Raw genomic sequence first — 48,820 nt, 5'->3', positions numbered from 1 at the left:
CGGGGGGGGGGGGGGGGGTATTTCACTCGTTAGACCATGACGCCATGCGGCAGGCGGCCGACTACCTGATCGGCGAGCATGATTTCACCTCGTTTCGCGCGTCCGCCTGCCAGGCCAAGACCCCGGTCAAGACCTTGCAACGCATCGACATCGTGCGACGGGGGGCGGACACACCGCACCCCGAACTGGGCTGGAGCCCCTGTTACTGGCGTTTTGAATTCGAAGCCAACGCCTTCTTGCACCACATGATCCGCAACATCATGGGCTGCCTGATCACCATCGGCCAGGGCACGCAGCCTCCCGAATGGATGGCCGAGGTGCTGGCAGCCCAGTCCCGCAAGGTGGCTGCGCCGACATTCTCGCCAGACGGGTTGTACTTTCAAGGGCCCGTCTACGACGCCGCCTGGGGGCTACCCCAGCGCACGGCTGCGTATGATTGGCTTCCATGAACCAGGCCACTACACCGACCACAACGGCCCCCGCCGTCAGTCAACGCCTCCACGCCCCTTTCCAGGCGTCTGCCAACGTACGCACCCGCATCAAGATCTGCGGGCTGACCCGCGAGGAAGACGTGGATGCAGCTGTGGCTGCGGGCGCCGATGCGGTGGGTTTTGTGCTCTACGCCCCCAGCCCACGGTCGGTCACCCCCCGGCGGGCCGCGCAGTTGGCACGGCGCCTGCCGCCGTTTGTCACGCCCGTGCTGCTGTTCGTGAATGAATCCACTCCTAATGTAATAGCAGCCAGTGCAATGATTGCTGGCGCTACAGTGCAATTCCATGGTGATGAGACGCCACAGGACTGCATGGCGGCCACCCACCAGGGGGCACGCCCCTACCTGCGAGCCGCCCGAATTCCCCTCGGTGATGGAGCGGCGCAGTTTGACCTCGTAAAATACGCCCTCGATTACTCTCACGCCCAAGCCATCCTGCTCGACGCCCATGTCGAAGGGTTTGGCGGCAGCGGCAAGGCATTCAATTGGTCACTCCTTCCACCAAGCGTCAGCTCTCACCTCGTTTTGTCTGGTGGACTCACGCCTGCAAACGTGACCGATGGCATTTTGCAAGTCCGCCCGCGGGGTCTCTCGCTGGCGGTTGATGTCAGTTCCGGCGTCGAAGCCGATGGTCCTGATGGCAAACCCGTCAAGGGCATCAAGGACGCCGTGAAGATCCAACGCTTCGTTGCCGCCGTGCGTGCGGCCGATGCACAACTTGCAAAGAACCCCCATGAATTCCTATCAGCAACCTGATGCTTCCGGCCATTTCGGCCAGTATGGCGGCAGCTTCGTCAGCGAAACGCTGACCCACGCCATCCAGGAGCTGCGCGAGGCTTACGCGCGCTACCAGAACGACCCTGAATTTCTGGCCGAATTCCATTACGAACTCAAGCACTTCGTCGGTCGCCCCTCCCCCATCTACCATGCAGCGCGCACCAGCCGCGAGATGGGTGGCGCACAGATCTACCTCAAGCGCGAAGACCTGAACCACACAGGCGCGCACAAGATCAACAACGTGATCGGCCAAGCCATGCTGGCCAAGCGCATGGGCAAGCCCCGCGTGATTGCCGAGACGGGTGCAGGCCAGCACGGCGTGGCCACTGCCACCATCTGCGCGCGCTACGGGCTCGAATGCGTTGTTTACATGGGTGCCGAAGACGTGAAGCGCCAAAGCCCCAACGTGTACCGCATGAAACTGCTGGGCGCTACGGTGGTGCCCGTGGAGTCTGGCAGCAAGACCTTGAAGGACGCCCTGAACGACGCCATGCGCGACTGGGTGGCGAACGTGGACAACACCTTCTACATCATCGGCACGGTGGCGGGCCCGCACCCCTACCCCATGATGGTGCGCGACTTCCAGAGCGTGATCGGCAAGGAATGCATTGAGCAAATGCCCAGCATGCTGGCCGAGCAAAAGGTGCTGGGCGACCAACCCGATGCGGTTATCGCGTGCGTGGGTGGTGGCAGCAATGCCATGGGCATCTTTCACCCTTACATCCCTTTCGAGAAAACGCGCCTCATCGGCGTGGAGGCTGCGGGCGAAGGCCTGGAGTCGGGCAAACACTCGGCATCGTTGCAAAAGGGCAGCGCGGGTGTACTGCACGGCAACCGCACCTTCATCCTGCAGGATGACAACGGCCAGATCACCGAAACCCATAGCATCAGCGCAGGCCTGGACTACCCCGGCGTGGGCCCGGAGCACGCCTGGTTGCAGGAAATCGGCCGCGCCGAATACGTAGGCATCACCGACCAGGAAGCGCTGGACGCCTTCCACTACCTGTGCCGCACCGAGGGCATCATCCCCGCACTCGAATCCAGTCACGCCGTGGCCTACGCCATGAAGCTGGCCAAAACCATGCGCCCAGACCAGTCGATCCTGGTCAACCTCTCGGGCCGGGGCGACAAGGACATTGGTACTGTGGCCGATCTCAGTGGCGCCGACTTTTACTGCCGACCCAGCTGCCAGGGGCAGTCCGTCAAGGGCGGCGAGCAACCCATCAAGGTGGTGAAATAAATGAGCCGTATCGCATCCACCTTTTCTGCCCTGCAAGCACAGGGCCGCAAGGCGCTGATTCCTTATGTGACCGCCGGTTTCCCGTTCGCCGACATCACCCCCGCGCTCATGCACGGCATGGTCGAGGCCGGTGCCGACGTGATCGAGCTGGGCGTGCCCTTTTCCGACCCCATGGCCGATGGCCCGGTGATCCAGAAGGCGGGTGAAAAAGCCCTCAGCCTGGGCATTGGCATGGTGCAGGTGCTCGACCATGTGCGTGAGTTCCGCAAGCGCAACAGCACCACGCCAGTGGTGTTGATGGGCTATGCCAACCCTGTGGAACGCTACGACCAGAAGCACGGCCAAGGTGCGTTTGTGCGCGACTCTGCCGCTGCGGGCGTGGACGGCGTGCTCATCGTGGACTACCCGCCCGAAGAATGCGAAGCTTTTGCTGCCAGCCTGCGCGCGCACGGCATGGACCTGATCTTCCTGCTGGCTCCCACCAGCACGGACGAACGCATGGCCCAGGTGGCGCGCGTAGCCAGCGGCTATGTGTACTACGTGTCGCTCAAGGGCGTGACCGGCTCCGGCGCGCTGGATACGGCGGCCGTGGAGCAGATGCTGCCCCGCATCCGCCAGCATGTGACCATCCCGGTGGGTGTGGGCTTTGGCATCCGCGACGCAGCCACCGCCCAGGCCATTGGCAAGGTGGCCGATGCCGTGGTCATCGGCAGCCGCATCATCCAGTTGATTGAAGACCAGGAGCACGCCAAGGTGGTGCCCCTGACCATCGACTTCCTGCGTGGCATCCGCAAGGCCCTGGACGCCTAGTCGCATAATGCAGCCCGGCGCATCCTGTGGGGTGCGCCGACAGATTCACACCCGGCCTGCCCCGCAAACGCCTACAGGCTATGCAGCAGGACGCGCCACTGAAGAGGAGAACACCATGTCCTGGCTCGAAAAACTTCTGCCCGCCAAAATCCAGCAAACCGACCCCACCGAGCGCCGTCAGGTGCCCGAAGGCCTGTGGATCAAGTGCCCGAGCTGCGAAACGGTGCTCTACAAGGCCGACCTGGAGCACAACCAGAATGTGTGCCCCCACTGCAGCCACCACCACCGCATCGGTGCGCGCGCCCGACTGGACGCATTTCTGGATGCTGAAGGCCGCTACGAAATCGGCCAGGAAGTGCTGCCCGTAGACGCGCTCAAGTTCAAGGACAGCCGCAAGTACCCCGAGCGCCTGAAGGAAGCCCTGGAGAACACCGGCGAGACCGACGCCCTCATCGTGATGGGCGGCGCGGTCAAGAGCATCAACGTCGTCGCCGCCTGCTTCGAGTTCGACTTCATGGGCGGCTCCATGGGCTCCGTGGTGGGCGAGCGATTTGTGCGTGGCGTGGAAACCGCCATCGAGCAAAAGGTACCCTTCATCTGCTTTACCGCCACCGGCGGCGCCCGCATGCAGGAAGGCCTGCTGTCGCTCATGCAGATGGCCAAGACCAACGCAGCGCTGACCCGCTTGGCCAAGAAGGGCCTGCCCTACATCAGTGTGCTGACCGACCCCACCATGGGTGGCGTGAGCGCAGGTTTTGCCTTTGTGGGCGACATCGTGATTGCCGAGCCCAAGGCGCTGATCGGCTTTGCTGGCCCGCGCGTGATCGAATCCACCGTGCGTGTGACCCTGCCCGAGGGCTTCCAGCGTGCAGAGTTCCTGCAAACCAAGGGCGCGGTGGACTTCATCTGCGACCGCCGCGAACTGCGCAACACCGTGGCCAGCAGTTTGGCCATGCTGCAACGACTGCCTGCTGACGCGGTGATGTAAATACCCGGTCCCCGAAAAGGGGACTGAGTGAGGCCTCACCACGCCATTGATATATTTTCAATAGCAAACAGAGCATATTTGGCTAGCGCATCGGGCCTTTGGGATGCTTAACGCATCACACTGGCCTGCAAATGACCCAGAACAATCATCACGACCTGCAGCGCCACCAGCGCCACCAATGGCGACAGGTCGAAGCCGCCCATCAGCGGAATGACGCGCCGAAAAGGACGCAACACGGGTTCACACAGGCGCGCGATCACATCCGCCAGCGGTGAACGGCCACCCTGCACCCAGGACAGGACGGCATAGACAATCAGCAGGCCGATCAGCCCCGAGACCGCCACGCGCAGCAGCCCGAACAAGGCCAGCCAGGGCAACCACGGCCATGCCGAGCCAGCACCCAGCAGCAAGGTCAACAACGCGTACTGCACCAGCTGCACCAGCATCGCAGCCACCAGACTGGACACATCCCAGCGCCCCGCAGGGGGGATCACCCGTCGCAGCGGCATGATCAGCCAGTCGGACAACGCAAACACCAACCCACCGACCGGGTTGGAGAACGGCACCCGCTGCCACTGCATGTACAGCCGCAAAAGGCAGGCTCCGGTCAGCAAGCCGCCAACAACATCGAGCAGGAAAGAGGCGATCTGATAGAGCATGGATGAGACAAAAACAATGGTGTGCAGCAAAAGCCGACGGTGTCATGGGATGATAGCGGGCGAAGGCATCCACGCGCCCATGACCCCACCCCTCACCTTGTCGTCCCTGCCGCTTTTCCCCCTGGGCTCTGTCTTGTTCCCGGACGGAGTGCTAGCTCTGAGGGTGTTTGAGGTGCGCTACCTGGACATGGTGCGCAAGTGCCACCGGACAGGCGCCCCCTTCGGCGTGGTTGCACTCACCCAAGGCCAGGAAGTGCGCCAAGCTGGAGCGCTAGAAGAACGCTTCAACGACATCGGTACCCTGGCCATCATCGAGCAATTGGAGACACCCCAGCCCGGACTGGTCACCCTGTTATGCCGTGGTAGCCAGCGTTTTCGCATCACTCAACGCCATCACCTGCAGCACGGCCTTTGGATTGCTGACGTCGATCACGTCGAACAGGATCTGACAGTACCGGTTCCAGACGATCTCAAAAAGGCGTCAACTGCATTGGCGCAGGTCTTGCACACGCTGCAGGTACGCGACCCAGACATGCCCCACTTGGTCACCCCCACTGCAGCACAACTGGACGATTGCGGCTGGGTGGCGAACCGATGGTGCGAACTGCTGCCAGTGCCACTGGAGCTGAAACAGCGGTTGATGGAGCTGGACAACCCCCTGGTCCGCCTGGAACTGGTGGGGGATGTGCTGGAGAGGACGGGGATCGCGCAGTCTCGATGAACATGCGCCACTTGCTAACGCGTAAGCAACGCCATCATCCATGCCATTAAGTACCCCCATGCGAAGCGCCATCCTCTCTTGGCCACGGTCCGCCAAGCGGTTTTTTGTGGTGAGCTTGGACCTTTGCGCGAGCCTCATTGCCATGTGGCTGGCTTTTAGTCTGCGACTAGATTCACCACATTGGCCCACCGGGCTCCAATGGTTGGTTTATGGCTTGGGGCCGACATTGGCGCTACCCGTCTTCATTCGCGCTGGCTTGTATAGAGCTATCTTTCGCTATACCGGAATTGCGGCGCTCATCACCACAGGACGAGCCGTAGCGCTCTACGGAGCCTTACTGTTCAGTATTTTGATGGTAGCTCAATGGGAAGGGGTGCCGCGTAGTGTTGGCGTACTACAACCGATAATTTTGCTCTTGATGGTGGGCTCCAGCCGCGCACTGGGCTGGTTCTGGCTGGCCGGCAAGCCGCGCAATACGTCTCATCGGTTGCTGATTTATGGGGCCGGCAGCGCAGGCGCGCAAACTGCTGCCGCCATGCAGAACATGCGGCAATATCAGCTGATGGGATTCTTGGACGATGACCCCAATAAGGCCGGCAGCACCATCAACGGCGTGCGCGTGAGCAGTCCCAACAATTTGCCTGAGCTGATCCAACAGCTTAAGGTCACTGACGTGCTACTGGCGCTTCCCAGCACCACACGTCAGCGAAGACATGAAATCATTCAAAGCCTTGGCAGTGCGGCTGTGCGCGTGCGCACACTACCAGGCCTGTCCGATCTAGCCAGTGGTCGGGTGAGCGTGACAGATTTCCAGGAGTTGGACATCGAAGACCTGCTGGGGCGCGAGTCTGTAGCCCCCCTACTCGATCTGCTTGGAAACGGTCTTGCTGGTCAGGTGGTGCTTGTCACGGGGGCCGGAGGCAGTATCGGGAGCGAACTGTGCCGCCAAATTGTTAACGAAGGTCCTGCGAAGCTGTTACTTGTGGAACACAGCGAATACGCGCTTTATGCCGTCCATCACGAGCTGCAGGCGCTGCGCGATCAAGGTACCCACACGTGCGAACTGGTGCCGCTGCTGGCCAGCGTGGTCAACCCGCATCGTATTGCTGACATCTGCCGCAAACACCGACCCGATTCAATTTACCATGCAGCTGCCTACAAGCACGTTCCTATGGTGGAGGCTAACGCAGGGGAAGGCGTGCTGAACAACGTCTTTGGAACGCTCAACATGGTACGAATAGCCCTTGAATATGGCGCGCGCAACTTTGTGCTTGTTTCCACTGACAAGGCAGTGCGCCCCACAAACGTAATGGGAGCAAGCAAGCGCGTGGCTGAGCAAGTGCTGCAAGCCATCACCGCCAGTAAGTTGCCGCCGTTTGACAAGGTATTGCCGGAAGGAGTCGTCACTTGGTCCTGTCCAACGCGCCTCTCCATGGTGCGTTTTGGGAATGTGCTGGGGTCCAGCGGTAGCGTGATTCCCCTTTTCAGGCGCCAGATCACGACGGGTGGCCCACTGACTGTCACCCATCCCGAGGTGACACGCTATTTCATGACCATTTCCGAGGCAGCGCAGCTTGTGCTGCAGGCTGGCGCCATGGCGGAAGGCGGTGATCTATTCCTCCTAGACATGGGAGAACCCATCCGTATCCTTGATGTGGCAAGGCGAATGGTAGCTCTGTCCGGCTTGACAGTGCGCGATGCAGAGCACCCACAGGGCGATATAGCCATAGAGTTCACTGGACTACGCCCTGGTGAAAAACTGTATGAAGAACTGCTTATCGGTGACAACCCACTCGCCACCACACATCCGCGCATCAGGCGTGCGCGCGAGGAATTCTGCCCGTGGTCGGAGTTGCAAGCCGCCTTGCAGCCGCTACAAGAAGCCGCCAATGCGAATGACGAGGCAGCACTGAAGCGCTCGCTCTCTTTGCTGGTGAGAGGCTACAAACCAGATCTAGTGAAAACACAATGCTGACCTCTATCGCGACAAAGCCCCGAATTGCCATCATCGGTCTTGGTTACGTGGGCTTGCCACTAGCCGTCGAGTTTGGCAAGCATTTTCCGGTCGTAGGTTTCGATGTCCACCAACCACGCATCCTTGAGCTGCAATCAGATTACGACCGAACGCAAGAAACAAGCGCGCAGCAAATGCAGGCTGCCACGCAATTGCAATACAGCTCAAGTCCAAAAGATCTAGAAGGCTGCAATATCTACATCGTGACAGTCCCAACGCCTGTGGACGATGCCAAGCGCCCCGACTTGTCGATGTTGATCAAAGCGAGTCAGACCGTAGGGCACGCCATGCGCCCGGGCGCCTTGGTGATTTTTGAGTCAACGGTCTACCCGGGTGTCACCGAAGAAATCTGTGTGCCAGTGCTGGAGGAATCTTCTGGACTGCGCTTCAATCACGATTTTTTCTGTGGCTACAGCCCGGAGCGCGTCAACCCGGGTGACAAGGTCAACACACTCACGCGCATCCGCAAGATCACCAGTGGCAGCACGCCCGAAGCCGCAGCGGCTGTTGATCAACTCTACAGTCGCATAATCACGGCAGGCACGTACAAAGCGCGCAGCATCAAGGTGGCAGAAGCCGCCAAAGTCATCGAGAACACGCAGCGTGACTTGAACATCGCTTTGATGAACGAGCTTTCGATATTGTTCGACCGCCTAGAGGTTGACACGCTCGAAGTGCTCGAAGCTGCGGGCAGCAAATGGAACTTTGTCCCTTTTCGGCCTGGCTTGGTTGGCGGGCATTGCATCGGTGTAGATCCCTACTATCTGACCTATAAAGCTGAACAAGTGGGTTATCACCCACAAATAATTCTGGCGGGCCGCCGCATCAACGACAACATGGCTGGCTATGCGGCGCACAACATCATCAAAATAATGCTGCGGGCAAGCATGGACGCTCCACGCTGCAAGATTGGCGTAATGGGCATCACATTCAAGGAAAACTGCCCAGATATTCGCAATAGCAAGGTTGTAGACCTAGTCAACGAATTGAAAGCCTGGGGCGTGGAGGTGGTCATTTCGGACCCTATTGCCGACGCGGCCGAGGTTCAGCATGAATACCAGCTGACTCTGGGCATAGTGGACGAAGACCATCCCGTGGACGCTCTTGTCGTTGCGGTCGGACACAATAGCTACCGCTCCTTGAGCGCCAAGCAGCTTCGCTCTTACTGCCGCCATCCTAAGCCGGTTATTGCTGACATCAAGTCACTATATGACCGCGAGGAGCTGAAACAAGCAGGATTTACCGTCTACCGACTTTGAGCCCATGAAAAACTTTGCACTAATTGGTGCCGCTGGCTACATCGCCCCGCGCCACATGCGTGCCATCAAAGACACAGGCAACTGTTTAACTGCAGCCTTTGATGTCAACGACTCGGTCGGCATTATCGACAGTCTGGCCCCTGAGGCTGATTTTTTCACCGACTTCGAGTGCTTTTACGAGCACGCACAGACGTTGCGCCGCCGACCCCATCAAGCGCTGGACTATGTGGTGGTGTGCTCCCCCAATCATCTACACCACGCTCACATTGCCGCAGGCTTGCGCCTAGGCTGCGACGTTATTTGCGAAAAGCCACTGGTCCCCACGCCCGCACTGGTGGACGAACTAGCGTGTGTGGAACGCGAGACCGGCCAGCGCGTTTTCAACATCCTGCAACTGCGCCACCATGAGGCGATTGTTCAGCTGCGCAACAAGGTGTCTGCAGCCCCACTAAACACCAAGTTCGATGTGGACCTAACCTACATCACCTCACGTGGCAAATGGTACGCCACGAGTTGGAAGGGTGATCCACGCAAATCGTTCGGGGTTGCCACCAACATCGGGGTGCATTTCTTCGACATGCTGCACTTCATTTTCGGTCCACTCCAGTACAACCGCGTGCACTACCTCAGTGAGACAAAAGCTGGTGGATATCTTGAATACCAAGGCGCTCGGGTGCGTTGGTTTCTCTCCGTCGACGCAAGCGATCTACCCGCCAGCGTTCAAGGAAAAAAAGCCACCTACCGCAACATTGATGTCAGCGGCGAGCCGTTGGAATTCTCGGAAGGTTTTACCGACCTGCACACGATCAGCTACCAGGAAATTTTGGCAGGCAATGGCTATGGCCTGAAAGACGCACGCCACTGCATAGAAACGGTGCACAGCATCCGCACTTCCACGCCACGGGTCGGCGGCCCCGGCGAAGTGCATCCGTTCGTGATCAAGTTGTCCCGATGAGAGCACCGCAATGAACGCAACCACCATCCACCCCAGCGCCATCGTGGATGAAGGCGCAGTCATTGGAGAGGGCTCCCGCATCTGGCACTGGGTGCACATCTGCGGCGGTGCGCGCATCGGTAAAGGCGTTTCGCTGGGCCAGAACGTTTTTGTGGGCAACCGGGTGGTGATTGGCGACCACTGCAAGATCCAGAACAACGTCAGCGTGTACGACAACGTAACTCTCGAAGATGGTGTGTTTTGCGGGCCGAGCATGGTGTTCACCAACGTACACAACCCTCGCGCATTCGTTGAACGCAAAAGCCAATACCGCAATACACGGGTCAAACATGGCGCCACCCTGGGTGCCAACTGCACCATCGTATGTGGCACCACTATTGGCGAATACGCTTTTGTGGGCGCTGGCGCCGTGGTTAACAAAGATGTGCCGGCCTACGCACTGGTAGTAGGCGTACCCGCACTGCAGATTGGGTGGATAAGTGAATTTGGTGAGCAACTTGCGCTCCCCCTGGCGGGCTACGGCGAAGCCACCTGCCCACATACAGGGGCTCGCTATGTGCTCCACGATCAAACAATTACCAAACTCTCTATATAGATTAATGATTGATTTCGTCGACCTCAAGGCCCAGCAGGCGCGCATCAAAAGCGAGATCGACGCCGCCATGGCCCGCGTGCTTGCGCACGGCCAGTACATATTAGGGCCCGAAGTGGCCGAGCTGGAAGAAAAGCTGACCGCCTACACCGGCGCCAAACACTGCATCACCGTCGCCAATGGCACCGACGCGCTGCAAATCGCTCAGATGGCACTAGGCATTGGCCCTGGCGACGAAGTCATCACCCCCGGATTCACGTACATTGCCACTGCTGAGACCGCAGCGCTTCTGCGCGCAAAGCCCGTGTACGTGGACATCGACCCGCGCACCTACAACCTGAATCCTGCCCTGCTAGAAGCAGCTATCACCCCGCGTACCAAAGCGATCATCCCCGTCAGCCTGTACGGTCAATGTGCTGACTACGACGCCATCAACGCGATCGCTCAAAAACATGGCGTTACCGTCGTGGAAGACGCGGCTCAAAGCTTTGGTGCTACCTACAAAGGTCGCAAAAGCTGCAACCTCACCCCCATTTCCTGCACCAGCTTCTTCCCTAGCAAGCCCTTAGGCTGCTATGGCGACGGTGGTGCCATCTTCACCAACGACGACGAGTTGGCAAAGATCATCCGCCAGATCGCCCGCCACGGCCAAGACCGTCGCTATCACCATGTCCGAGTAGGCGTTAATAGTCGGCTGGACACACTGCAAGCCGCTGTCTTGCTATCCAAGCTAGCCATCCTAGATGAAGAAGTTGCTGCACGCCAACAAGCAGCCAAGCGTTACACACAGCTGTTGAACCACGCCGGCATCACCAGCACTCCACACGTCGAGGAGGAGAACCAAAGCGCCTGGGCTCAATACACCGTGCAAGTGCACCACCGCGAACAAGCACAAGAACGAATGCGGCAAGCAGGCATACCCACTGTGGTGCATTACCCCATACCGCTGAACCAGCAACCAGCGGTAGCAGATACCAATGCCTCTCTACCCGTTGGGGACAACGTAGCGAAAAAAGTGATCAGCCTCCCCATACACCCATATCTGGATAATGCCAGCATAGACCTGATTGCTCAAGCATTGGTGCGTGCAATGTAAGCGCTAAATATATACGAACAAAATGTGCGACAAAATCTCCCTGGAAGGATCGTTACTAATGCAAGATATCTGATCGCAACATTTAAGCGCACTGAACATATTCAGCGGTAGTTCAGCTGCATCGAATTTGAAATGCTGCAACCTACCGTGAATAAGCGTCATCGTCTGCACGCCCCAACTTCCGACGCAAAGTAATTTTGACTAGCTAACCGGACGAAGCGTTTTGACCACGCAATTTATCACTCCACAAGTGCAAGAACACCAAGCCACTGATGTGCCCCCACTATGAAAAAAGGCTTGCTGCGCGCTACGCTCATGCTGCTGACAGGCAGCGTGCTTGCTCACGCACTACCCATCTTGCTCGGGCCATTCCTCACACGGCTTTACACGCCTGAAGACTTCGGTCAGTACGCACTGCTCTGGGCAGTGGTCACCAACTTGGCCGTGATGGCCTGTGTGCGTTACGAGTTCGCGTTACCACTCGAAAAAACTCCACGCGGCGCCGCCCTACTGATGGCACTGTGTGCGCGCTTGTTGTTCGCCGCCACAGTGGTATCAGCGCCCGTGGCAGTTCTGCTGGTTTTCTGGCGGGACATGCCCTTGGCCTGGCTAGTGCCCGCAGGCGTGCTGAGCATTGGAGCAACCCAGTGGCTTACGCTCTGGAGCACGCGGACGCAGCGCTTCAGTCTACTTACGTGGGCACGCCTGTTGCAACAAGGAGGGGGGACCTTGCTACAGATGTTGCTGGGCCTACTCAAGGTAGGGCCTGTGGGACTGATGCTGGGCCCCATCGTTGCAGGCTTGTGCTCCGCCTGGCTGCTAGCAAGGCCAGCTCCGCAGGGTGGCTGGCGGCGGCTGAGGAGTCAACCGCTGACCCGTATTAAGGCCATGGCAACACGTCACCGAAACTTTCCGCTTTACAACACACCGCACGCTTTCATTGGTGCGCTCCAAGACACGCTAACCCTTCTGCTCATCGCTGCCTGGGCCGGAGATGCGGCTGCCGGCTTCTGGGCTCTGGCGCTGCGCTACCTGAAGGCCCCCGCCACGTTGCTGGGGAGCGCGTTATCGCAGACGCTCTACCCGCAGCTACTGCAGGCACGCAGCGCGGCCGAAGCGCGGGGTTTGGTGCGCCGCACCATTGCGGTGCTGACCCTCTTGGCAGCGCCGCTGACAGCCGTCCTGCTTTTCTGGGGGCCCGGTTTGTTCACCTGGGTTTTCGGTACGCAATGGAGTGATGCTGGCACGCTGGCCAGCGGCTTGGGCATTTACATAGGCCTGCACTTCATTGCTTCTCCGCTCTCAGTAGTAACACTGGCTTGGCACGCCCAGCCCTGGGCGTTACGGATCTCCCTCGTAGGACAGATCCTGTTCTTCGTCGGGCTGGCCACAGGCCTCCACTGGGGAGGACTTGCTGGTGCGGCCTGGGGTGTCTCTGCCGCTATGGCTACGTACTTCCTTTACTATCTCCAGGCCCTTGCCACCTGGAGCGACATTCCCCATGAGAGCCTTTCTTAACCGCTTGCGCCGCTGGCTCTGGCGGCAGCTCTTTTTCCGCATGGTGTTCGGCGAGCAAGGCCGCGCTGGCCCTTACCTACCCCAAACCCGCATAGCCCCCAGCACCTGCATCGAGGGAGAAGCTGGGCTGGAACTGGCCGACCATGTGTTCATAGGTCAGTTCAACTTCCTAGACGCTACTGCCGGGCTGCGCATTGGGGAAGGCGTACAGATCACCAACTTCGTCAGCATTGTCACGCACAGCTCGCACCGTAGCATTCGGCTGCTCGGCAGGGCCTATGCAAGCTACGAGGGCACGGCACCCGGTTATGTGCGCTCGCCCATCGTCATCGGCGCCTACAGCTTCATTGGCCCGCACAGCGTGGTCGAGGCAGGCAGCCACATCGGCAAGGGCGTGGTAGTTTGCGCCCATTCCCGCATTCGCGGTCATGTGCCGGATTTCGCCATATTGGCCGGCTCGCCTGCCCGCGTCATCGGTGACGTCCGACTAGGTGACGCCCAGCTGCTTGAGCGGCACCCCGAACTGGCATCGCACTACGCAGCCTGGGCTGGTGAGTTACCTCTGGCGGAGCCGGTGCATGACTGACCGCCGCCACCTATGCCTGCTGGGCGACGCCAGCAGCCCGCACACCCGACGCTGGGCGCTGGAAATGCGCGCGCGCGGCTGGCGTGTCTCTCTCATCACGGCACGCCCCGAGCCGCTTGATGGCGTGGAGCAATACATCCTACCGCCGGTTCAGCGTCCAACCGACTGGCTGCTACGCGCATCCGCAGCGCGCCGCTATGTGAATGAACTGTCACCCAACATCGTGCACGCCCACTATGTCACATCCTACGGTTACTTGGCTGCGCGCTGCGCCCACCATCCGTTGGTGATGACAGCCTGGGGTAGCGACCTGCTCGTCACGCCACATACCCGCCCGTGGATGCGTTGGCTCACCGGCTGGACCCTGCGCCGCGCCGACCTCATCACAGGCGACTCGATCGACCTTGTAGAAGCCGCACTGCAGTACCACCCGCGGGCCCCAGTGCACGAAGTCCACTGGGGCGTAGATCGCACACGCTTTTCCCCAGCGCCCTGGGAAAGCAAGGATTGCCTGCATATCGTAAGTCTGAGGGCCTGGGAACCAAATTATCAGATAAGCACGCTAATCGATGCCTTCGCAATTCTGTGCGTTCAGTTACTTGACGTACCCATGCGCCTCCACCTGCTCGGCGGAGGCTCACTCGAACCAGCACTGCGCTCAAAGGTGCATGCACATGGACTAGCGCAGAACGTAATTTTCCATGGCCGCCTAGACGATGCGGGCATGGCTGCCGTACTGGCGCGCTGTAAGATTTCCATATCCGTGCCCATAAGCGATGCGACCTCTGTGGCCATGCTCGAGAGTATGGCCTGTGGACTAGCCGTGGTGGCCAGCGATTTACCTGCCAATCGGCAGTGGATAGACCCCGAGCTGCTGGTGCCCGCCGGCGATGTATCAGCTCTAGCCCGAGTTTTGCTTCGGCTTGCCAGCGATGATGCGCAGGCTCGCAAGACCGGCGAGCGCAACGTCGAGCGCATAGCTCGGGACGGCGACCGCAAGACGCAAATGGACAGTATCGACCAGCTCTACCGAAAGCTCATGGTTTAAGCGTCCAAGCAACTGCTGGCCTTGCATTAGGCATGAAAATTCTCTACCTCAACCACTACGCGGGCTCGCCCTCATTGGGCATGGAATATCGGCCGTATTACCTCGCACGCGAATGGGTGCGAGCTGGGAATGAGGTCGCTATCGTCGCGGCCACGTTCTCTCACGTACGCACGAAACAACCGCAAAAGGCACGCGAAGAAGTGGACGGAATTGCATACCTCTGGCTGCCCACCCCTACATACCGAGGCAATGGGCTGGGCCGGGTAAAGAATATTTGGAGTTTTTTGCACCAAGTGTGGCAACTGGCGCCTACGCTAGCGACGAAATACAAGCCCGACGTGGTAATTGCGTCCAGCACATATCCCATGGATATTTGGGTTGCAAGGCACATTGCCCAGATGGCAAAAGCCAAATTGATTTATGAGGTGCACGACCTCTGGCCAGCCTCGCCAATGGAGCTGTCTGGCATGCCGTGGTGGCACCCTTTCATTCTCTTGTGCCAAAAGGCAGAAAACGACGCCTACCGTGATTCGAACTATGTGGTATCCATGCTGCCAAATGTGGCGGAACACATGGCCCAACATGGGCTGGATCTTCGCAAGCTGCGCATCGTGCCCAATGGCATATCACCAGAGGAATGGGCCGATGCGCCGGCACCGCTGGCAGGCCCACTGACACATCACCTGAATTTACTGAAAGCAGCCGGCAAAACCATCGTCGGCTATGCCGGCTCACATGGTTTACCTAATGCACTGGACGTACTTTTAGACGCTGCTGCAATGCTGCGCAATTCGTCGCTGTCATTCATCTTGGTGGGGGATGGTCACGAAAAAGCGCGGTTAGCGCAACGAATACGCAATGAAGGTCTAAGCAATGTTTCACTGTTTGACCCGGTTCCCAAGTCACAGATACCTGCGTTGTTGGCGCACTTCGATATTGCCTATATTGGCTGGCAACGGACGCCACTCTATCGGTTCGGCATAGCGCCCAACAAACTCATGGATTACATGATGGCGGGGTGCGCCATTCTCCATTCGGTAGAGGCAGGAAATGACCCCGTAACAGAGGCTGACTGCGGATTGACCGTGGCGCCAGAATCACCCCAAGCCGTTGCCCAAGGCTTGCTTCAACTTGCAGCGGCCACACCTCAGCAGCGCCAGGACATGGGCCAACGGGGGCGGGCTTTTGTATTGGCGCGTCACACCTACCCTGTACTTGCGCAGCAGTTTCTGGAAGTTATGGCATGACCACTTCAGATGAGCTCAACGCAGTCACCAGCAGATATTCCCGTCGCTCACACAGTAATAAACGGTACAGCTTTCTGCGCCCGGAGGTTTATTTGGGTGTGCAGGAGCGTCAACGTGCCATGTTGAAAATGTTCAGTCAGCACGGCACAACTGACCTAGCCACGCTCCGTCTGCTGGAGGTAGGCTGCGGCACAGGTGGTAACTTGCTGGAACTCCTGCGAATCGGTTTCGAGCCACAACACCTCAGAGGTATTGAGTTGCTGCCCGACCGTTTCCGACAAGCGCGCAACACGCTGCCGTTACAGCTGGAACTCTTGGAGGGTGATGCATCCCAAGCAGCCATTGCGCCTGAATCCCAGGACATTGTTCTGGTTTCCACAGTTTTTTCTTCGCTACTAGATGATCACTTTCAGCAACATCTGGCCGCTACTTTGTGGCAGTGGATCAAGCCAGGCGGTGCTGTCCTCTGGTACGACTTCACATTTAACAACCCACGAAATGCTGACGTTCGTGGTGTGCCTCTTAGCCGTGTGAAAGCACTCTTCCCCCAAGCCAAGATGAGCGCTCGGCGCATCACACTGGCTCCGCCGATAGCTCGCCGTGTGGCGCCCGTTCATCCCATGCTCTACACCTTGTTCAACAGCCTCCCATGGCTGCGTACACACATCCTCTGCTGGATAGCCAAGTCATGAGCCAGCCTTTCCTCCCTTTCGCCCGCCCTGACATTGGCGACGTCGAAATCGCCGCTGTCACCGAGGCCATGCGCTCCGGCTGGGTCACCACCGGCCCCGTCACGCGCCAGTTTGAACAGAACTTTGTGGACTACCTGGGCGGCGGGCTGCACGGCGTGGCCGTGAATTCGGCCACGGCAGGTTTGCACCTGGCGCTGGAGGCTCTGGGCCTTGGCCCAGGGGATGAGGTGATTGCCCCCACGCTCACCTTCACCGCCACCGTCGAAGTGGTGCGCTACCTGGGGGCCGACGCGGTGCTGGTGGATGTGGACCCGGTCACGCTGAACACCGACCCAGAAAAGATCCGTGCCGCCATCACGCCCCGCACCAAAGCCATCGTGCCCGTGCACTACGGTGGCCTGGCGTGCGACATGGATGCGATCCTCACCATCGCCAAAGAACACGGCTTGAAGGTGGTGGAAGACGCGGCCCATGCATTGCCCACCACCTGGCGCGGCGCGCTGGTGGGGCAGTTGCAGTCAGACGTGACGGTGTTCAGCTTCTACGCCAACAAAACCATCACCACCGGCGAAGGCGGCATGGTAGTGACGCGCGACGCAGCCCTGGCCCAGCGCATGCGCGTGATGCGCCTGCACGGCATGAACCGCGATGCGTTTGACCGCTTTACTTCGAAAACCCCGGCGTGGTACTACGAGGTCGTAGCGCCGGGCTTCAAATACAACATGACGGACGTAGCCGCCGCCATGGGCGTAAAGCAGCTGGAGAGGTTGCCGCAATTCTTGCAACGGCGTCAGACCCTCGCCCACCGGTATCACGAACAGCTCGCACAACTGCCGCTGACCTTGCCCGCCAGCGCGCCACATGGCGACACCCATGCCTGGCACTTGTATGTCATCCGGATAAGAGCCGATGCACCGCTGGGGCGTGACGAGGTCATCCAGGCACTGTCGGATCGGGGTATCGGTACAAGTGTGCACTATGTCCCCCTGCACCGACACCCATACTGGCGCGACCGGTATCAGCTGACCCCCGCGATGTTTCCTGTGGCCGATGCGGCCTACCAGTCGATGATCAGCATTCCCCTGTTTACCGCCATGAGCGACAACGACCAGGAGCGTGTGATTGCAGCTTTGCAAGAGGTGCTGGGCTGACCATGCCCAAGCGGTTGTTCGACCTGGTATTTGCTGCGCTTGGGCTGGTGTTGCTCACGCCTTTGCTGCTGGCCGTGGTGCTGTGGGTGGTGTGCGACTCACCCGGCCCTGCGCTCTTTCGCCAACAGCGCGTAGGACGCGCAGGCAAGCCGTTTCACATCTACAAGTTCCGCACCATGCACCAGCGTGCAGAAGCACATGGCCCCGCCATTACGATCGGTGCCGACGCCCGCATTACGCGCGCTGGTTACTGGCTGCGGCGTACCAAAGCAGATGAACTGCCGCAGCTGGTGAATGTGCTGCTGGGCCAGATGAGCCTCGTTGGACCACGGCCTGAGGTGCCTCACTATGTCGCGCTTTACCCCAATGACCTGCGGGAGCTAATACTCAGTGTGCGTCCGGGCATCACAGACCACGCATCCATCGAATTCCGCGACGAAAGCACCTTGCTGGGCCAAAGCAGCGACCCCGAGCGCACGTATGTCGAGGAGATTCTCCCCGTTAAGTTGCACTACGCGGCGCAGTACGCCCGCTCGCACACGCTGTGGGCGGATCTGAAAATCATCGCCAGAACCATATCCGCGCTTTGGGGCTACCACTCGTCCGGGGGCCGAGGACCTTCAGGCAGTGCGTAGCCGATAAAATCAACGGTTCGGCTGAACGCAGCCCTCCACTCCACGCTCCGCACCGACGGCACCTATGTCAGACCAAACCCACGCCCCCGCACCCCAGGACGACAACCAGCTCATCGCCGAGCGCCGCGAAAAGCTCCGCGCTCTGCGCGAAGCCCAGGCCAACGGCGGTAGCGTTGCTTTCCCCAACAACTTCAAGCCCGCCCACAAGGCGGCGCAGTTGCACCTGGAACACAGCGTAGCCACGAACGAGTCGCTGGAAGCCACGCCGGTGAACGTTTCCGTGGCTGGCCGCATGATGCTCAAGCGCGTGATGGGCAAGGCCAGCTTTGCCACGATCCAGGACGGCTCGCTGGGCGAGGTGGGAGGCCGCATCCAGCTGTATGTGACCCGCGACGCTGTGGGCGAGGACCTGTATGCCGCCTTCAAGCACTGGGATTTGGGCGACATTGTGGGCGCCGAAGGAACGCTCATGAAGACCAAGACCGGCGAGCTGTCGGTCAAGGTGACCAGCCTGCGCCTGCTCACCAAGAGCCTGCGCCCGCTGCCAGACAAGTTCCACGGCATGGCCGACCAGGAGCAGAAGTACCGCCAGCGCTATGTGGACCTGATCACCGACGAGCAGGCCCGCAAGCGCTTCGTGGCACGCAGCAAGGCCGTGAGCGGCCTGCGCGAGTTCATGGTGAGCCATGGCTTCCTCGAGGTCGAGACGCCCATGCTGCACCCCATCCCGGGCGGCGCCAATGCCAAGCCGTTTGTCACGCACCACAACGCGCTGGAGCAGGAGATGTTCCTGCGCATTGCGCCCGAGCTGTACCTCAAGCGCCTGATCGTGGGCGGCTTCGAGCGTGTGTTCGAGATCAACCGCAGCTACCGCAACGAAGGTATCTCGGTGCGCCACAACCCCGAGTTCACCATGATGGAGTTCTACGCGGCCTACTGGAACTACCTGGACCTGATGGACTTCACCGAGACGCTGATCCGTGAAGTGGCGCTCAAGGCCACGGGCTCTTTGCAGATGACCTACCAGGGCCGCGCGGTGGACCTGTCCCAGCCGTTTGCCCGCCTGACGATCCGTGAAGCCATCTTCCAGTACACCGAAGCCGGCGCCCATGTGGACGATGCAGCATGGCTCATCAGCGCGCTCAAGAAGCTGGGCATGACGGAAGAGAAGGAAAAGCTCTCCACCCGAACCCTGGCCAGCCTGCAGGTGCTGTATTTTGAAGAAACGGTGGAAGACAAGCTGTGGCAGCCCACCTTCATCATGGAGCACCCGACCGAGATCTCGCCGCTCGCCCGTGCCAACGACAACCGGCCGGAGGTGACCGAGCGCTTTGAGCTGTACATCACCGGCCGCGAGTTCGGTAACGGCTTCAGCGAGCTGAACGATGCCGAAGACCAGGCCGCACGCTTCCACGCCCAGGTGGCCGCCAAGGACAGTGGCGACGACGAAGCCATGTTCTACGACCACGACTTCGTGCGCGCACTGGAATACGGCATGCCACCGACGGGGGGTTGCGGCATCGGCATTGACCGCCTCATGATGCTGCTGACAGACAGCCCCAGCATTCGCGACGTGATCCTGTTCCCCGCGCTTCGCCGCGAGTCCTGAGGCCTGATTTGCGTCGGAGGGCGGTCTGCGACCGCCCCCTCTACCGGTCACCAGGCACCAAGGAGACATACCGTGCCCTTCAGCTCCAGCAACGCGCCCTACCCTGCCAACGAGCCCCTGCCTTCGGGCAATGCTTTTTCGGTACTGGTGGTCGAAGACCAGGGGTCCGTGCGCGCGGCGCTGGTGGCCGAACTGCGGCGGGCGGGGGTGTCAGACATCTTCGAGGCACCCGAGGGCCAGGCTGCGCTGCATCTGTTCAAGACCCACCGGCCCGATCTGGTGCTGCTGGACATCAAGCTGCCGGGCCAGGATGGCTACTGGGTGGCGCAGCAGATGCGTGAGAGCGAGGCGGGGGACTGGACGCCCATCATCTTCCTGTCGGGCCTGGACAACGAACTGGATGTGTGGCGCGGCATTGAGGTGGGGGGCGACGACTACCTGGTCAAACCCGTCAAGCCCATCGTGCTGATGGCCAAGCTGCGCGCCATGCGGCGGTTGCTGGACATGCGCCGACGGCTGGTGTCGATGTCGGCCGAGTTGCATGTCGCCAACCAGCGGCTCAACGAGATGGTGGAAATCGATGCGCTCACGGGCCTCGTCAACCGCCGCGGATTTGACCGCATCCTGCACAACGAGATCCTGGCTGCGCGACGCGACGGCACGCCGCTCACGCTGATGCTGTGCGATCTGGACCACTTCAAGCTTTTCAACGACGCCAGCGGCCACGTGCAAGGAGACGCCTGCCTGAAAGAGGTGGGCCGCCTGTTGCGCGAGGTCTGTGTGCGCCCCCGGGACGTGGCCTCGCGCTACGGGGGGGAAGAGTTCGCACTCATCCTGCCCAACACGCCCCGCTCCGGCGCCATGACCTTTGCACGCGCCCTCGGGCAGCTGCTCAAGGTGCGCGCCATTGCACACGCAGACTCCCCACTGGGCGACACACTGACCCTGTCGGGTGGCATCACCACCTGCGTGCCCGACGACAGCACCAACGCCGAGAGCATGATCATGCGGGCCGACCAGGCGCTCTATGCCGCCAAGGCCCAGGGCCGCAACCGCTTCTTCAGTTTTGAAATGCAAATGGACACCGTGGAGCAATTGCGCAATTGAGTTTCTTCCACTTCTTCTCGTTCGACGCGACTGAACGCAACGCCCGTACCGCCGTCTCCCGGATGCAAGTTCTGAAAACCCGACTGCCCGAGTGGATGCAGGACTGGCTTGAGGTCATCATTCCTGGCTCGCAGATCCTGCTGATTCTGTTTGTCGCCTGGCTGTTGCAGCGCACACTGAGGCGCCTGGTGCGCCGTGCCAGCGCCCACTACCAGTTGCCCAATGAACTGCTGGTGCCCATCAACGGCCTGATCCGCTGGCTCATCATTGCCAGCGCCGCGCTACTGGTGCTGGAGCGCATGGGGGTGTCGGCCACGGTGCTCTGGACCGCCTTCACCGGTTTTGCCACTGTGGGTGCCGTCGCGTTCTTCGCGGCCTGGAGCGTGCTGTCCAACCTGTTTTGTGCGCTGCTGATCTTCACCGTGCGGCCCTTCAAGATCGGCGACTACATCGAGGTGCTGGACACCGCAGAGAAGCCTGGCGCCAAGGGGCGCGTGGTGGACATCAACCTGCTTTACACCACGCTGGAAGACCACGGCGCAGCCACCGGTCACACGGCCTGGCTGCAGATTCCGAATGCGCTGGTGTTCCAGCGCGTGGTACGCAGGTTTCAGGGGGTACCGCCGCCCCCTGCCCCGCCTGCGGCCACTGCGGATGCGGTAGCCAATGCCTCACCGGCCGCACCGACACCTGTGACGCCAGGGCCCTTCAACACGCCCTAGTGGGTAACCGCGCGGCACCGCAAGGGGTGGCGCCGTACCGGACACACCACCACACGCAGGTCAGGGCAACAGGTCCAGCGCCTGCAGGTAGGCAGGCTGGTACATCAGTTCATCCCAGGCTTGCGGCAGGGTTTCGGGCAGCAGCGCCAGGCGGCGGGATTCGCTGTCCACACTGGGCTGCCAGCGCCCCTGGTTGCGGGCGTTGTCGAGGCCCGTGATGAGTTCGTCCACCGCCTTGCCATCGCCCACGCTCTGGTTGCACAGCAGCACCAGGTCGCAACCCGCTTCCAACGCCGCCACGGCGGCATCGGTGTAGCTGACCACCTGACCGTCCAGGCGGCGGGCCCCTTCCATGCTGAGGTCGTCGCTGAAGATCGCGCCGTCAAAACGCATCTGACGGCGCAGGATGTCTTGCAGCCAGCGCTGCGAGAAACCGGCGGGGCGGCTGTCCACCTTGGGGTAGATCACATGGGCCGGCATCACACTGGTGAGCGTGCTGCTGAGCCAGGGGTAAGGCGCCGCATCGTCGGCCAGGATGGCCTTGAGGCTGCGCTTGTCTACGGGTACCTCGGTGTGCGAGTCGGCCTTGACAAAGCCGTGGCCAGGGAAGTGTTTGCCGCAGTTGGCCATGCCGGCCTGCAGCAGGCCGTGCATGAGGCTCTTGGCCAGCAGCGCCACCACACGGGGGTCGCGGTGGAAGGACCGGTCTCCGATGACTCCGCTTTCGCCCCAATCCAGATCGAGCACGGGTGTGAAGCTGAAGTCCACACCGCAGGCGCGCAATTCGGTACCCAGCACATAACCCGCCGCCGTGGCCGCATTGGTGGCGCGCAGGGCGCCGCTGCCGGGCACAGCCTTGGCGCCCTTGCCGTCATCCATCCACATCTCTCCCAGCGCGCGCATGGGCGGCAGATGGGTGAAACCATCGGTGCGAAAGCGCTGCACGCGGCCGCCTTCGTGGTCTACACAGATCAACAGGTCGTCGCGCACGGCCTTGATGCTGCTGGTGAGCTGCAGCAGCTGTGCGCGGTTTTCCCAGTTGCGGGCAAACAGGATGACACCACCTGTGAGTGGGTGCGCCAGGCGGCGGCGGTCATCGGCATTGAGGGTGGTGCCAGCGACGTCGAGGATCAGGGGTGCGTGTTCAGTCATGGGACGTTTCAAGGGTCAATTGCTACTCAATTGATAGCTATAAGCACATATGAATCATGCGCTTCAAGGTAATTTGGTTTGGATTTTTTCTACCACACAGAAGCTGGCGGCGTAGTCGGTTTCGTCGGTCACGCTTAGGTGCGCCTGCAAGCCCTGGGCCTCAAACCATTCCTTGAGCGCGCCGTGCAGCACGATGACAGGCTGACCGCTGCGTAGCTTGGCGACCTCGCAGTGGCGCCAGGTCATCGGCATGCGCATGCCCAGGCCGATCGCCTTGCCGAAAGCCTCCTTGGCCGAGAACCGGGTGGCCAGGTAGCGCAAACCCCGGTCGGGCCAGCGCGCGCTCCGTTCACGCCAGGTGGCCAGTTCGCCCTCGGCCAGCACCTTTTCAGCAAAGCGGTCGCCGTGGCGCGCCAGGCTGGCCGCGATGCGGCGCACATCGCAGATGTCGGTGCCGATGCCGTAGATCATGAAATTTCAATCAAAATGGCTAGAAGCGCTAGTGAAACATGCCTCTGCAGCTATCAAATCAGGAGTTTCCTGCGCCCACAAAGCCCTGGGCAATGCAGTCCAGGTACGCCTGCACGGTTGCGGCGTAGCCCAGCTCCAGCGCATCGGCAATCAGCGCATGGCCAATCGAGACCTCCAGAACGCCCGGCACTTCGCGCACAAAAGCCGCAAGGTTGTCCCGGTTGAGGTCATGGCCAGCGTTGACGCCCAATCCGACATCCAGCGCAGCCTGGGAGGCTGCGGCATAGCGTTTGAGCTCGGCCGCCTGCTGCGCCGAGCCCCAGGCGGCGGCATAGGGCTCGGTGTACAGCTCCACCCGGTCGGCTCCCACGGCCTTGGCCGCAGCCATTTGCTCGGGGACCGGGTCCATGAAGAGGCTCACGCGCACACCCAATGCCTTACATTCGGCCACCAGGGGCGCCAGGCGCTCGGCATCTTGCGGAAAGCTCCAGCCGTGGTCGCTGGTGAACTGGTCCTCGCTGTCGGGCACAAAAGTCGCCTGCTGAGGGCGCACCTGGCGAATGAAATCCATCAGGTTCTGCGACGGGTTGCCCTCGATGTTGTATTCGCGGTCGGGCCAGGCCTTCATCAGGGTTGCCAGCTCATGCACGTCCTGGCCGCGAATGTGGCGTTCGTCGGGCCGGGGGTGCACCGTGATGCCCTGCGCACCCGCTTGCAGGCACAACTCGGCCGCGCGGGTGACGCTGGGAATGCCCAGGTGTCGCGTGTTGCGCACCAAGGCCACCTTGTTGACGTTGACTGACAAGGCGGTGCGCTGGGGAGAGTGAGAGGATGGATTCATAGGGCCTGCAAATCAATCATGAGCTGGCGGGTGCGCAGCGTCGGGCTGCCGCAATGGTATTGCAGCAGGGCACGCAGCTGCGGCTTGAGTTCGGTCGCCACGGGGGCACATGCGCGCAAGGTGGCGGTGTAGCTGGCCACGTCATCCAGGCCATGCTGCAGGGCCCGCCACTGGCTGCCCAGCAGGCCTGCGCGGTCCGCTGCCGACGCGGCACGCAAGCCGCCTTCGGGCACCAGGGTGTAGCGGGTGCCCGGCTCCAGGGGGGCGAAGGTCATGGTCTGCACGTCCAGTCCCGGCAAGAGGCCGATCTCGCGCAGGAGCAGCAGCTCAAAACTGCGCAGCACCGCCTCGAGCGCATCGCCATGCTCACTGGCCAGCACGCGCACCACTCCTGCATAGGCATCAAACAATGCCGGGTGCGGGTCTGCCCTCGCCAGCAGGCGCAGCAGCAGTTCATTGAGGTACATGCCCGACAGCAGCGCATCGCCCGTGGGCATCACATGCCCCCCCACCCATTCAGCGCCCTTGAGCGTGTGGATGTCCGCATGGCCATCGCCCGTGAGCGTGTAGGTCACCAGCAAGGGCTGCAGCGGCAGCAGCACCGGGCGGAAGTTGGAGCTGGGCTTCTTGGCCCCTTTGGCCACCAGTGCGGTCCGCCCTTGCTGGCGGCAGAAGACCTCCAGGATCAGGCTGGATTCGCTCCAGTCGTAGCTGTGCAGCACGAACGCAGGTTCATCAGAAATGCGCTTGGCTACGGCCACGGTGCTGCGGGGATGAATGGTACGGAGGGATCGCCCGTGACGCCTGCTGCGGGGTGTGTGCGCAGGAAGACGGGGAAGTCAGCTTTCGGGGCTTACTCGTAGCCGAAGGAGCGGACCCGGGCTTCGTCATCGGCCCAGCCGGAGCGGACCTTGACCCACAGCTCCAGGAACACCTTGGCGTCCATGAGCTTTTCCAGCTCCTGGCGGGCCTCGGTGCCAATGCGCTTCAGGCGCTCGCCCTTGTCGCCAATGACCATCATCTTGTGGTTGTCACGCTCCACCACGATGGTGGCGGCAATCTTGACCAGGCGTTTGTGCTGCTTGCTCTTTTCCTCATCGAACTTGTCGATGACCACGGTCGAGGTGTAGGGCAGTTCGTCGCCCGTGAAGCGAAACAGCTTCTCGCGCACGGTTTCAGAGGCCAGGAACCTCTCGCTGCGGTCGGTCAGTTCATCCTCGCCATACCACCAGGCCTGCTCGGGCAGGTATTTGGCGCAGATGCCAAACAAACGCTCGATGTCGCCTTTGTTCTTGGCCGACATGGGCACGAACTCGGCAAACGGATGGCGCTCCTGCATGCTCTTGAGCCAGGGGGCCAGCTCGGCACGGCGGTGCACCATGTCCAGCTTGTTGGCCACCAGCAGCGTGGGAATGCCCGGCTTGAACAGCGAAAGCACCTTGGCATCCGCCAGCGTGAAGTTGCCGGCTTCCACCACAAAAAGGATCAGGTCCACGTCGCCAATCGCGCCCATCACCGTCTTGTTCAGCGACTTGTTGAGTGCGGTGGCGTGCCGGGTCTGGAAGCCAGGGGTGTCCACAAAAATGAACTGCGTCTGGTCCAGGGTGCGAATGCCCGTGATGCGGTGGCGCGTTGTCTGCGCCTTGCGCGAGGTGATGCTGATCTTTTGCCCCACCAGGGCATTGAGCAGGGTGGACTTGCCCACGTTGGGCTTGCCAACAATGGCGATCACACCACAGCGTTGGCCGGGCACAGCCGCCGGAGCCCCCGCAGCAGCCAGCATGGCTTCCAGATCGTTTTGCACCGGGGCGCTTTCAGCACCCTGGTCAGCAGCTACATCTTTGGTAGCGTCATTCATAAATTCTTTGCTTTCAATGTGGCCAGCATGGCCGCGGCGGCGGCTTGCTCGCCTGCCCTGCGGGAACCGCCGATGCCACGCTCGGTCAGGCCCAGTTCGGGAATATCGCACTCGACGTCAAAGGTCTGGCGGTGGGCCGCACCCACCGTCGCGACCACCTTGTACTGCGGCAGCCTCATTTTGCGGCCCTGGAGCCACTCCTGCAACGCGGTTTTGGCGTCCTTGGATGCTGCCTGCATCTGCGGGTTGATCTCCACGCCCTGGAAAAGACGGTGCACCAGCGCTTCTGCGCTGGTGTAGCCAGCATCCAGATACACCGCCCCAATCAGGGCCTCCAACGCGTCCGCCAGGATGGAGGGGCGCTGCTGCCCCCCTGATTTCGCCTCACCCTCTCCGAGGCGCAGTACCTCTGAGACTTTGAGTCGCACCGCCAACTGGTGCAACGTGTCCTGCTTGACCAGATTGGCCCGCACCCGCGACAAGTCCCCCTCGGGCAAGGCAGACAAACGCTGGTACAGCAGGCTGGCTACCGCCAAGTTCAAAACGGAGTCGCCCAGAAATTCAAGCCGCTCGTTATGGTCCGCAGAGAAACTGCGGTGTGTAGTGGCACGCTGGAGCAGCGAAGGATCGGCAAACACATGCTGCAGGCGATCCTGCAGCGCTAAAAGACCGGGCTGCACCTAGTTGGTCTGCGCATCAAAGCGGTAGACCAGATAGGCTGGACCCGCCAGGGGAATCTCGCGCGAGTATTTGAACGACACCACCACCTTCTCGCCACGCTTGGTTACCTCAAGGTCGGCGCCCTTGATTGACCGAATGTCATCAATAGATGCCGCACGATCAAAAGCCGCCCGCACCCCGGGTACGGTGCTTTCCAACTTGGCTTTTTCAATTGCCTTTTTCGCCGAAGCGTACTCAAGGAAGATCGGAATTGATTGACCTCCGATAGCAAAAGCCGCCACGGCAATCAGCCCCACAAAAATCAGCCCAAAAAACGACAACCCGCGTTGGCTTGAGCGGCTTGCAGTGCGATATGTCTTCATCAATGACCCCCTCAATATTATTTGCAATCGCCCGCACTCAATGGAACGAGCCGATGCGCTTGAGATTACCGAAATTCATCCAGACAAAAAAGGCCTTGCCCACGATGTTGCCCTCGGGCACAAACCCCCAGTAACGGGAATCGAGCGAGTTGTCGCGGTTGTCGCCCATCATGAAATAGTGCCCCTCCGGCACCTTGCAAGTGACACCTTCCACACTGTAGCGGCAGTTTTCGCGATAAGCAAAATTGCTGGCGCCTTGTACAAAAGCGGGCACATCGGGATTGTTCAGCAACCGGTGCGGCTGATCACCCAGTTGCTCTTCAAACTGCTTGAAGTAACGCATGGAGTCTTCTTCAAAGAAGTCGGGCAACGCCTTGGTGTCAACGGCTTTACCGTTGATGGTGAGGCGCTTGTTGATGTAGGCCACCTCATCGCCCGGCACCCCTACGACACGCTTGATGTAGTCCATGCTGGGCTGTGGTGGATAGCGGAACACCAGAACATCGCCGCGAACGGGCCTGGATCCCTCGGTCAACCGTGTGTTGATGACAGGCAGTCGAATGCCATAGGTGAATTTATTCACCAAAATCAGGTCACCAACGAGCAGCGTTGGGATCATGGAGCCCGATGGAATCTTGAAAGGCTCGAAAAGAAACGAGCGCAAGAAAAACACCGCAGCGATGACTGGGAACAACCCCGCAGTCCAGTCCAGCCACCAGGGTTGCATGAGGATGCGGCCCTTGGCTTCCTGCACATCCACATCCACCTTCTGGATGCCCATGCGATCCAGCTCTGCACGCCGCTCAGTTGCTGCGTCCTCGATGGCCTGCGCCGCGCGGCGCCGCCGGGGCAGAAAATAAATGCGCTCTGCCAGCCAGTAGATGCCGGTGACGACCGTCGCCAGAAACAAAAGCAGTGCAAAGTTGCCCTCGATAGCTCCGGTATACCAGGCACCGATATAGCCCACGAAGGCCGCCAGCACCAGTGACGTCAAAATTTGCATGAACTGCATCAATCTTCCACCTGCAAAATGGCCAGGAATGCCTCTTGAGGCACCTCGACCGATCCGATCTGTTTCATGCGCTTTTTGCCTGCTTTCTGCTTCTCAAGAAGCTTGCGTTTGCGGGTGATATCGCCGCCATAACATTTGGCCAACACGTTTTTGCGCAGTGCCTTGATGGTTTCGCGCGCAATGATGTTGGCGCCGATGGCCGCCTGGATGGCCACGTCATACATCTGGCGGCTGATGATCTCGCGCATCTTGGCAACCACTGCCCGGCCGCGGTACTGCGACTGCGAGCGGTGCACGATGATGGACAAGGCATCCACCTTTTCTCCGTTGAGCAGGATATCCACCTTCACCACATCGGAGGCACGGTACTCCTTGAACTCGTAGTCCATGGAGGCGTAGCCGCGCGAGACCGATTTGAGCTTGTCAAAGAAGTCGAGCACGATTTCACCGAGCGGCATTTCGTAAGTGAGCATTACCTGGCGACCGTGGTACGCCATGTTCATCTGCACGCCACGCTTCTGATTGGCCAGCGTCATCACCGGGCCCACATAGTCCTGCGGCATGTACAGATGGACCGTAACGATAGGCTCGCGGATTTCCTCCAGACGACCCTGGTCAGGCATCTTGGAGGGGTTCTCGACCATGATCACTTCGCCGTCGGCCTTGACCACCTCATAGACCACACTGGGGGCCGTCGTGATGAGGTCCTGGTCGAATTCGCGCTCCAGCCGCTCTTGCACGATCTCCATGTGCAACAGTCCGAGAAAGCCGCAGCGGAAGCCAAAGCCCAGCGCCTGACTCACCTCGGGCTCATAGTGGAGCGAGGCATCGTTGAGCTTGAGCTTTTCCAGGGCGTCACGCAGCGAGTCGTACTCACTGGCTTCGGTGGGGTAAAGACCTGCGAACACCTGGGGCTGGATTTCCTTGAAACCAGGCAGCGCGTCCGTAGCAGGCCCTGCATTGTTGGGGAGCTTCTTCTCGAGCGTGATGGTGTCACCCACCTTGGCGGCCTGCAGCTCCTTGATGCCGGCAATGATGTAGCCCACCTGCCCTGCATCGAGGGAATTGCGCGGCTCGTTGGCGGGCGTGAACACCCCCAGGTTGTCGGCGTTGTACACCGCGCCCGTGGCCATCATCTTGATGCGCTCGCCCTTGAGCAAGCGGCCATCGACCACACGCACCAGCATGACCACCCCGACGTAGCTGTCGAACCAGCTGTCGATGATCATCGCGCGCAGCGGGCCATCGGCATTGCCACGTGGTGCGGGCACCTTGGCAACAATCGCCTCCAGAATCTCATCGATTCCCATACCGGTTTTGGCAGAGCAAGGAATCGCGTCGGTGGCATCAATGCCGATCACATCTTCGATCTCGGCCTTGGCATTGTCTGGATCAGCGTTGGGCAGATCCATCTTGTTGAGCACCGGCACCACTTCCACACCCAGATCCAGAGCGGTGTAGCAGTTGGCCACAGTCTGCGCTTCGACCCCCTGCGATGCATCCACCACCAACAGCGCACCCTCGCATGCAGACAGCGAACGACTCACCTCGTACGAGAAGTCCACATGCCCTGGCGTGTCGATCAGATTGAGGTTGTAGACCTGCCCATCCTGGGCCTTGTACTGCAGCGCAGCGGTCTGCGCCTTGATGGTTATCCCACGCTCTTTTTCGATATCCATCGAGTCCAGAACCTGGGCCTCCATCTCACGGTCTGCAAGACCTCCGCACCGCTGAATCAAGCGGTCGGCAAGCGTCGACTTGCCATGGTCGATGTGCGCAATGATGGAAAAATTTCTGATGTGATTCATCAACGGAAAGCGTCAAGTGATTGAATTAAAACAGTGCGCACAAGAAAAAAGGGCGCGTCGAATGGCGACGCGCCCTGAACCAACAATCATTGGCAACTGCGATAGTTGGAGCTTTATTGTAGGCAAAAAGGCCGCCTGAAAAAGCCCGCCCCTCGGCATCCAAGGGAAGTTGCCAGGGTGCAACAGGAATTTTATACACAGTTTATACACAGTCTGCACAAGAACAACGCTGGACAACTTGTGGGTGAGCTGTGGATCAGCTGTGCATTGCTCAAAAACATCCCACATCGTGAACAGAGCGCCCGTCGATATGCAGATAAGCGTTGAACGCAAGTCTCTATTCTATCGAAACTGGTTGATGGACCTCTGAAAAGTTAGCAAAAGCTAACATCTAGACTGGTGTGGACGCCTCCTACCAACCCATCAAAAAAAACCAGGCACCGACAATGGCCCCCTTGAAACGTAGGGAATGGCCCGACTCCGGGCCATCCTCGTTCTCGCTTGTGGCGCTTATCTGCCGGGGCGAATCAGCGCGTACTGAGCCCACTCGCCGCGGCGATACAGCACATTGATGGACTTGCTCTTATCAGCCTTGGACAACACGGATTCAAACTCTTTCACGCCCGCCACTTCGGTGTTGGCAACCGACAGGATGATGTCCCCTTCCCGGAGGCCAGCGCGTGCTGCCGCGTCCGTGGCGGTCGCCACGACCACCCCGCCCTTGAGCTTGAGTTCCTTCTTCTGTGCATCCGTCAGTTCCGTCACTGACAAACCGATCTGCTGTGCAGCGGCAGAGGCCTTGGGCTTCTCCTCGCGCTCGGCTACTTTGGTGGCGGGCTTGTCAGGTTCGATCTCCGCGATGGTGATGGCCAGATCGCGGGATGCACCGCGACGGAACACTGTCACCGAACTGCGATTGCCTGGTTTGGTGTTGCCCACAAGGCGCGGCAGGTCTGCCACCTTCTCGATGGGTTTGCCATCAAAGCGCGTGATGATGTCGCCCGCCTCCACACCCGCTTTGTCGGCGGGCGATCCTGCCTCCACGCCCGTCACCAGAGCGCCCTGCGCCTTGCCCAGGCCAATCGACTCAGCAACATCCTTGGTGACTTGCCCGATCTGGACACCGATACGGCCACGCGTCACACGACCCGAAGCGCGCAGCTGCTCACTCACACGGATGGCTTCATCCATGGGGATGGCGAACGAGATACCCATGAATCCGCCAGAGCGGGAATAGATCTGGCTGTTGATGCCCACCACCTCACCACGCATGTTGATAAGCGGCCCGCCAGAGTTTCCAGGGTTGATGGCCACATCGGTCTGGATGAAGGGTAGGTAGTCACCCGTATCGCGCTGCTTGGCACTGACGATGCCCGCGGTGACCGTGTTTTCCAGCCCAAAGGGTGAACCGATCGCCATTACCCACTCGCCCACTCGGAGGCGACTCACATCCCCCACTTTCACAGCAGGCAATCCTGACGCCTCGATCTTCACAACGGCCACGTCAGTGCGCTTGTCAGCCCCCACGATGCGCGCCTTGAACTCACGCTTGTCCGTCAAGGTCACAATGACCTCGTCAGCGCCTTCAACCACATGCGCGTTGGTCATCACAAACCCGTCAGAGGTCAGAATGAAACCCGATCCCACTCCACGTGGCTGCGCCTCTTCTTCCTGTTGAGGCCGTTGAGGCCGCTGTTGACGCGGAGCATTGGGGATGGGTACCCCAAATCGGCGAAAAAATTCCAGCATCTCTTCGTCCATGCCATTGGCGTTGGCTCGACTGGACGCTTTCTCGACGGTGCGGATGTTGACCACTGACGGCCCCACCTGATCCACCAGATCGGTGAAATCAGGCAAGCCCCGAACCAGCTGTGCAGGTTGTGCCAACGCCGCATGGGGCGCTACCGAGACCGTGGCCAGACCACCCATCAGGCATGCCACTGCCACCGAACGCAACATACTTCCATCAAACTTCGGCATCTTCGACCTTTCTTGATTCTTGGCGAATGCTGTTCACGAATTGTGTGTGACTGTGAAGAGTGTGACGCCAAATGGTTCCCCGCATTCGTCACGCCCTCCATATGCCCACACAACCCGCCAAATGACCGGGTATGGCGGCCCGCAGTCATCTGCAGCGCGGCTGTCAGCGCAGGCGCTCCAGCTGACCTACAAAAAGGCGCAGTGTCTGCAGAGGTACCTCTCCCACTGCGGTCAACCACGTGTCTGACGGCCCACGCTGGGCTACCAGCTGTGTAGCGCCCATGCTGGACACCTGGGGCTGCGCGGGATGACGCTGCGGGTCGAAGGGCTCCAGAAACAACGACACCGAGGCCAGTCCATCGGAGTACAGGCACTGCAAGACACTGGAGGCATCCGGAGCGTCAGACATCGCCCGTCGGTGACAGCTGACAGGCACAAATCCGGCCACGGGCTGGCGCAAGGCCCACCCTTCGGCCTTTGCCGTAGTTTTGACCACTGAGGGTGCAACCACCTTGTAACCCGACGTCGCGTCCATCAGACGCGTCAGCTGATCAACCTTCACCGGCGCATTGAGATCCAGCTCGGAAAAAGCCGCTTGCTCCAAGACCCGACCATCAGCCGCCAGCGTCTGCAGCTTCACCACCAGCCCGGTTTCACGCTCGCTCCAGAGCCGATAACCGAACCGCAGGGTATCCGCCGGCTGAAACCAGACCACGTCCGACACGAAGCCAGCCACGCGCTCCTGCCCCAGCAGGCGGGGCGTGTAGAACTGGGCGATCGATGTACCGCTGACAACAGGTACGCGCGGAAAGAGCCCAGATACATCGCGGCGGTCTGACCGCACAACGCGCGCCTGGGGCAGGAAGGTACGAACTTCGTCGTTACGGCGATAGACCGTGCGCGGAGTGCCACTGAGCGATTCAACCCGCTCCAATTGTTGCTGGCCATCGCATGCGTGCCAGATGCGTGAGCTGGACATGGCGCCGTTGGCCGACAACACCACAAAGGTTCCGGCATAGGCTCGGCTGCACGTTGCGCTGTGCATGCGCTCGATCCACTGCGCCATGTCGCGCTCGGCCACTGCAGTGGTAGTTGACTCAGAGGATGCAGCAGGAGCCCCCGCCACAGGCCCCACGAACAAGCCACACATCGCTGCGGCTATCAGCGAGTCAAGCCATCGAACCCGGGTATTTCCAAAGACCTTCGCAACTCCAGAGGGGTTCATCACACGATCTCAGCGCCAGACATACCGTTCACAATTCAGCGGCCAGGAGTCTCAAAAGTAGCGTTGCGCAAAAAGCCAGCAGGCATCTGCAGGGCCGACGTACTGCCAAACTGCTTATGGGCCGCCAGCAACTCATCCAATCGAGGATCCCGGATCATCACTTGCTGGCCGTCCGCATCAGCAACAGCCACGACAGGCGCGCCTTGCGCCGTCGCACGCTCGGGGGAAGACGCGGCCAGTTGAGCGCCCGCTACACCCGCCCCCTGCAGTTGGGAAAACGAGGTCCAGCTAATGGCCGCCACGGCGGCCAGCGACGCAAAGCCCGCAACCATCTTCCAACGGAAAACCGAAGCATTGGCAGCCACAGGCAGAGGGGTGGCTACGATGCCCAGCTGGGCTGGAACATGTGGACGCTGTGGCGGAGCCTCCTTGGCCAGCTCTTCGCGCAAGCGGGACAAAAACGCTGGATTTGCTGGCCGCGCCAAATCAGAAGAACGCAACGCATCGCCCACAAGGTGGTAAACCGCCCATGTGTCGCGTCCTTCGTCTTCCGCCGCCCAGGCCAGCGCATCGGCAAACTCATCGCCGTGCAGCTGACCATCCGCCAGAGCAGATAGCTGTTCGCTCCGTCCGCCGGTCAAGCTGACGTCCGCCGAGGCGGTGATACCTGTTTGTGCCTTGTTCATTCAATCACCTCACCACCGTTTGCCCGACTGGTTTTCGAGCAAGGGTCGCACTTTGGCCGAAATGGCTTCTCGCGCCCGAAAAATTCGAGATCGCACCGTACCAATGGGGCACCCCATCGCGGTAGCAATTTCTTCATAACTGAGCCCTTCAATCTCTCGCAGCGTGACAGCTTGGCGCAGATCATCGGGCAAGGCCTCCATGACTGCATTCACGACCTGGGCAATTTCCTGGGCCGCAAGGACAGTTTCGGGGGTTTCGTCGCTGGTTAGTTCGTGTCCAAGGCGGGAAGTTTCATCCTCGTCCTCCGAACCCCTGAATGCATTTTCGGAAATGACCGGGTTGCGCTTCATGTCCATGAGCGCCTTCTTGGCTGTATTGACAGCAATCCGGTACAGCCAGGTGTAAAACTGGGCGTCGCCGCGAAACTGATGCAGCGCCCGATAGGCGCGAATGAAGGTTTCCTGGGCAATGTCCTGCACCAGGTCCGTGTCGCGCACCATGCGCCCGATCAGTCGTTCGATGCGGCGTTGGTACTTGATGACCAGCAATTCATAGGCGCGCTGGTCGCCCGCTACCGTGCGCTCCACCAGTTGGAGGTCGCTGTCTTCGGAGGGGGAAGGCGGAATTACAGTCATGGATACTCAGTATTCACGCCCTGGGGCAGCTTGCCGGGCGGTTTCGTCAGCGTTGTCAGCGCCCGATCTGGCGCGCGAATATACCGCACGGCGCAAGTCCATCCAGCGCTCTGGCTGACTGGAACGCTCCAGCCACAACCACAGCGGCGGATGTCCGACGAGCAAGATGCGCACCCACAGATGCGCCTGCAGATCCAGAAGCACCTCCGGAGGCGCTGAAAGCGTCAGCGGCACACTGGTGGGCGGCGCCACTCGGTTCAGCGTCCAGGCTTGGCCGTCGAACTGCAAAACTCCACGGGCTTGGCTCCACCAAAAGTGCATGGCAGCCGCCATCGATGGCAGCCAGAAACACAGGGCCACTGCGATAGACAGATGCTCAGCACGGCTACCCAAAGCGATCCAGGCAACCAAAACGGCACCACCAGCAAGCACCCAGGCAGCCAACAGCACGCCCAACACCCGACTGCGACACAACGGATATTGGACAGAGGGAGGCCGTCTCGAAAGCCGCGTCACAAGACAGCTCCCTTCGACGGGCGGATCAAGCGCCAATTCGATGACGGTCCGACACCACAGTCAATCACACATCGCCCGCAGGCCACGAGCGATACGTATTGCCATCGAATCCGAGATTGGTATATACGCGCAATCAGACGCGTTTGAATACCAGCGTTCCGTTGGTGCCGCCAAAGCCAAAGTTATTCTTGACGGCCACATCAATCTTCATGTCCCGCGCCGTATTGGCGCAGTAGTCGAGATCGCACTCCGGATCCTGGTTGAACAGGTTGATGGTGGGCGGCACTTTTTGTTCATGCAGTGCCAGCACGGTGAAAACACTCTCAATCCCCCCCGCACCGCCGAGCAAGTGGCCCGTCATGGATTTGGTGGAGCTCACAACGGTCTTGTAGGCGTGGTCGCCCAAGGCCGCTTTGATTGCATTGGTTTCGTTGATGTCGCCCAGAGGAGTGGACGTGCCGTGGGCGTTAAGGTAATCCACCTGATCGGCATTGATCCCGGCGTTGCGCAACGCGCTGAGCATGGCGCGGCGGGGTCCATCCATGTTGGGTGCCGTCATGTGACCTGCATCTGCGCTCATGCCGAAGCCGCTGAGTTCGGCATAAATCTTGGCGCCTCGCGCTTTGGCGTGTTCATACTCTTCGAGCACCATCACACCGGCGCCTTCGCCCAGCACAAAACCGTCGCGATCCTTCTCCCAGGGGCGGGATGCCGTCTTGGGGTCGTCGTTGCGGGTGGACAGGGCCCGCATGGCGGCAAACCCGCCGATGCCAAGCGGAGATACCGTGGATTCGGTACCGCCAGCCACGACCACGTCCGCATCGCCGTATTCGATCATGCGACCTGCCTCGCCGATACAGTGCAAGCCTGTTGTGCAGGCAGTCACCACGGCAAGGTTGGGCCCCTTGAAGCCAAAGCGCATGGACACATGCCCTGCCACCATGTTGATGATGGACGCAGGTACAAAAAATGGGGTGATACGCCGTGGCCCGCGGCTGACCAGCTCGGCGTGGGTGTTTTCGATCAGCGGGAGGCCGCCAATGCCGGAGCCGATCACGCAGGCAATGCGTGTGGCGAACTCCTCACTGAGCGCTTCACCCGTGGGAAGCCCTGCGTCCTGGACGGCCTGCGCTGCAGCAGCGATGCCATAGTGGATGAAGGTATCCATCGCGCGCGCATCCTTGGCGCTGATGTACGACTCCAGGTCAAGACCTTTGACCTCTCCCGCAATCTTGCAGGCGAAGTTCGATGCATCGAACTTGGTGATGAGATCAATGCCGGACTGGCCGGCAAGGAGATTGGCCCAGGACTCGGCCACCGTGTTACCCACGGGGCTGACGCAACCCAGGCCGGTCACGACAACGCGACGACGGCTCATGCGTATAAAACCTTCTGCTGATCGCTTGAGTCAGGCGCAGGGCGCCGCTCAGGCCTTCTGGTGGGTGTTGGCGTAGTCGATGGCGTTTTGCACCGTGGTGATCTTCTCGGCGTCTTCGTCCGGGATCTCGATGCCGAATTCGTCTTCCAGAGCCATCACCAGTTCCACCGTGTCGAGCGAGTCGGCACCGAGGTCTGCCACGAAGGCCTTTTCATTGGTGACTTGGGACTCTTCCACACCGAGTTGTTCGGCAATGATTTTTTTGACGCGTGCTTCGATATCGCTCATGGTTTCCCTCTGGGGGTTGTGAATGAATCCGCGATTCTAGCCGCTTAAGGAGAAGCCCCTAAACGACCCGCCGTCCGGATGAACCGGCGTTAACTTTCAATAACTACATGTACATGCCGCCATTGACATGCAACTCCTGCCCTGTCACATAGCCAGCCTCGCGCGAGGCAAGGTACGCCACCGCGTGCGCGATGTCGGCCGGCTTGCCCATGTGACCCAGCGGGATCTGCGCATTGAGCGCTTTTTGCTGGTCTTCGGGTAACACGGAGGTCATGTCGGTCTCGATGAAACCGGGTGCCACGCAGTTCACGGTGATGCTGCGGCTGCCCAGCTCACGGGCCAGCGCGCGCGTCATGCCCGCCACACCCGCCTTGGCCGCGGCGTAGTTGGCCTGGCCTGGATTGCCCGAGGCACCCACTACGCTGGTGATGCTGATGATGCGCCCAAAGCGCTGCTTCATCATCGGCCGGATCGCGGCGCGGCTCGTGCGGAATACCGCCTTGAGATTGGTGTCCAGCACGGCATCCCAGTCGTCGTCCTTCATGCGCATGGCCAGAGTGTCGCGCGTAATGCCCGCGTTGTTCACCAGCACATGCAAGCCACCTTGCTGCTTGACGATGGCGTCCATCAGGGCCTCGACCGCAGCCACATCGTTCACGTTCAGATTGGCACCGCGGCAACCAGGGTAAGCCGACAGCGCCTGGCTGATGCGCACAGCGCCTTCATCCGTGGTGGCTGTACCCACCACCTGGTAGCCGCGCACCGCCAACTCCAGGGCAATGGCAGCACCGATGCCGCGCGATGCACCGGTCACCAGTGCCACTTGCGCTGCCTGCACTGCTGTCTGGGTCGATTCCGTCATGCCAACAACTCCCGGGTTTCAGCCAGTGTGGCCGAGTCAAACAATGCTGCGCCGACCAGTTCAGGGTCGATGCGTTTGATGAGGCCTGCCAGCACCTTGCCAGGGCCACATTCAATGATGTGCGTCACACCACGGCCTTTCAGCGCGTGCACGCATTCCACCCAGCGCACGGGGCCAAAGGCCTGGCGGTAGAGCGCTTCGCGAATGGCATCAGCGTCTTGCTGCACCACCACGTCCACGTTGTTGACCACCGGAATCTGAGGGGTAGCAAGCGCAACCTCCGCCAGCGCCATACGCAGCTTTTCAGCCGCAGGCTTCATCAGGCTGGAATGGAAAGGCGCCGACACTGGCAGGGGCAATGCGCGCTTGGCGCCCGCCGCCTTGAGCACCTCACAGGCCTTGTCCACACCCGCCTTGGTACCGGCGATCACGGTCTGGATCGGGTCGTTGAAATTGACAGCCTCCACCACCTCAACCGTACCTGGCCCGAACGATGCCAAAGCCTCGGCACAACCAGCGATGACCTTGGAAGCCTCCATGCCCAGAATGGCTGCCATGGCGCCGGTGCCGACAGGCACCGCCTCTTGCATGGCCGCCGCACGCAGCCGCACCAGCGGGGCCGCCTGCGCGAGCGTCAACACACCAGCCGCCACCAGGGCAGAGTATTCACCCAGCGAATGCCCGGCAACGGCCACCGGGGCTGCGCCGCCTTCTGCGCGCCACACCCGCCATGCCGCCACGCCAGCGACCAGCATCACCGGCTGGGTGTTGGTGGTCAGGGCCAAAGCCTCCTTGGGGCCTTCCTTGATCAGCAGGCCGACATCCTCACCCAAAGCATCCGAGGCTTCCTGCAGGGTCTGCGCCACCACCGGGTGGTCACCCCAACCATCGAGCATGCCAACCGATTGCGAGCCTTGCCCCGGAAAGACAAATGCAAAAGACTTCATGAAAAATCCAGAAATATGATGAAACTGGCCGGTAGCGCAGGTACTTATTGCGCCAGCAGCTACAACTTCAGGAGCACAGCACCCCAGGTAAAACCACCACCCACGCCTTCGAGCAGCAGGGTTTCGCCTTTCTTGACCTGACCGGTGCGCACCCCATGGTCCAGAGCCAGCGGAATGGAAGCTGCCGAGGTGTTGCCGTGTTGGTCCACCGTGACCACCACCTTGTCCATGGACATCTTCAGTTTGCGGGCGGTGCTCTGCATGATGCGGATGTTGGCCTGGTGCGGGATCAGCCAGTCGATATCGGCCTCGGTCAGCCCGGCCTTGGCCAGGGCCGCGTGGGCCGCCTTCTCCAGCACACCCACTGCCAGCTTGAAGACCGCCTGCCCGTCCATCTTGAGGACCGGATCCCCAAGCACCTTGCCGCCGGACACATTGCCGGGCACACACAAAATATCGACATGCTTGCCGTCGGCGTGCAGGTCGCTCGACAGAATGCCAGGCGTGTCAGAGGCCTCCAGCACCACAGCGCCCGCACCATCACCGAACAACACACAGGTGGTGCGGTCGTTGAAGTCCAGGATGCGACTGAAAACCTCTGCACCAATCACCAGCGCGCGATTGGCAGCACCTGTCTGGATCATGGCGTCCGCCACCGACAGGGCATAGACAAAACCGCTGCACACAGCTTGCACATCAAACGCAGGGCATCCATTAGCACCCAGCTTGTTCTGCAAGATACAAGCAACGGACGGGAACACCATGTCCGGCGTCGACGTGGCCACGATGATCAGATCGATATCGGTGGGCTGCAGGCCGGCGGCCTGCAGGGCATTGCGCGCAGCCTCCAACCCCAAGTCGCTGGCGGTCACATCCGGCGCCGCAAAGTGGCGCGCCCGGATGCCGGTGCGCTCCACGATCCATTCATCGGAGGTTTCGATACCGCGCTGGCCCAGTTCGGCGACCAGATCAGCGTTGGTCAACCGGCGGGGAGGCAGGTAGCTGCCGGTGCCGGTAATGCGGGAATAACGTCTCATTATTGTGCGGTCGCCGCAACGCCAGGCTGGGGCTGGGCATCTGCAGGCGCCAGCAGAGGCGCCGCGTGCGCAATCCGGGTCCGGACACGGTCGAGCAGGTTGTTGCGGGCTGCATCATACGCCCGGTTCAACGCCTGCTCGAAAGCCATGGCGTCTGCCGATCCGTGACTCTTGAACACCAGCCCGCGCAGGCCGAGGAGCGCCGCACCGTTGTAACGGCGGTAATCCATGCGCTTCATCAACGCTTTTAAGATCGGATAGGCGACGATAGCAGCCATTTTGGTAAAAATATGGCGCGAAAACTCGGTTTTAAGTGCTCCGATGATCATCGAGGCCACACCTTCGCTGGCCTTGAGCGCCACATTGCCCACAAAACCATCACAGACCACGATATCCACCGTCCCCTTGAAGATATCGTTGCCCTCCACATTGCCATAGAAGTTCAAATCACCGGAGTTAGCCGCAGATCGCAACAATTCACCCGCCTTTTTGATCACCTCACTGCCTTTGATGACCTCTTCACCAATGTTCAGCAAACCCACCGTGGGCTCGCCACCCTCCTGAAGGACGGATACCAGGGCAGAGCCCATCACGGCGAACTGCAGCAGGTGCTCGGCCGAGCAATCGACGTTGGCCCCCAGGTCCAGCACCGTGGTGGCACCACCGGTGGCGTTGGGCAGCTGGGTAGCGATGGCAGGACGGTCGATACCGTCCAACGTCTTGAGCAGATAGCGGGCAATGGCCATCAAGGCACCGGTATTGCCCGCAGACACGGCCGCCGAAGCCGTGCCATCCTTGACCTGCTGGATGGTCACGCGCATCGAAGAATCTTTCTTCTTGCGCAAGGCCACTTCCACCGGGTCATCCATAGCGACCACTTCGGTAGCGGGAACGATGGTGGCTCGGTCGTGGGAGAACGATTGCAGGCTGTCCGCCAAGCCAACGAGCAGCAGACGGGCATCCGGGTGGTGGTCGAGAAACTGGCGGCACGCCGCGAGCGTGACGCGGGGGCCATGGTCGCCCCCCATGCAGTCAACAGCCAGTGTGATCATGGGCGACTTGTCCGGCCGGCCCAAAGGGCCGAGAGATGAATACGACGGTCAAAACAAAGGCCCGCGCTACAAGGTTTGTAGCAACGGGCCTTTGGATGGGGTGAAGGTCAGGCTTCAGACTTGTTCTTCAGCACCTGACGGCCACGGTAGAAACCGTTGGGGCTGATGTGGTGACGCAGGTGCGTTTCACCAGTGGTGGGTTCCACGGCAATGCCTGGCACGTTCAGGGCATTGTGCGAGCGGTGCATGCCGCGCTTGGAAGGGGACTTTTTGTTTTGCTGAACGGCCATGATGGCTCCTGATCTGGAATAGGTTGGTAAAAACGCGATCAGCCCAAAAAGACACGATGGGGTTCGCGTGAAGCCCACGATTATAACCCAAATGATTTTTGGGTCGATGAATCAGTCTTTGGCGTCTTTGCGCAAGGCTGCCAGCGCGGCAAACGGGTTGGGTTTTTCGGCGTTGGCTTCTTCAAAATCGTCGTCCGAAGACGCCAGCGGCACCGAGGTCGGGCACTCGTCGTGTTTGGGCACCACGGGCAAAGCCATCAACAGCTCGTCTTCGATGAGTTCGTGCAGATCAAACTCGCGGCTCAGGGCCAGCAGGTCTTCTTCGCTCTCATCGTCCAGGGCCTCGGCCGTGGCTTCGTCCGCCACAAAGCGGAACTCACGATCCACCTCCAGGGGCACATCGACCGGCGTCAGGCAGCGCTGGCACTCCATGGGAAAGCTGGCGCGCACCTTGATGTGCAGCCAGACCTGCCCCATGCCTCCCAGGGCAGTGCGCACTTCGCCCGTCGCCTCCCAGTCCACCAGCAGGTCGGGGTGCAGGCCTTTGGCCTCTTGCGCCAGGCGTTCGTACTTCAGCAGCGAGTCGTGTCCCGCCAGCCGACCGCCCGCCTGTGCGAAGGCTTTCACGTCGAGGCGCTGTGCGGAGAATTCCTTGGTCATGGCGGCAGTGTAAGAGAATCGGCGCATGCATCAATCCCCCTCCCCGCAACGCCCTCTGGTATTGGGCTCGACCTCGCGCTACCGTCGCGAATTGCTGGAACGGCTGAACCTGCCTTTCGAAGTGACCGCCCCCCATGTCGATGAGACCCCCCTGCCCGGCGAGGCGCCCCGCGCCCTGGCCATGCGCCTGGCTCTGGCCAAAGCGCAAGCTGTGGCGCGGCAGCACCCCGAAGCCGTGGTGATCGGATCCGACCAGGTGGCCGACCTGGCCGGAGAGCCGCTGGGCAAACCGGGCCAGCACGATCGCGCGGTGCAGCAGTTGCGCCAGATGCGCGGCCAGACGGTGGTGTTCCAAACCGCCCTGGCGGTGGTGTGCGCGGCCATCGGCTTTGAACAGGTGGACCTCGCCCCCGTGGAGGTGAAGTTCCGCGATCTATCGGATGAAGAAATCGAGCGCTACCTGCGCGCCGAGCAGCCCTACGACTGCGCGGGCAGCGCCAAGAGCGAAGGCCTTGGCATTGCCCTGCTGGACGCCATCCACAGCGATGACCCCACGGCACTCATCGGGCTGCCACTGATCCGCACATGCCGCATGCTGCGCGCAGCAGGGCTGGTGCTGCCATGAACGTAAAAACCGGCACGCTGTACCTGGTGCCCGCCCCCCTCGACTTTGGCTGCGACACCCAGGCCCCACTGCAGGATGCCCTGCCCTCAGCGACCCTGCAGACAGCCGCCCGCCTGACCCACTGGGTGTGCGAAAACGCCAAGAGCACGCGCGCCTACCTCAAGCGCATTGACGCGCTGCACCCCCTGGCCCTCTCTCTACAGCAACAGCAGATCACCGAGTTGCCGCGTGAAGTGCACAAAAAAGGCGACCACGGCGACAAAGGCTCAGCGCCGTTCGATGCCCGCCCGTTGCTTGCTGCGGCCCTGAACGGGCACGACATCGGCCTGGTCAGCGAAGCGGGTATGCCCGCAGTGGCCGACCCTGGCTCGTCGGTGGTGCGGGCCGCGCACGACCTGGGCCTGCGCGTGGTGCCGTTGGTAGGGCCGGTGTCGCTGCTGCTGGCCCTGGCCGCCAGTGGCCTCAATGGACAAAACTTCGCTTTCGTCGGCTACCTACCACAAGACGGACAAGAGCGCACACAGCGCATCAAGGAGCTGGAAGGCATCGCGCTGCGCACGGGCCAGACCCAGCTGTTCATCGAGACCCCGTACCGCAACCCGGCCCTGTGGCAGGCACTGGTTCAGACCCTGCAGCCGCACACCCGGCTGGCGCTGGCCAGCGGCCTGACCCTGCCCGACGCGCGGGTGCAAAGCCAGCTGGTACGCCAGTGGAAGCAGCAGCCCGCACCGCCGGACAACCGCACCCCCGTGGTGTTTGCGCTGGGGCGTTGAGGCAGCGACGGAGTAACACGCTACGGGCGAGGCGCCTGGAATGCTACATATTCAAGAGCATTCCAGGCATATTCCACTAGCGCAACCGCCCCAAAACACCCCCAAAAACCCTCAGACCGCTGCACAACGGCCCCACACCGGCACCGCAGCACAGCGCAACCAGGCCCCACAAAAAAGCCCCGGCAGATACCTCTGCAGGGGCTTCGAATAGACATCTGCCGTCGATGCAAGGGCTTGCGCGGATGATCACGCCCCCTGCCGACTCCGAGGCGAATATCAGCGCAACTGTGGCCCCGATATGGCCAGTGACTTGACGGCGCCCATGCCCACCGCCGCGCCAAACCGCTTGGCCAGGCGCTCGGCCACGTTGTCGCGGCGGGTGTAGTCGATGATGTCTTCGGCCTTGACCACTTCGCGCGCGACATAGTCCAGGTTGCCCAGCTTGTCCGCCAGGCCCATTTCCACGGCCTGCTGGCCCGTCCAGAACAAGCCGCTGAAGGTATCGGGCGTGGTCTTGAGACGGTCACCGCGCCCTGCTTTCACCACGGCAATGAACTGTTGGTGGATCTGGTCGAGCATGGTCTGCGCGTAGGCGCGCTGCTTCTCGGTCTGCGGGCTGAAAGGGTCCAGAAAACCCTTGTTCTCGCCTGCGGTGAGCAGGCGGCGCTCCACGCCCACCTTCTCCATCACGCCGGTGAACCCAAAACCGTCCATCAGCACACCAATGCTGCCCACGATGCTGGCCTTGTCCACGTAGATATCGTCGGCGGCGGCTGCAATGTAGTAGGCAGCCGAGGCGCAGGTTTCTTCGACCACGGCGTAGATCGGTTTGTTGTGCTTGGCTTTCAGGCGCACGATCTCGTCGTTGATGATGCCGGCCTGCACCGGGCTGCCACCGGGCGAGTTGATGAGCAGCACCAGCGCTTGCGAGCCCTCATCCTCCAGCGCGCTGCGCATGGCGGCCACCACAAACTCGGCACTGGCCTCGGCGCCACTGGCGATCTCGCCCTTGATGTCCACCACGGCGGTGTGCGGCGTGCTTTTGCTGGTGCTGGGCGACGCCTGACGCAGGGCCACGAACGCAACAGCAGCAAACAACACCAGCCATGTCAGGCGGAAAAAAATCTTCCAGCGGCGGGCGCTGCGTTGTTCGTTGAGGGCGGCAAAGGCCAGCTTTTCCAGCGTGGCACGTTCCCACCCGGGTTCACGCGATGAATCGCTCACAGGGGCTCCTGAATTAGTAGCTGCTTGCGCCCACAGATCGGGGGCGGAATTGCTTTTGGGGTCAAAGCCCGACGAGGCGGGCTGCTGGGGGTCTGTCATGTCATGCGTCCTGGGCACTGCACCGCTGCGGCCCGCGCGTTGCGGTGGCCCGCGTCGGGCGGCAGCACATCAGGGTAATTCATCTGGATTTTCTAGAACTCTACAGGCTGCAGGTTGTAGGCAGTATGCCAGCGCACCACACCATCGCTCTCCGACAGGGCAATTTTGACCAGCCCACTGCGGCAGGGACCGCCCGCACACTGGCCGGTATGGGGCAAGTAGGCCGCCCCGTGGGTGGCACACAACAGCCAGTGGCCTGTGTCATCAAAAAAGCGGTTGGGCTGGTAGTCCATCTCCATTGCCACATGGGTGCAGCGGTTGAGGTAAGCGTGCGGCAGGCCTCGGTAGCGGATTGCAAAGGCTCTGCACGTCTGGCCTGCGTACTGCACATCAAACGGCACGGCCAGGCCTCCATCGACAAGGTCGCCACTGTTGCACAGCGCGATAGGCTGATCAGAGGAGGGTATGGTCATGGGCTCGTCCCGCTCCGATACCCGCGTCAAGCGTTGTGCAGCAGCCAGTCGTGCAGCTCGCGCACCGAATGCACAACCGCCAGCGGCTGGAGGGCATGAAAGGCGTCGGGCTCGTGTGCGCCATAGCTCACCCCTACGCTCGCACAGCCCGCGTTGACCGCCATCTGCAGATCATGGGTGGTGTCGCCAATCATCAGCAGGCGCTCAGGCGCCACGTCAAATTCGGCCATCAGCTCCTGCAGCATCAGGGGGTGCGGCTTGCCAGCGGTCTGGTCGGCGGTGCGGGAGCCGTCGAACACGCCGCGCAAATCCACCGAATGCAGCGCCTCGTCCAGCCCGCGCCGGCTTTTGCCTGTGGCCACGGCCAGCAGGTGCCCACGTTCACGCAGATCGTTCAGCAGCGGCAACACGCCGTCGAACAGGCTCAGGTCGTCCTGGTGCTGGATATAGTGGAAGCGGTAGCGGTTGCCCAGCTCGGTGTACTTTTCGGGCGGCACATCGGGGGCGGCATGGGCCAGCGCCTGCATCAGGCCCATGCCAATCACATAGGCGGCCTCCTTGTCTGTGGGCACCATGCCGCCCACGTCGCGCACCGCAGCCTGGATGCAGCGCACGATGATGGCGGTGGAGTCGAACAGGGTGCCATCCCAGTCAAAGGCAATGAGGTCGAAGCGGCGCGGACGGAAGTTTTTGGCAGACATGGAGGGGGTTCTTCGCGCAGGATCGTCAGGCAGGGGACACAAAATCGGCCAGCTCAGGGGGTAGCTCGGCAATCAGTTGCACGCGCTCGCCCGAGGCGGGGTGGTTGAACTGTAACCGCCATGCGTGCAGGAACATGCGCTTCATCGAGAGCTTCTGCAGGCGCTTGTTGAGGTCAAAGTCACCGTATTTATCGTCACCCACGATGGCGTGGCCCTGGCTGGCCAGGTGTACGCGGATCTGATGGGTGCGGCCGGTCTTGATGGTCACCTCCAGCAGAGACATCGACGGCAGGCCTTGAGCGGGGCGCGCGGGCACGGTGCTGCGCACCTTGACCAGCGTGATGGAGCGCATGCCGTCCGGGTCATCGGCCGTGGTCACACGCACGCGGCGCTCGCCGTCGGCCTGCAGGTACTTGTGCAGTGGCAGGTCGATGACCTTTTTGTTGGCAGGCCAGATGCCCGTGACGAGTGCCAGATAGGTCTTGCCTGTCTCGCGCTCACGGAACTGGTCTTGCAGGTGAGTGAGCGCTGACCGCTTCTTGGCCACCAGCAGGATGCCCGAGGTCTCGCGGTCCAGACGGTGCACCAGTTCCAGGAACTTGGACGCCGGCCGCGCCTGGCGCAATTGCTCGATCACGCCAAAACTCACGCCGCTGCCGCCATGCACCGCCACGCCCGCGGGCTTGTCCAGGGCAATCAGGTGCTCGTCTTCGAGCAGGATGGGAAATTCGCGCGCAGGCGCCGGACGCTCGGCCTTCTCGGCCACCTTGTCGGAGATGCGCACGGGCGGCAGGCGCACCACGTCCCCTACTTCCACGCGGGTGTCGGCGCTCACGCGGCCTTTGTTGATGCGGACCTCACCGCTGCGGATGATGCGGTAGACATGCGTTTTTGGCACGCCTTTCAAGTGGCGTATCAAAAAGTTATCGAGCCGCTGGCCAGCGGAGTCAGCATCCACTTCCACCAGGCGGGCTGCGGGAAGCCCCGCAGGGGCTGTGGGCGGTTTGGCCCCTATAATGTGTTTCACCTGCGCGTTGTTATGTAAGTGGTTGATTTGTCTGGAGTTTAGTCCACACAGCCCTTGCCCCTCACGCAGGCAGGTCGATGCCACCGGGCGTCGTGCGCGCAGATTGCAGGCCAGATGCCTGTGGTGGCCAGCACGCCGTGCGGCGGGCTGACAGATTGAAACACTGATACGGAATCCCCCAAGCTGGCAGATGTTCCCTACCCGGGCGCAGCCTGTCAGCGGATCAAAGCGAGCATGTGGTTGTTGATGAGCTGGATGGTGACCTTGTGGCGGTGGCTGATGCCCCCGGCTGCACGCTCCAATTCAGCCCCAACGCCCAGCCAGCAAGCGCAATCAGCTACTCTTTTGCTAGCAAAACTGCGCTCCTACCACTCGCCCCCATCCACGCGCCCCTGCCTCACGATGCTGCGCTAGAGCGCGGCAGATCATTGGCATTCCCGGCAATTCCCTTCGTTTCGATGCGTCAGTCCAGGCATTCACAGCTCCTGTAGAGCTTGTTGTATTGGTTTGGAAACTGTGGGCAGCAGCCCGCGCAGCCCTCCCTGTGGGTCAGGTGGGCTGCACCGCTGCTGTCCGCGAAACACTGAAGGAATCGCATCATGAAGCGGATGCTCATCAACGCCACGCAGCCCGAAGAACGGCGCCTGGCCATCGTCGACGGACAAAAGCTCCTCGACTACGAAATCGAAATCGAAGGGCGCGAACAGCGCAAGGGCAACATCTATAAGGCCGTCGTCACCCGCGTCGAGCCTTCGCTGGAAGCCTGTTTTGTGGACTACGGCGAAGACCGCCACGGGTTCCTGCCATTCAAGGAAATCTCGCGCAGCTACTTCACCCCCGGTGTCTCGCCCAGCCAGGCGCGCATCAATGAAGTGATCAAGGAAGGCCAGGAACTGCTGGTCCAGGTCGAAAAAGAAGAACGCGGCAACAAGGGCGCAGCCCTGACCACCTTCGTCTCGCTGGCCGGCCGCTATGTGGTGCTGATGCCCAACAACCCCCGCGGTGGTGGCGTCTCGCGCCGCATCGAGGGCGAGGACCGCGCCGAGCTCAAGGAGGCGATGGACCAGCTGGAATACCCCAACGGCATGTCCATCATCGCGCGCACCGCCGGCATTGGCCGCACCGCGCCCGAGCTGCAGTGGGACCTGAACTACCTGCTCAAGCTGTGGAACGCCATCGACGGCGCCGCCAAGGGCGGCAAGGGCGCCTTCCTGATCTACCAGGAATCGAGCCTCGTCATCCGCGCGATCCGCGACTACTTCAACAACGACATCGGTGACATCCTCATCGATACCGACGACATCTACGAACAGGCGCAGCAGTTCATGGCGCACGTCATGCCCGAGCATGCCGCCCGCGTGAAGCGCTACCGCGACGACGCCGCGCTGTTCAGCCGCTTCCAGATCGAGCACCAGATCGAATCGGCCTATGCCCGCACCGTGCAACTGCCCTCGGGCGGCGCCATCGTGATCGACCACACCGAAGCGCTGGTCAGCGTGGACGTGAACTCGGCCCGCGCCATCAAGGGCGGCGACATCGAGGAAACCGCCACCCGCACCAACCTGGAAGCCGCCGACGAAGTGGCCCGCCAGATGCGCCTGCGCGACCTGGGCGGCCTGATCGTGATCGACTTCATCGACATGGAGGAGAGCAAGAACCGCCGCGAAGTGGAAAACCGCCTGCGCGACGCGCTGCGCCAGGACCGCGCCCGCGTGCAGTTCGGCACCATCAGCAAGTTCGGCCTGATGGAGATGAGCCGCCAGCGCCTCAAGCCCGCCTTGAGCGAAGGCTCGTCCATCCCCTGCCCACGCTGCGGCGGCTCGGGCCACATCCGCGACACCGAATCGTCGGCCCTGCAGATCCTGCGGATCATTCAGGAAGAGTCGATGAAGGACAACACGGCCGCTGTGCACTGCCAAGTGCCGGTGGAAGTGGCTTCGTTCCTGCTGAACGAGAAGCGCACCGAGATCGCCAAGATCGAACTCAAGCAGCGCGTGGCCGTGCTGATGGTGCCCAACAAGACGCTGGAAACCCCCAACTACCGCCTGGAACGTCTCAAGCACGACGACCCGCGCCTGGACCACATCGAAGCCAGCTACAAGCTCGCCGAGGAAGTGGAAGACCCCACGGCCGTGACGCGCCGCTCGCAGGAGCCCACCAACAAGCAGACCCCGGTGATCAAGGGCGTGCTGCCTGACGCACCCGCCCCCGTGGCGGAGCCCCGCCCTGAAGGCGCCGCA

General features: G+C 61.1%; 51 protein-coding genes. 24 read left to right on the top strand and 27 right to left on the bottom strand.

The window, feature by feature from the left end; translation table 11 throughout:
- The 5 genes from AC07X4_RS13530 to accD form a co-directional block, all read left to right on the top strand.
- Positions 1-449 (top strand): tRNA pseudouridine synthase A (locus AC07X4_RS13530; protein ID WP_494740354.1); only part of this gene is annotated, 449 nt, incomplete at its 5' end.
- Positions 446-1,246, top strand: a complete 801-nt coding sequence (locus tag AC07X4_RS13525; RefSeq protein WP_494740353.1) for a phosphoribosylanthranilate isomerase — start codon at positions 446-448, stop codon at positions 1,244-1,246. The genes AC07X4_RS13530 and AC07X4_RS13525, both read left to right, overlap by 4 nt.
- On the top strand, positions 1,224-2,507 hold the full coding sequence (gene trpB, locus AC07X4_RS13520; protein ID WP_494740352.1) for a tryptophan synthase subunit beta: 1,284 nt from the start codon (positions 1,224-1,226) through the stop codon (positions 2,505-2,507). Before AC07X4_RS13525 ends, trpB begins: the two co-directional genes overlap by 23 nt.
- On the top strand, positions 2,508-3,317 hold the full coding sequence (gene trpA, locus AC07X4_RS13515) for a tryptophan synthase subunit alpha (protein ID WP_494740351.1): 810 nt from the start codon (positions 2,508-2,510) through the stop codon (positions 3,315-3,317).
- Between the two features lie 115 nt (positions 3,318-3,432).
- Complete coding sequence (accD, locus tag AC07X4_RS13510) at positions 3,433-4,305, top strand: acetyl-CoA carboxylase, carboxyltransferase subunit beta (RefSeq protein ID WP_015013229.1); 873 nt, start codon at positions 3,433-3,435, stop codon at positions 4,303-4,305.
- 107 nt (positions 4,306-4,412) lie between these two features.
- Here the strand turns inward: accD and AC07X4_RS13505 are convergent, their stop codons facing one another.
- Positions 4,413-4,964 carry a YggT family protein gene (locus AC07X4_RS13505; protein ID WP_494740350.1) on the bottom strand — a complete coding sequence of 184 codons (552 nt, stop codon included), beginning with the start codon at positions 4,962-4,964 and terminating at the stop codon, positions 4,413-4,415.
- A gap of 79 nt (positions 4,965-5,043) precedes the next feature.
- Here AC07X4_RS13505 and AC07X4_RS13500 point away from each other — a divergent pair, with 79 nt between their 5' ends.
- From AC07X4_RS13500 to AC07X4_RS13425, 16 genes are all read left to right on the top strand, one after another.
- On the top strand, positions 5,044-5,685 hold the full coding sequence (locus AC07X4_RS13500; protein ID WP_494740349.1) for an LON peptidase substrate-binding domain-containing protein: 642 nt from the start codon (positions 5,044-5,046) through the stop codon (positions 5,683-5,685).
- Between the two features lie 58 nt (positions 5,686-5,743).
- The gene (locus AC07X4_RS13495; protein ID WP_494740348.1) at positions 5,744-7,660 is read left to right on the top strand and encodes a polysaccharide biosynthesis protein; all 1,917 of its coding nucleotides are present in this window, start codon (positions 5,744-5,746) and stop codon (positions 7,658-7,660) included.
- Entirely contained in the window at positions 7,654-8,958 is a 1,305-nt protein-coding gene (locus AC07X4_RS13490; RefSeq protein WP_056061434.1) for a nucleotide sugar dehydrogenase, read from the top strand. The genes AC07X4_RS13495 and AC07X4_RS13490 overlap by 7 nt, the downstream gene beginning before the upstream one ends.
- Before the next feature lie 4 nt (positions 8,959-8,962).
- A complete protein-coding gene (locus AC07X4_RS13485) occupies positions 8,963-9,913 on the top strand; it encodes a Gfo/Idh/MocA family oxidoreductase (protein WP_494740347.1) in 951 nt (316 codons plus the stop codon).
- A 10-nt stretch (positions 9,914-9,923) separates the two neighbouring features.
- Entirely contained in the window at positions 9,924-10,508 is a 585-nt protein-coding gene (locus tag AC07X4_RS13480) for an acyltransferase (RefSeq protein ID WP_494740346.1), read from the top strand.
- 4 nt (positions 10,509-10,512) lie between these two features.
- Positions 10,513-11,601, top strand: a complete 1,089-nt coding sequence (locus AC07X4_RS13475) for a DegT/DnrJ/EryC1/StrS family aminotransferase (protein ID WP_056061424.1) — start codon at positions 10,513-10,515, stop codon at positions 11,599-11,601.
- A gap of 285 nt (positions 11,602-11,886) precedes the next feature.
- Positions 11,887-13,119: a lipopolysaccharide biosynthesis protein gene (locus AC07X4_RS13470; protein WP_494740345.1), complete on the top strand. Its 1,233-nt coding sequence runs from the start codon at positions 11,887-11,889 to the stop codon at positions 13,117-13,119.
- Positions 13,103-13,705, top strand: a complete 603-nt coding sequence (locus AC07X4_RS13465; RefSeq protein ID WP_494740344.1) for an acyltransferase — start codon at positions 13,103-13,105, stop codon at positions 13,703-13,705. Before AC07X4_RS13470 ends, AC07X4_RS13465 begins: the two co-directional genes overlap by 17 nt.
- Positions 13,698-14,753, top strand: coding sequence for a glycosyltransferase (locus tag AC07X4_RS13460; RefSeq protein ID WP_494740343.1), 1,056 nt, complete (start codon positions 13,698-13,700; stop codon positions 14,751-14,753). The genes AC07X4_RS13465 and AC07X4_RS13460 overlap by 8 nt, the downstream gene beginning before the upstream one ends.
- Before the next feature lie 32 nt (positions 14,754-14,785).
- Positions 14,786-16,000: a glycosyltransferase family 4 protein gene (locus AC07X4_RS13455; RefSeq protein ID WP_494740342.1), complete on the top strand. Its 1,215-nt coding sequence runs from the start codon at positions 14,786-14,788 to the stop codon at positions 15,998-16,000.
- Positions 15,997-16,692: a class I SAM-dependent methyltransferase gene (locus AC07X4_RS13450; RefSeq protein WP_056061410.1), complete on the top strand. Its 696-nt coding sequence runs from the start codon at positions 15,997-15,999 to the stop codon at positions 16,690-16,692. Before AC07X4_RS13455 ends, AC07X4_RS13450 begins: the two co-directional genes overlap by 4 nt.
- Positions 16,689-17,843, top strand: a complete 1,155-nt coding sequence (locus tag AC07X4_RS13445) for a DegT/DnrJ/EryC1/StrS family aminotransferase (protein ID WP_056061407.1) — start codon at positions 16,689-16,691, stop codon at positions 17,841-17,843. Before AC07X4_RS13450 ends, AC07X4_RS13445 begins: the two co-directional genes overlap by 4 nt.
- A 2-nt stretch (positions 17,844-17,845) precedes the next feature.
- Positions 17,846-18,478, top strand: coding sequence for a sugar transferase (locus AC07X4_RS13440; protein WP_494740341.1), 633 nt, complete (start codon positions 17,846-17,848; stop codon positions 18,476-18,478).
- 64 nt (positions 18,479-18,542) lie between these two features.
- Positions 18,543-20,087 carry a lysine--tRNA ligase gene (gene lysS / locus AC07X4_RS13435; RefSeq protein ID WP_494740340.1) on the top strand — a complete coding sequence of 515 codons (1,545 nt, stop codon included), beginning with the start codon at positions 18,543-18,545 and terminating at the stop codon, positions 20,085-20,087.
- A 72-nt stretch (positions 20,088-20,159) separates the two neighbouring features.
- Positions 20,160-21,194 carry a GGDEF domain-containing response regulator gene (locus tag AC07X4_RS13430; RefSeq protein ID WP_436078011.1) on the top strand — a complete coding sequence of 345 codons (1,035 nt, stop codon included), beginning with the start codon at positions 20,160-20,162 and terminating at the stop codon, positions 21,192-21,194.
- Between the two features lie 62 nt (positions 21,195-21,256).
- Positions 21,257-21,916 carry a mechanosensitive ion channel family protein gene (locus tag AC07X4_RS13425; protein ID WP_260666782.1) on the top strand — a complete coding sequence of 220 codons (660 nt, stop codon included), beginning with the start codon at positions 21,257-21,259 and terminating at the stop codon, positions 21,914-21,916.
- 60 nt (positions 21,917-21,976) lie between these two features.
- On the opposite strand, the gene nagZ is transcribed toward AC07X4_RS13425, so the two are convergent.
- The 22 genes from nagZ to AC07X4_RS13315 form a co-directional block, all read right to left on the bottom strand.
- A complete protein-coding gene (nagZ, locus tag AC07X4_RS13420; protein ID WP_494740339.1) occupies positions 21,977-23,068 on the bottom strand; it encodes a beta-N-acetylhexosaminidase in 1,092 nt (363 codons plus the stop codon).
- Positions 23,069-23,131: 63 nt separating this feature from the next.
- Positions 23,132-23,539, bottom strand: a complete 408-nt coding sequence (gene acpS, locus AC07X4_RS13415; protein ID WP_494740338.1) for a holo-ACP synthase — start codon at positions 23,537-23,539, stop codon at positions 23,132-23,134.
- A gap of 58 nt (positions 23,540-23,597) precedes the next feature.
- Positions 23,598-24,380 (bottom strand): pyridoxine 5'-phosphate synthase, encoded by a 783-nt coding sequence (locus AC07X4_RS13410; RefSeq protein ID WP_494740337.1) that lies wholly within the window; start codon positions 24,378-24,380, stop codon positions 23,598-23,600.
- Complete coding sequence (gene recO / locus AC07X4_RS13405; protein ID WP_056061385.1) at positions 24,377-25,141, bottom strand: DNA repair protein RecO; 765 nt, start codon at positions 25,139-25,141, stop codon at positions 24,377-24,379. The genes AC07X4_RS13410 and recO overlap by 4 nt, the downstream gene beginning before the upstream one ends.
- Positions 25,142-25,233: 92 nt before the next feature.
- The gene (gene era / locus AC07X4_RS13400) at positions 25,234-26,238 is read right to left on the bottom strand and encodes a GTPase Era (protein ID WP_494740336.1); all 1,005 of its coding nucleotides are present in this window, start codon (positions 26,236-26,238) and stop codon (positions 25,234-25,236) included.
- Positions 26,235-26,918, bottom strand: a complete 684-nt coding sequence (gene rnc / locus AC07X4_RS13395) for a ribonuclease III (RefSeq protein ID WP_108497139.1) — start codon at positions 26,916-26,918, stop codon at positions 26,235-26,237. The genes era and rnc overlap by 4 nt, the downstream gene beginning before the upstream one ends.
- Positions 26,919-27,281: a DUF4845 domain-containing protein gene (locus tag AC07X4_RS13390; protein ID WP_056061375.1), complete on the bottom strand. Its 363-nt coding sequence runs from the start codon at positions 27,279-27,281 to the stop codon at positions 26,919-26,921.
- Between the two features lie 37 nt (positions 27,282-27,318).
- Positions 27,319-28,293, bottom strand: a complete 975-nt coding sequence (lepB, locus tag AC07X4_RS13385; protein ID WP_436078017.1) for a signal peptidase I — start codon at positions 28,291-28,293, stop codon at positions 27,319-27,321.
- Entirely contained in the window at positions 28,293-30,101 is a 1,809-nt protein-coding gene (gene lepA, locus AC07X4_RS13380) for a translation elongation factor 4 (RefSeq protein WP_056061364.1), read from the bottom strand. Before lepA ends, lepB begins: the two co-directional genes overlap by 1 nt.
- 510 nt (positions 30,102-30,611) lie before the next feature.
- A complete protein-coding gene (locus tag AC07X4_RS13375; protein WP_494740335.1) occupies positions 30,612-32,060 on the bottom strand; it encodes a Do family serine endopeptidase in 1,449 nt (482 codons plus the stop codon).
- 184 nt (positions 32,061-32,244) lie between these two features.
- The gene (locus AC07X4_RS13370; protein WP_494740355.1) at positions 32,245-33,306 is read right to left on the bottom strand and encodes a MucB/RseB C-terminal domain-containing protein; all 1,062 of its coding nucleotides are present in this window, start codon (positions 33,304-33,306) and stop codon (positions 32,245-32,247) included.
- 35 nt (positions 33,307-33,341) lie between these two features.
- The gene (locus tag AC07X4_RS13365; protein ID WP_494740334.1) at positions 33,342-33,992 is read right to left on the bottom strand and encodes a sigma-E factor negative regulatory protein; all 651 of its coding nucleotides are present in this window, start codon (positions 33,990-33,992) and stop codon (positions 33,342-33,344) included.
- Positions 33,993-34,001: 9 nt separating this feature from the next.
- The gene (gene rpoE, locus AC07X4_RS13360) at positions 34,002-34,628 is read right to left on the bottom strand and encodes an RNA polymerase sigma factor RpoE (RefSeq protein ID WP_494740333.1); all 627 of its coding nucleotides are present in this window, start codon (positions 34,626-34,628) and stop codon (positions 34,002-34,004) included.
- Between the two features lie 6 nt (positions 34,629-34,634).
- Positions 34,635-35,087 (bottom strand): hypothetical protein, encoded by a 453-nt coding sequence (locus AC07X4_RS13355; RefSeq protein WP_494740332.1) that lies wholly within the window; start codon positions 35,085-35,087, stop codon positions 34,635-34,637.
- Positions 35,088-35,277: 190 nt separating this feature from the next.
- The gene (gene fabF / locus AC07X4_RS13350; protein ID WP_494740331.1) at positions 35,278-36,522 is read right to left on the bottom strand and encodes a beta-ketoacyl-ACP synthase II; all 1,245 of its coding nucleotides are present in this window, start codon (positions 36,520-36,522) and stop codon (positions 35,278-35,280) included.
- Between the two features lie 48 nt (positions 36,523-36,570).
- A complete protein-coding gene (acpP, locus tag AC07X4_RS13345) occupies positions 36,571-36,810 on the bottom strand; it encodes an acyl carrier protein (protein ID WP_003058049.1) in 240 nt (79 codons plus the stop codon).
- A gap of 103 nt (positions 36,811-36,913) precedes the next feature.
- Positions 36,914-37,672, bottom strand: a complete 759-nt coding sequence (gene fabG, locus AC07X4_RS13340) for a 3-oxoacyl-ACP reductase FabG (protein WP_108497133.1) — start codon at positions 37,670-37,672, stop codon at positions 36,914-36,916.
- A complete protein-coding gene (gene fabD, locus AC07X4_RS13335) occupies positions 37,669-38,619 on the bottom strand; it encodes an ACP S-malonyltransferase (protein WP_494740330.1) in 951 nt (316 codons plus the stop codon). Before fabD ends, fabG begins: the two co-directional genes overlap by 4 nt.
- Before the next feature lie 59 nt (positions 38,620-38,678).
- Positions 38,679-39,656 carry a beta-ketoacyl-ACP synthase III gene (locus AC07X4_RS13330; RefSeq protein ID WP_099729687.1) on the bottom strand — a complete coding sequence of 326 codons (978 nt, stop codon included), beginning with the start codon at positions 39,654-39,656 and terminating at the stop codon, positions 38,679-38,681.
- Positions 39,656-40,708 carry a phosphate acyltransferase PlsX gene (plsX, locus tag AC07X4_RS13325; protein ID WP_494740329.1) on the bottom strand — a complete coding sequence of 351 codons (1,053 nt, stop codon included), beginning with the start codon at positions 40,706-40,708 and terminating at the stop codon, positions 39,656-39,658. Before plsX ends, AC07X4_RS13330 begins: the two co-directional genes overlap by 1 nt.
- A 107-nt stretch (positions 40,709-40,815) precedes the next feature.
- A complete protein-coding gene (gene rpmF / locus AC07X4_RS13320) occupies positions 40,816-40,998 on the bottom strand; it encodes a 50S ribosomal protein L32 (RefSeq protein WP_005794249.1) in 183 nt (60 codons plus the stop codon).
- 111 nt (positions 40,999-41,109) lie between these two features.
- Complete coding sequence (locus AC07X4_RS13315; RefSeq protein WP_056061340.1) at positions 41,110-41,658, bottom strand: YceD family protein; 549 nt, start codon at positions 41,656-41,658, stop codon at positions 41,110-41,112.
- Positions 41,659-41,683: 25 nt separating this feature from the next.
- Between AC07X4_RS13315 and AC07X4_RS13310 the strand changes: the two genes are divergently transcribed.
- The gene (locus AC07X4_RS13310) at positions 41,684-42,283 is read left to right on the top strand and encodes a Maf family protein (RefSeq protein ID WP_494740328.1); all 600 of its coding nucleotides are present in this window, start codon (positions 41,684-41,686) and stop codon (positions 42,281-42,283) included.
- Positions 42,280-43,056 (top strand): SAM-dependent methyltransferase, encoded by a 777-nt coding sequence (locus AC07X4_RS13305; RefSeq protein WP_108497130.1) that lies wholly within the window; start codon positions 42,280-42,282, stop codon positions 43,054-43,056. The genes AC07X4_RS13310 and AC07X4_RS13305 overlap by 4 nt, the downstream gene beginning before the upstream one ends.
- A gap of 276 nt (positions 43,057-43,332) precedes the next feature.
- Here AC07X4_RS13305 and AC07X4_RS13300 read toward each other — a convergent pair whose 3' ends face one another.
- The 4 genes from AC07X4_RS13300 to AC07X4_RS13285 form a co-directional block, all read right to left on the bottom strand.
- On the bottom strand, positions 43,333-44,379 hold the full coding sequence (locus tag AC07X4_RS13300; protein ID WP_108497129.1) for a S49 family peptidase: 1,047 nt from the start codon (positions 44,377-44,379) through the stop codon (positions 43,333-43,335).
- A 92-nt stretch (positions 44,380-44,471) separates the two neighbouring features.
- Positions 44,472-44,852: a Rieske (2Fe-2S) protein gene (locus AC07X4_RS13295; RefSeq protein ID WP_494740327.1), complete on the bottom strand. Its 381-nt coding sequence runs from the start codon at positions 44,850-44,852 to the stop codon at positions 44,472-44,474.
- A gap of 26 nt (positions 44,853-44,878) precedes the next feature.
- A complete protein-coding gene (locus AC07X4_RS13290) occupies positions 44,879-45,553 on the bottom strand; it encodes an HAD family hydrolase (RefSeq protein WP_494740326.1) in 675 nt (224 codons plus the stop codon).
- Positions 45,554-45,578: 25 nt separating this feature from the next.
- Positions 45,579-46,580, bottom strand: coding sequence for an RluA family pseudouridine synthase (locus AC07X4_RS13285; protein ID WP_494740325.1), 1,002 nt, complete (start codon positions 46,578-46,580; stop codon positions 45,579-45,581).
- 599 nt (positions 46,581-47,179) lie between these two features.
- Between AC07X4_RS13285 and AC07X4_RS13280 the strand changes: the two genes are divergently transcribed.
- On the top strand, positions 47,180-48,820 hold a 1,641-nt coding region (locus tag AC07X4_RS13280), incomplete at its 3' end, for an Rne/Rng family ribonuclease (protein ID WP_494740324.1).

It is taken from the genome of Acidovorax sp. GW460-11-11-14-LB4 (assembly GCF_059423685.1).
The sequence above is the reverse complement of the archived record's forward strand: the minus strand, read 5'-3'. Positions and strand labels throughout refer to the sequence as shown.

What these genes read in the sequence shown, in the direction of transcription:
- AC07X4_RS13525 (WP_494740353.1), top strand. Translation starts at nt 446, where the DNA reads ATGAACCAGGCCACTACACCGACCACAACGGCCCCCGCCGTCAGTCAA.
- trpB (WP_494740352.1), top strand. Translation starts at nt 1,224, where the DNA reads ATGAATTCCTATCAGCAACCTGATGCTTCCGGCCATTTCGGCCAGTAT.
- trpA (WP_494740351.1), top strand. Translation starts at nt 2,508, where the DNA reads ATGAGCCGTATCGCATCCACCTTTTCTGCCCTGCAAGCACAGGGCCGC.
- accD (WP_015013229.1), top strand. Translation starts at nt 3,433, where the DNA reads ATGTCCTGGCTCGAAAAACTTCTGCCCGCCAAAATCCAGCAAACCGAC.
- AC07X4_RS13505 (WP_494740350.1), bottom strand. Translation starts at nt 4,964, where the DNA reads ATGCTCTATCAGATCGCCTCTTTCCTGCTCGATGTTGTTGGCGGCTTG.
- AC07X4_RS13500 (WP_494740349.1), top strand. Translation starts at nt 5,044, where the DNA reads ATGACCCCACCCCTCACCTTGTCGTCCCTGCCGCTTTTCCCCCTGGGC.
- AC07X4_RS13495 (WP_494740348.1), top strand. Translation starts at nt 5,744, where the DNA reads ATGCGAAGCGCCATCCTCTCTTGGCCACGGTCCGCCAAGCGGTTTTTT.
- AC07X4_RS13490 (WP_056061434.1), top strand. Translation starts at nt 7,654, where the DNA reads ATGCTGACCTCTATCGCGACAAAGCCCCGAATTGCCATCATCGGTCTT.
- AC07X4_RS13485 (WP_494740347.1), top strand. Translation starts at nt 8,963, where the DNA reads ATGAAAAACTTTGCACTAATTGGTGCCGCTGGCTACATCGCCCCGCGC.
- AC07X4_RS13480 (WP_494740346.1), top strand. Translation starts at nt 9,924, where the DNA reads ATGAACGCAACCACCATCCACCCCAGCGCCATCGTGGATGAAGGCGCA.
- AC07X4_RS13475 (WP_056061424.1), top strand. Translation starts at nt 10,513, where the DNA reads ATGATTGATTTCGTCGACCTCAAGGCCCAGCAGGCGCGCATCAAAAGC.
- AC07X4_RS13470 (WP_494740345.1), top strand. Translation starts at nt 11,887, where the DNA reads ATGAAAAAAGGCTTGCTGCGCGCTACGCTCATGCTGCTGACAGGCAGC.
- AC07X4_RS13465 (WP_494740344.1), top strand. Translation starts at nt 13,103, where the DNA reads ATGAGAGCCTTTCTTAACCGCTTGCGCCGCTGGCTCTGGCGGCAGCTC.
- AC07X4_RS13460 (WP_494740343.1), top strand. Translation starts at nt 13,698, where the DNA reads ATGACTGACCGCCGCCACCTATGCCTGCTGGGCGACGCCAGCAGCCCG.
- AC07X4_RS13455 (WP_494740342.1), top strand. Translation starts at nt 14,786, where the DNA reads ATGAAAATTCTCTACCTCAACCACTACGCGGGCTCGCCCTCATTGGGC.
- AC07X4_RS13450 (WP_056061410.1), top strand. Translation starts at nt 15,997, where the DNA reads ATGACCACTTCAGATGAGCTCAACGCAGTCACCAGCAGATATTCCCGT.
- AC07X4_RS13445 (WP_056061407.1), top strand. Translation starts at nt 16,689, where the DNA reads ATGAGCCAGCCTTTCCTCCCTTTCGCCCGCCCTGACATTGGCGACGTC.
- AC07X4_RS13440 (WP_494740341.1), top strand. Translation starts at nt 17,846, where the DNA reads ATGCCCAAGCGGTTGTTCGACCTGGTATTTGCTGCGCTTGGGCTGGTG.
- lysS (WP_494740340.1), top strand. Translation starts at nt 18,543, where the DNA reads ATGTCAGACCAAACCCACGCCCCCGCACCCCAGGACGACAACCAGCTC.
- AC07X4_RS13425 (WP_260666782.1), top strand. Translation starts at nt 21,257, where the DNA reads ATGCAAGTTCTGAAAACCCGACTGCCCGAGTGGATGCAGGACTGGCTT.
- nagZ (WP_494740339.1), bottom strand. Translation starts at nt 23,068, where the DNA reads ATGACTGAACACGCACCCCTGATCCTCGACGTCGCTGGCACCACCCTC.
- acpS (WP_494740338.1), bottom strand. Translation starts at nt 23,539, where the DNA reads ATGATCTACGGCATCGGCACCGACATCTGCGATGTGCGCCGCATCGCG.
- AC07X4_RS13410 (WP_494740337.1), bottom strand. Translation starts at nt 24,380, where the DNA reads ATGAATCCATCCTCTCACTCTCCCCAGCGCACCGCCTTGTCAGTCAAC.
- era (WP_494740336.1), bottom strand. Translation starts at nt 26,238, where the DNA reads ATGAATGACGCTACCAAAGATGTAGCTGCTGACCAGGGTGCTGAAAGC.
- AC07X4_RS13390 (WP_056061375.1), bottom strand. Translation starts at nt 27,281, where the DNA reads ATGAAGACATATCGCACTGCAAGCCGCTCAAGCCAACGCGGGTTGTCG.
- lepB (WP_436078017.1), bottom strand. Translation starts at nt 28,293, where the DNA reads ATGCAGTTCATGCAAATTTTGACGTCACTGGTGCTGGCGGCCTTCGTG.
- lepA (WP_056061364.1), bottom strand. Translation starts at nt 30,101, where the DNA reads ATGAATCACATCAGAAATTTTTCCATCATTGCGCACATCGACCATGGC.
- AC07X4_RS13375 (WP_494740335.1), bottom strand. Translation starts at nt 32,060, where the DNA reads ATGTTGCGTTCGGTGGCAGTGGCATGCCTGATGGGTGGTCTGGCCACG.
- AC07X4_RS13370 (WP_494740355.1), bottom strand. Translation starts at nt 33,306, where the DNA reads ATGAACCCCTCTGGAGTTGCGAAGGTCTTTGGAAATACCCGGGTTCGA.
- AC07X4_RS13365 (WP_494740334.1), bottom strand. Translation starts at nt 33,992, where the DNA reads ATGAACAAGGCACAAACAGGTATCACCGCCTCGGCGGACGTCAGCTTG.
- rpoE (WP_494740333.1), bottom strand. Translation starts at nt 34,628, where the DNA reads ATGACTGTAATTCCGCCTTCCCCCTCCGAAGACAGCGACCTCCAACTG.
- fabF (WP_494740331.1), bottom strand. Translation starts at nt 36,522, where the DNA reads ATGAGCCGTCGTCGCGTTGTCGTGACCGGCCTGGGTTGCGTCAGCCCC.
- acpP (WP_003058049.1), bottom strand. Translation starts at nt 36,810, where the DNA reads ATGAGCGATATCGAAGCACGCGTCAAAAAAATCATTGCCGAACAACTC.
- fabG (WP_108497133.1), bottom strand. Translation starts at nt 37,672, where the DNA reads ATGACGGAATCGACCCAGACAGCAGTGCAGGCAGCGCAAGTGGCACTG.
- fabD (WP_494740330.1), bottom strand. Translation starts at nt 38,619, where the DNA reads ATGAAGTCTTTTGCATTTGTCTTTCCGGGGCAAGGCTCGCAATCGGTT.
- AC07X4_RS13330 (WP_099729687.1), bottom strand. Translation starts at nt 39,656, where the DNA reads ATGAGACGTTATTCCCGCATTACCGGCACCGGCAGCTACCTGCCTCCC.
- plsX (WP_494740329.1), bottom strand. Translation starts at nt 40,708, where the DNA reads ATGATCACACTGGCTGTTGACTGCATGGGGGGCGACCATGGCCCCCGC.
- rpmF (WP_005794249.1), bottom strand. Translation starts at nt 40,998, where the DNA reads ATGGCCGTTCAGCAAAACAAAAAGTCCCCTTCCAAGCGCGGCATGCAC.
- AC07X4_RS13315 (WP_056061340.1), bottom strand. Translation starts at nt 41,658, where the DNA reads ATGACCAAGGAATTCTCCGCACAGCGCCTCGACGTGAAAGCCTTCGCA.
- AC07X4_RS13310 (WP_494740328.1), top strand. Translation starts at nt 41,684, where the DNA reads ATGCATCAATCCCCCTCCCCGCAACGCCCTCTGGTATTGGGCTCGACC.
- AC07X4_RS13305 (WP_108497130.1), top strand. Translation starts at nt 42,280, where the DNA reads ATGAACGTAAAAACCGGCACGCTGTACCTGGTGCCCGCCCCCCTCGAC.
- AC07X4_RS13300 (WP_108497129.1), bottom strand. Translation starts at nt 44,379, where the DNA reads ATGACAGACCCCCAGCAGCCCGCCTCGTCGGGCTTTGACCCCAAAAGC.
- AC07X4_RS13295 (WP_494740327.1), bottom strand. Translation starts at nt 44,852, where the DNA reads ATGACCATACCCTCCTCTGATCAGCCTATCGCGCTGTGCAACAGTGGC.
- AC07X4_RS13290 (WP_494740326.1), bottom strand. Translation starts at nt 45,553, where the DNA reads ATGTCTGCCAAAAACTTCCGTCCGCGCCGCTTCGACCTCATTGCCTTT.